The organism is Chitinivorax tropicus, assembly GCF_014202905.1.
GTDB lineage: Bacteria > Pseudomonadota > Gammaproteobacteria > Burkholderiales > SCOH01 > Chitinivorax > Chitinivorax tropicus.
The window spans coordinates 130,900-184,416 of the sequence record NZ_JACHHY010000008.1; the positions used below are offsets into that span (position 1 = coordinate 130,900).

General features: G+C 55.6%; 50 protein-coding genes, 1 tRNA gene and 1 pseudogene. 31 read left to right on the plus strand and 21 right to left on the minus strand.

The window, feature by feature from the left end:
• From HNQ59_RS08100 to HNQ59_RS08110, 3 genes and pseudogenes are all read right to left on the minus strand, one after another.
• Positions 1–540, minus strand: a pseudogene (locus HNQ59_RS08100) (hypothetical protein); the annotation flags it as partial.
• Entirely contained in the window at positions 540–968 is a 429-nt protein-coding gene (locus tag HNQ59_RS08105) for a DNA polymerase III subunit chi (RefSeq protein WP_184037560.1), read from the minus strand. The gene HNQ59_RS08105 and the pseudogene HNQ59_RS08100, both read right to left, overlap by 1 nt.
• Positions 955–2,535 carry a leucyl aminopeptidase gene (locus HNQ59_RS08110; RefSeq protein WP_184037562.1) on the minus strand — a complete coding sequence of 527 codons (1,581 nt, stop codon included), beginning with the start codon at positions 2,533–2,535 and terminating at the stop codon, positions 955–957. Before HNQ59_RS08110 ends, HNQ59_RS08105 begins: the two co-directional genes overlap by 14 nt.
• Before the next feature lie 181 nt (positions 2,536–2,716).
• Between HNQ59_RS08110 and lptF the strand changes: the two genes are divergently transcribed.
• Together lptF and lptG are read left to right on the plus strand one after the other, a co-directional pair.
• Positions 2,717–3,796, plus strand: a complete 1,080-nt coding sequence (lptF, locus tag HNQ59_RS08115; protein ID WP_184037564.1) for an LPS export ABC transporter permease LptF — start codon at positions 2,717–2,719, stop codon at positions 3,794–3,796.
• A complete protein-coding gene (lptG, locus tag HNQ59_RS08120) occupies positions 3,793–4,869 on the plus strand; it encodes an LPS export ABC transporter permease LptG (RefSeq protein WP_184037566.1) in 1,077 nt (358 codons plus the stop codon). The genes lptF and lptG overlap by 4 nt, the downstream gene beginning before the upstream one ends.
• A 30-nt stretch (positions 4,870–4,899) precedes the next feature.
• Here lptG and HNQ59_RS08125 read toward each other — a convergent pair whose 3' ends face one another.
• Positions 4,900–5,433: an RDD family protein gene (locus tag HNQ59_RS08125; protein WP_221320205.1), complete on the minus strand. Its 534-nt coding sequence runs from the start codon at positions 5,431–5,433 to the stop codon at positions 4,900–4,902.
• 393 nt (positions 5,434–5,826) lie between these two features.
• Between HNQ59_RS08125 and ilvB the strand changes: the two genes are divergently transcribed.
• The 5 genes from ilvB (at position 5,827) to HNQ59_RS08150 (ending at position 12,117) form a co-directional block, all read left to right on the plus strand.
• Positions 5,827–7,587: a biosynthetic-type acetolactate synthase large subunit gene (gene ilvB / locus HNQ59_RS08130; RefSeq protein WP_184037571.1), complete on the plus strand. Its 1,761-nt coding sequence runs from the start codon at positions 5,827–5,829 to the stop codon at positions 7,585–7,587.
• Positions 7,588–7,599: 12 nt separating this feature from the next.
• A complete protein-coding gene (ilvN, locus tag HNQ59_RS08135; protein WP_184037573.1) occupies positions 7,600–8,091 on the plus strand; it encodes an acetolactate synthase small subunit in 492 nt (163 codons plus the stop codon).
• A 62-nt stretch (positions 8,092–8,153) separates the two neighbouring features.
• Positions 8,154–9,170: a ketol-acid reductoisomerase gene (gene ilvC / locus HNQ59_RS08140; RefSeq protein WP_184037575.1), complete on the plus strand. Its 1,017-nt coding sequence runs from the start codon at positions 8,154–8,156 to the stop codon at positions 9,168–9,170.
• A gap of 256 nt (positions 9,171–9,426) precedes the next feature.
• Positions 9,427–10,212 (plus strand): CDP-diacylglycerol--serine O-phosphatidyltransferase, encoded by a 786-nt coding sequence (gene pssA / locus HNQ59_RS08145; protein WP_184037576.1) that lies wholly within the window; start codon positions 9,427–9,429, stop codon positions 10,210–10,212.
• 102 nt (positions 10,213–10,314) lie between these two features.
• Positions 10,315–12,117, plus strand: a complete 1,803-nt coding sequence (locus HNQ59_RS08150; protein ID WP_184037578.1) for a 2-isopropylmalate synthase — start codon at positions 10,315–10,317, stop codon at positions 12,115–12,117.
• 135 nt (positions 12,118–12,252) lie between these two features.
• Here HNQ59_RS08150 and HNQ59_RS08155 read toward each other — a convergent pair whose 3' ends face one another.
• A complete protein-coding gene (locus HNQ59_RS08155) occupies positions 12,253–12,822 on the minus strand; it encodes an Lrp/AsnC family transcriptional regulator (RefSeq protein ID WP_184037580.1) in 570 nt (189 codons plus the stop codon).
• 458 nt (positions 12,823–13,280) lie between these two features.
• On the opposite strand from HNQ59_RS08155, the gene nadD reads away from it, so the two are divergent.
• From nadD to HNQ59_RS08210, 11 genes are all read left to right on the plus strand, one after another.
• The gene (gene nadD / locus HNQ59_RS08160; protein ID WP_184037583.1) at positions 13,281–13,946 is read left to right on the plus strand and encodes a nicotinate-nucleotide adenylyltransferase; all 666 of its coding nucleotides are present in this window, start codon (positions 13,281–13,283) and stop codon (positions 13,944–13,946) included.
• A gap of 3 nt (positions 13,947–13,949) precedes the next feature.
• Positions 13,950–14,318: a ribosome silencing factor gene (gene rsfS / locus HNQ59_RS08165; RefSeq protein ID WP_184037586.1), complete on the plus strand. Its 369-nt coding sequence runs from the start codon at positions 13,950–13,952 to the stop codon at positions 14,316–14,318.
• Between the two features lie 24 nt (positions 14,319–14,342).
• Positions 14,343–14,813 (plus strand): 23S rRNA (pseudouridine(1915)-N(3))-methyltransferase RlmH, encoded by a 471-nt coding sequence (gene rlmH, locus HNQ59_RS08170; protein ID WP_184037589.1) that lies wholly within the window; start codon positions 14,343–14,345, stop codon positions 14,811–14,813.
• Positions 14,810–15,403, plus strand: coding sequence for a Maf family protein (locus HNQ59_RS08175; protein WP_184037592.1), 594 nt, complete (start codon positions 14,810–14,812; stop codon positions 15,401–15,403). The genes rlmH and HNQ59_RS08175 overlap by 4 nt, the downstream gene beginning before the upstream one ends.
• Positions 15,404–15,460: 57 nt before the next feature.
• Positions 15,461–16,915, plus strand: a complete 1,455-nt coding sequence (rng, locus tag HNQ59_RS08180; protein WP_184037594.1) for a ribonuclease G — start codon at positions 15,461–15,463, stop codon at positions 16,913–16,915.
• A gap of 57 nt (positions 16,916–16,972) precedes the next feature.
• The gene (locus tag HNQ59_RS08185) at positions 16,973–17,347 is read left to right on the plus strand and encodes a diacylglycerol kinase (protein ID WP_184037596.1); all 375 of its coding nucleotides are present in this window, start codon (positions 16,973–16,975) and stop codon (positions 17,345–17,347) included.
• 213 nt (positions 17,348–17,560) lie between these two features.
• A complete protein-coding gene (locus tag HNQ59_RS08190; protein WP_184037599.1) occupies positions 17,561–18,097 on the plus strand; it encodes a glycine zipper 2TM domain-containing protein in 537 nt (178 codons plus the stop codon).
• Between the two features lie 94 nt (positions 18,098–18,191).
• Complete coding sequence (locus HNQ59_RS08195) at positions 18,192–18,434, plus strand: PepSY domain-containing protein (RefSeq protein WP_184037602.1); 243 nt, start codon at positions 18,192–18,194, stop codon at positions 18,432–18,434.
• Positions 18,434–19,108, plus strand: a complete 675-nt coding sequence (locus HNQ59_RS08200) for a response regulator transcription factor (protein WP_184037604.1) — start codon at positions 18,434–18,436, stop codon at positions 19,106–19,108. The genes HNQ59_RS08195 and HNQ59_RS08200 overlap by 1 nt, the downstream gene beginning before the upstream one ends.
• Positions 19,105–20,475, plus strand: a complete 1,371-nt coding sequence (locus HNQ59_RS08205; protein ID WP_184037607.1) for an ATP-binding protein — start codon at positions 19,105–19,107, stop codon at positions 20,473–20,475. Before HNQ59_RS08200 ends, HNQ59_RS08205 begins: the two co-directional genes overlap by 4 nt.
• A gap of 174 nt (positions 20,476–20,649) precedes the next feature.
• Entirely contained in the window at positions 20,650–21,432 is a 783-nt protein-coding gene (locus HNQ59_RS08210) for a substrate-binding periplasmic protein (RefSeq protein ID WP_184037610.1), read from the plus strand.
• 55 nt (positions 21,433–21,487) lie between these two features.
• Here the strand turns inward: HNQ59_RS08210 and clpB are convergent, their stop codons facing one another.
• Entirely contained in the window at positions 21,488–24,073 is a 2,586-nt protein-coding gene (gene clpB / locus HNQ59_RS08215) for an ATP-dependent chaperone ClpB (RefSeq protein WP_184037613.1), read from the minus strand.
• 175 nt (positions 24,074–24,248) lie between these two features.
• On the opposite strand from clpB, the gene HNQ59_RS08220 reads away from it, so the two are divergent.
• Positions 24,249–25,055, plus strand: a complete 807-nt coding sequence (locus HNQ59_RS08220) for an alpha/beta fold hydrolase (protein ID WP_184037615.1) — start codon at positions 24,249–24,251, stop codon at positions 25,053–25,055.
• 64 nt (positions 25,056–25,119) lie between these two features.
• Here HNQ59_RS08220 and HNQ59_RS08225 read toward each other — a convergent pair whose 3' ends face one another.
• The 3 genes from HNQ59_RS08225 to HNQ59_RS08235 form a co-directional block, all read right to left on the minus strand.
• On the minus strand, positions 25,120–26,697 hold the full coding sequence (locus tag HNQ59_RS08225) for a hypothetical protein (protein WP_184037617.1): 1,578 nt from the start codon (positions 26,695–26,697) through the stop codon (positions 25,120–25,122).
• Positions 26,698–27,173: 476 nt separating this feature from the next.
• A complete protein-coding gene (alr, locus tag HNQ59_RS08230; RefSeq protein ID WP_184037620.1) occupies positions 27,174–28,256 on the minus strand; it encodes an alanine racemase in 1,083 nt (360 codons plus the stop codon).
• Complete coding sequence (locus HNQ59_RS08235; RefSeq protein WP_184037623.1) at positions 28,253–29,566, minus strand: D-amino acid dehydrogenase; 1,314 nt, start codon at positions 29,564–29,566, stop codon at positions 28,253–28,255. The genes alr and HNQ59_RS08235 overlap by 4 nt, the downstream gene beginning before the upstream one ends.
• A 251-nt stretch (positions 29,567–29,817) precedes the next feature.
• On the opposite strand from HNQ59_RS08235, the gene HNQ59_RS08240 reads away from it, so the two are divergent.
• On the plus strand, positions 29,818–30,306 hold the full coding sequence (locus tag HNQ59_RS08240; RefSeq protein ID WP_184037626.1) for a winged helix-turn-helix transcriptional regulator: 489 nt from the start codon (positions 29,818–29,820) through the stop codon (positions 30,304–30,306).
• Positions 30,307–30,333: 27 nt separating this feature from the next.
• Here HNQ59_RS08240 and HNQ59_RS08245 read toward each other — a convergent pair whose 3' ends face one another.
• The 10 genes from HNQ59_RS08245 to mutM form a co-directional block, all read right to left on the minus strand.
• Complete coding sequence (locus tag HNQ59_RS08245; RefSeq protein WP_184037629.1) at positions 30,334–31,314, minus strand: serine/threonine protein kinase; 981 nt, start codon at positions 31,312–31,314, stop codon at positions 30,334–30,336.
• Positions 31,311–32,591: a 6-phosphofructokinase gene (locus HNQ59_RS08250; RefSeq protein WP_184037632.1), complete on the minus strand. Its 1,281-nt coding sequence runs from the start codon at positions 32,589–32,591 to the stop codon at positions 31,311–31,313. Before HNQ59_RS08250 ends, HNQ59_RS08245 begins: the two co-directional genes overlap by 4 nt.
• A gap of 92 nt (positions 32,592–32,683) precedes the next feature.
• Positions 32,684–33,403: an HAD family hydrolase gene (locus tag HNQ59_RS08255; RefSeq protein ID WP_184037635.1), complete on the minus strand. Its 720-nt coding sequence runs from the start codon at positions 33,401–33,403 to the stop codon at positions 32,684–32,686.
• 161 nt (positions 33,404–33,564) lie between these two features.
• A complete protein-coding gene (locus HNQ59_RS08260) occupies positions 33,565–34,122 on the minus strand; it encodes an isochorismatase family protein (RefSeq protein ID WP_184037638.1) in 558 nt (185 codons plus the stop codon).
• A 123-nt stretch (positions 34,123–34,245) separates the two neighbouring features.
• Positions 34,246–34,902 (minus strand): adenylate kinase, encoded by a 657-nt coding sequence (gene adk, locus HNQ59_RS08265; RefSeq protein WP_184037640.1) that lies wholly within the window; start codon positions 34,900–34,902, stop codon positions 34,246–34,248.
• A 151-nt stretch (positions 34,903–35,053) separates the two neighbouring features.
• Entirely contained in the window at positions 35,054–35,821 is a 768-nt protein-coding gene (gene kdsB, locus HNQ59_RS08270; protein ID WP_184037644.1) for a 3-deoxy-manno-octulosonate cytidylyltransferase, read from the minus strand.
• 13 nt (positions 35,822–35,834) lie between these two features.
• The gene (locus HNQ59_RS08275; protein ID WP_184037647.1) at positions 35,835–36,014 is read right to left on the minus strand and encodes a Trm112 family protein; all 180 of its coding nucleotides are present in this window, start codon (positions 36,012–36,014) and stop codon (positions 35,835–35,837) included.
• Positions 35,995–37,005 (minus strand): tetraacyldisaccharide 4'-kinase, encoded by a 1,011-nt coding sequence (gene lpxK, locus HNQ59_RS08280; protein WP_184037650.1) that lies wholly within the window; start codon positions 37,003–37,005, stop codon positions 35,995–35,997. The genes HNQ59_RS08275 and lpxK overlap by 20 nt, the downstream gene beginning before the upstream one ends.
• A 120-nt stretch (positions 37,006–37,125) precedes the next feature.
• Positions 37,126–39,093 carry a dynamin family protein gene (locus HNQ59_RS08285; RefSeq protein WP_184037653.1) on the minus strand — a complete coding sequence of 656 codons (1,968 nt, stop codon included), beginning with the start codon at positions 39,091–39,093 and terminating at the stop codon, positions 37,126–37,128.
• A 137-nt stretch (positions 39,094–39,230) separates the two neighbouring features.
• Positions 39,231–40,046 carry a bifunctional DNA-formamidopyrimidine glycosylase/DNA-(apurinic or apyrimidinic site) lyase gene (gene mutM / locus HNQ59_RS08290; protein ID WP_184037656.1) on the minus strand — a complete coding sequence of 272 codons (816 nt, stop codon included), beginning with the start codon at positions 40,044–40,046 and terminating at the stop codon, positions 39,231–39,233.
• A gap of 494 nt (positions 40,047–40,540) precedes the next feature.
• On the opposite strand from mutM, the gene HNQ59_RS08295 reads away from it, so the two are divergent.
• From HNQ59_RS08295 to ychF, 8 genes are all read left to right on the plus strand, one after another.
• Positions 40,541–42,331 carry a tetratricopeptide repeat protein gene (locus HNQ59_RS08295; RefSeq protein ID WP_184037659.1) on the plus strand — a complete coding sequence of 597 codons (1,791 nt, stop codon included), beginning with the start codon at positions 40,541–40,543 and terminating at the stop codon, positions 42,329–42,331.
• Positions 42,328–42,921 carry a lipoprotein insertase outer membrane protein LolB gene (lolB, locus tag HNQ59_RS08300; protein ID WP_184037661.1) on the plus strand — a complete coding sequence of 198 codons (594 nt, stop codon included), beginning with the start codon at positions 42,328–42,330 and terminating at the stop codon, positions 42,919–42,921. Before HNQ59_RS08295 ends, lolB begins: the two co-directional genes overlap by 4 nt.
• Positions 42,893–43,744: a 4-(cytidine 5'-diphospho)-2-C-methyl-D-erythritol kinase gene (ispE, locus tag HNQ59_RS08305; protein WP_184037664.1), complete on the plus strand. Its 852-nt coding sequence runs from the start codon at positions 42,893–42,895 to the stop codon at positions 43,742–43,744. Before lolB ends, ispE begins: the two co-directional genes overlap by 29 nt.
• A gap of 10 nt (positions 43,745–43,754) precedes the next feature.
• Positions 43,755–43,831 (plus strand) — tRNA-Gln (locus tag HNQ59_RS08310).
• An 80-nt stretch (positions 43,832–43,911) separates the two neighbouring features.
• Positions 43,912–44,844 carry a ribose-phosphate pyrophosphokinase gene (locus HNQ59_RS08315; protein ID WP_184037701.1) on the plus strand — a complete coding sequence of 311 codons (933 nt, stop codon included), beginning with the start codon at positions 43,912–43,914 and terminating at the stop codon, positions 44,842–44,844.
• 80 nt (positions 44,845–44,924) lie between these two features.
• A complete protein-coding gene (locus tag HNQ59_RS08320) occupies positions 44,925–45,518 on the plus strand; it encodes a 50S ribosomal protein L25/general stress protein Ctc (protein ID WP_184037665.1) in 594 nt (197 codons plus the stop codon).
• Between the two features lie 141 nt (positions 45,519–45,659).
• Positions 45,660–46,274, plus strand: coding sequence for an aminoacyl-tRNA hydrolase (gene pth, locus HNQ59_RS08325; RefSeq protein WP_184037670.1), 615 nt, complete (start codon positions 45,660–45,662; stop codon positions 46,272–46,274).
• Positions 46,271–47,362, plus strand: coding sequence for a redox-regulated ATPase YchF (ychF, locus tag HNQ59_RS08330; protein WP_184037673.1), 1,092 nt, complete (start codon positions 46,271–46,273; stop codon positions 47,360–47,362). Before pth ends, ychF begins: the two co-directional genes overlap by 4 nt.
• Positions 47,363–47,632: 270 nt before the next feature.
• On the opposite strand, the gene HNQ59_RS08335 is transcribed toward ychF, so the two are convergent.
• Positions 47,633–48,475 carry a formyltransferase family protein gene (locus tag HNQ59_RS08335; RefSeq protein ID WP_184037676.1) on the minus strand — a complete coding sequence of 281 codons (843 nt, stop codon included), beginning with the start codon at positions 48,473–48,475 and terminating at the stop codon, positions 47,633–47,635.
• A 435-nt stretch (positions 48,476–48,910) separates the two neighbouring features.
• Here HNQ59_RS08335 and HNQ59_RS08340 point away from each other — a divergent pair, with 435 nt between their 5' ends.
• From HNQ59_RS08340 to HNQ59_RS08350, 3 genes are all read left to right on the plus strand, one after another.
• Positions 48,911–51,031 (plus strand): TonB-dependent siderophore receptor, encoded by a 2,121-nt coding sequence (locus tag HNQ59_RS08340; protein WP_184037679.1) that lies wholly within the window; start codon positions 48,911–48,913, stop codon positions 51,029–51,031.
• Positions 51,032–51,096: 65 nt separating this feature from the next.
• Positions 51,097–52,233 carry a PepSY-associated TM helix domain-containing protein gene (locus HNQ59_RS08345; RefSeq protein ID WP_184037680.1) on the plus strand — a complete coding sequence of 379 codons (1,137 nt, stop codon included), beginning with the start codon at positions 51,097–51,099 and terminating at the stop codon, positions 52,231–52,233.
• On the plus strand, positions 52,230–52,400 hold the full coding sequence (locus HNQ59_RS08350; RefSeq protein WP_184037682.1) for a hypothetical protein: 171 nt from the start codon (positions 52,230–52,232) through the stop codon (positions 52,398–52,400). Before HNQ59_RS08345 ends, HNQ59_RS08350 begins: the two co-directional genes overlap by 4 nt.
• A gap of 106 nt (positions 52,401–52,506) precedes the next feature.
• On the opposite strand, the gene HNQ59_RS08355 is transcribed toward HNQ59_RS08350, so the two are convergent.
• Positions 52,507–53,517, minus strand: a 1,011-nt coding sequence (locus tag HNQ59_RS08355; RefSeq protein ID WP_246490905.1) for an alpha/beta fold hydrolase, incomplete at its 5' end; no start/stop codon positions are given.

A 53,517-nucleotide genomic window follows, 5' to 3' on the forward strand; every position in this document is an offset into this window, starting at 1 on the left:
TGCAGATATGTTGCTGGACAGACTTTCCCAGTCCTCGATGGCGACGGTTTCCACCTCGAATGCTTCGCCCAAAACAGGTAGATCCAGATCAAATTCGGGAGCGGATGTCTCAGTCAGCAAGGGTGTGTCAGACGGTGGCTCGTCAATGAAGATTTCCACCTCGTCCCTGGCTGGTTGCGCCAACAAGACCTCTGGCTCGCGGAGGGGGGTGGGGGGAACGTCGATTCGAATCACGGGAATAGATGCAGGTTGTGGCCGAAATGCAGCTACATTCATCATTACGTCAGGCAAGGCCTCATCCAAGGTAGGGATGTCAAGCAGCGAAGTATCATCTGCTGGGCTGGGTGGCACGACATCCAAAGCCAGCTCTTCCAAGACGGGGATATCATCGAGATGTGCCTGTCCGGGCACCACCTCGGTCAACATTGGGATGTCGGCTGCCGCATCTTTGGCATCAGGGTGGTGCATATGTTTGCTCAATAATGCATCCACACGATCAAGAACGCTCGGTGGGGCCGGCTTGGCAGATTGTTCGTCCATTAATTTCCGAGATGGCTCAAGTTGTGAGATTGGATATCGTAACCGCAGTCCCGGTAATAGCGAAAGCGCTGCCGAGCAGCGGTAGCTATTTCATGTTCCTGGCTGACGATTTCCATCAAGCGCTCAAAGCGGCTGAAAAAGCGCGGCCAGTCAGCATGAAGGTTGATCAGAATTTCATGATGCGGAATATTATCCGACAAATGGTCGATGATGACGGGGGTTTCATTGGCCAGCGCATGGTTGGCACGGCAATGGGGGATGAAGCTCAGCTGATTGAAAGTCCATAATCGCTGATCGATGGCATCGGTTTCAGCAGGGCTGCTGGTGAAGATCATCACCCGCTTGCCCTGCGCCACCGCTTTGGCGGTGAGCTGGCAGACCACGCCAGCCCGATCCGTCACGTGAGTGTAAAAATCAATTCTCGTCATGTTGGGCGTCGCTCTCGCCCTCATCCATCTCGATTTCGTGAACGCGCTTTGGACGCCCGCGCATTGGAACGCGCCCTTCCAGTTGATCCGCACGACCAATCAGGAAGCGGCTGAGCAGGGGGACGGGGCGACCAGTGGAGCCCTTGTCCTTACCCGACTTCCAAGCGGTGCCGGCGATATCCAGATGCGCCCAGTCATAGTTCTTGGTGAATCGGGACAGGAAGCAGGCTGCGGTGATCGAGCCACCGGGGCGGCCACCGATGTTGGCCATGTCGGCAAAGTTGCTCTTCAGCTGGTCTTGGTATTCTTCCCATAGTGGCATGTGCCAAGCACGGTCTGCGGCGTCTTCCCCTGCGGTGGCCAATTCACGGGCCAGGCTGTCTTGATTGGAGAACAGGCCCGTCGCCACATGGCCCAGCGCAATCACGCATGCCCCGGTCAGGGTGGCTACGTCGATGACGGTGTCCGGTTCGTAGCGTTCGGCATAGGTCAGCGCATCGCACAGGATCAGGCGGCCTTCGGCATCGGTGTTCAAAATCTCGATGGTCTGGCCAGACATCGTGGTCACGATGTCGCCTGGTTTGCTGGCGTTGCCTGCCGGCATGTTCTCGCAGGTAGGGATCAGTGCGTAGATATTCAGTGGTAGCTTCATCTGCGCGGCAGACTGCATGGTGCCCAGTACGGTGGCTGCACCGCACATGTCATATTTCATTTCATCCATGCCCTCGCCAGGCTTGAGCGAAATGCCACCCGAGTCAAATGTGATGCCCTTACCGACCAGTACGATGGGCTTCACATCCTTCTTCGCGCCATGGTATTGCAGCTCGATCAACTTGATCGGCTCAGAGCTGGCTTTGCCAACAGACAGGAAGGAGCCCATGCCCAGCTTCTCGATGTCTTCACGCTCCATGATCTTGCACTGCAAGCCAAACTTCCCGGCCAGCTCTTTGGCTGTCTCGGCCAGATAGGTGGGGGTGCAGACATTGCTTGGCAGATTGCCCAGATCTTTCGCGAGGTTCATCCCATCGGCAATTGCCTGGCCCTTCTGTAGTGCTTCTTCACCGAGCGACAGCTCGCTGCGGCGGGAGACTGACAGGGTCAGCTTGCGCAAACGGCGTGGCTCCTCCTGTTTGCTCTTCAAGCGATCAAACCGGTACAGCGTATCAAACACCACCTGCACTGCATGCTCGATCCGCCAGGCAATCTCACGCTTGCGCACGGGCACTTCTGTCAGATACAGCACAGCTTCCGGCGAGCCGGTTTCCACCAGGGTCTTCAATGCGGAGCGGACAGCAATGTGGTATTCGTTGTCACGGAATTCACGCTCCTTGCCCAGCCCGACCAGCAAGACACGGTCGCACAGGGTATGTGGAACATTGTGCAGTAACAATGTCGCGCCCAGTTTGCCATCCATGTCACCTCGGCGCAGGATGTCACTGATATACCCATCCGAGATCCGATCCAATAGATCGGCGGCTAGCGTCAATTTCCGTGAGTCAAAAACCCCGACGACCACACAAGCGGAGCGCTGCTTCTCCGGGCTACCGCTTTTTATGCTAAATTCCACTGTCTGCTCCTTCGATCGATATGGGCGAGATTTCCTAATCCCGCCGCTGTATATCTGAAAACGAATGCCATCGGGATTATGGATGGGCATCACGTGTCGATATTTTAGAATTAGTGATAAACCAAACGAAAATCAAATTATCCAGACTTTTTACTGGAAATGTCAAAGATAGTTCCCAAACATGATATTCGCCCGTACCTATAAGCGAGAGCTGACGGTGCTTACCTTGGCAGTCTTCCTGGTACTGCTGGCCATTATCTGCACGACCTTGATCGTGCGATTCCTGGGTATGGCAGCAAGTGGAAGACTGGCGACCGAGGCAGTGCTGATCACTTTAGGCTTTGCAACACTACGCTATCTGCCGATTTTATTGTCGCTATCCATGTTCATTGCGATTCTGGTGGCCTTGACCCGCGCCCATCGGGATCATGAGGTGGAGGTCTGGCAAAGCTCGGGCATCAGTGTCTCGGACTGGATCAGGCCGACATTGGGTTTCGCCTCACCTATTTTGTTGCTGATTGCGATCTTGAGCTTCAGCTTGTCGCCCTGGGCGGTGAGAAAGAGCGATGCATATCGCCAGAAACTCATGTCTCAAGAAGAGACTGCAGCAATCGCGCCAGGGGTTTTCAAGGAATCCAAGCAAGCAGACCGCGTCTTTTTCATTGAGAATTTCAGTGGTGATAACGGTTCTGCAACGAATATTTTCGTGCAGAGCGAGAAAAACGGCAAAATTCGTTTGGTCAGCTCCAATCAGGGCTATCTGAGCAAAGATGAGTTGGGCAATCGTATTCTGGTGCTGACCAATGGCCGCCAGTACGAGGGGCTGCCCGGTTCGAACGTATACCGGATCGTTGAATTCGAGCGCTACTCTGTACTCGTGCCGCCCAAGGACGAGTCGTTGTCAGCCTCACCGATACAGGGGATGCGAACACAGGAGCTGATCCGTGACATGAATAACGACAAACATGCCGAGCTGGCCTGGCGGCTGGGCTCGCCAGTCGGCGCCTTGTTGCTGGTGATGCTGGCCGTGCCATTGTCGTTTGTAAAACCGCGCGCGGGACGATCGCTGAACCTGGTGCTCGCCATTCTGATCTATATGGTCTACAGCAATATGCTGTCGGTGGTGCAAGCCTGGATTGCCCAGGGCAAGGTGCACCCGTTGATCGGGTTGTGGCCGGTCCATCTGGTGCTTGGGTTGTTGATCTTCATCTTGCTCGCTGCGCGTTCTGGTCGCCTGCACCAGTGGAGGATGGGTGCATGAACACATTGTCACGCTACCTCTCATCTGAAATCCTGAAAGGCACTTTGCTCATCTTTGCGGTGCTGCTGGGGCTGTTCGCCTTTTTTGACGTCATCAATCAATTGGATGACATGGGCAAAGGAAATTACAAGCTCCATTATGTGTTCCTGTTCGTAGGCTTGAGCCTGCCCGCGCATGTCTATGAGCTGTTTCCGGTGGCGGTGTTGATCGGCTCACTGTTCACGTTGTCCACGCTGTCATCCAATTCTGAATACACCATCATCCGGGCATCTGGTGTATCGACTTTTGGGGTCGTCCGCTATTTGTTGCCTGCCGGGCTTTTGATGGCTTTGCTGACTTTCGCATTCGGTGAGTACATTGCACCGCCGGCAGAGCGTGCTGCCAACCAGTTGCGGCTGCAGGCGACCAACTCGGTGGTCGCGCAGGAGTTCCGTTCCGGATTGTGGGTGAAGGATGATCGCCATTTCATCAATGTACGGCAGGTGTTGCCTGACAATACTCTGCGTGATTTGCGAGTCTATACCTTTGATGATCGATACAACCTGAAATCGATTCTGAATGCCGGAGAGGGGAAGCATCAGAGTGACGGCAGGTGGCGATTGACAGGCATCACTGAAACGCAATTCTTCGGTAGCCAGCAGGTCAGTGTGGTGAAACGCAGTGAACGCGCTTGGGAATCGGTGCTGACCCCGAGCGTGCTATCCATTCTGCTGGTTGTGCCGGAGCACATGCCGGTTGAGGATCTGTGGAACTACATCCGCCATCTTGAGGAAAACAAGCAAAAATCCTCACGCTATGAAATCGCGCTGTGGAGTAAGCTGCTCTACCCACTGGTGTCTGTATGCATGATGTTGCTGGCGTTGCCTTTTTCACAGACCCAGCGGCGTAGCAGTAACGTTGGGCTGAAACTGTTCCTGGGGATTATGCTTGGGCTGGTATTCCACTTTATCAACAGTCTGTTCAAGCATCTAGGGTTGTTGTATGACTGGAACCCGCTGTTGTCTGCGGGTTTCCCATCCTTGATTGTCGTCCTGCTGGGTACGGGGATGCTCTGGTACCAGGAGCGGCGTTGACCGCTATCGATGAATAGGCGCGGAATGCGCCTATTTTTTCAGAGGAGGGGTGCGGACGATGCAGGTGCCGGCCAGTCGGTCGTGCAAAAACTGCCGGTCTTTGTCCAGCATAGCCCAGCCCAGCATGATTGCCAGAAAGGCTAAACTGCTCCACAGCAATGGCTTGCCTTCCGGGTGAGCATGGCTCCAGATGGCCATGACCAATGGTGTCACATAGCCCAGTGTGCCAAGCGCCAAACGAATGATAGCCTGCTTATGACCAACCGGTTGACCTGACAAAGTGACCAATCGCATCCGCCAGGCCCGCATGGCCAGGGTCTGACCGCCGCGTGTCCAGCTGCGAACCAGATACCAGGCATTGACGCCCAACAGCATCAGCCAGAGCAGTCGCCAAGCCCAATGTTGCTCCGCAGCAGCGTTCGCCTGCTGACCAAACAATGGCAGTATCGCCATTGGGATCAGCAACACGACGAACGACAAAGCAAAAAGGATTACGAACTCGTACACGAGGCAGAGTAACCGGCGTCCGGTGCCTGCCAGTGGCATGTCATCAGAAAGCATCATGATCAATTATGGTGATTGAGAAAGCAGGTCGAGCCCTTTCCGGGCCGACGGATCGCAACGGTATCACGGTTGGCGTGCTTTGGGTGGGCCTCTCGAACTGCTGCGTCGCATCATTTGGGGGTTGACCGCAATCTGGCGATCGGGTAAGTTTTAGTTTCCCTTACCGGGTTCCTCGCGTCGTTTGCACGATTGGCACACAAAGCTGGTTGCGAACGGCCAAAAGTCGGGACCGTGTTTCGACTCATGCGTGATGCTCTCTGAGATCCGCGTAACCACAGACAGCAAAGTTGACCACCAGTGACTGAGCCTGTTCCTGATCCCAAGGCAAGCACCCTTCGGGAACGAAAAATCCTTCAATTGAAAAAAGCTCCTTTATGTGAGCAAAGGACTGTTATGGAACTTTCAGGCGCAGAGATCGTTGTGCGCTGTCTGCAGGAAGAAGGCGTTGAATACGTTTTCGGTTACCCGGGCGGCGCAGTTCTCGAAATTTACGACGCAATCTTCAAGCAAGATGCATTCAAACATGTGCTGGTTCGGCATGAGCAGGCAGCGGTGCATGCTGCGGACGCCTATTCCCGATCCAGCAATAAAGTCGGGGTGGCGCTGGTCACCAGCGGCCCTGGCGCAACCAATGCTATCACCGGCATTGCCACTGCTTATATGGATTCGATCCCCTTGATCGTGATCTCTGGGCAGGTGCCTACGCCGGCAATCGGTCTGGATGCATTCCAGGAAGTCGATATGGTTGGGTGTACCCGACCGTGCGTGAAGCACAATATTCTGGTCAAGGACATCAACGACCTGGCGGCGGCGATCAAGAAGGCATTCTATATAGCCACCACAGGCCGGCCTGGTCCGGTGGTGATTGATATCCCAAAAGATGTCACCCTCAAAAAGGCTGAATTCAACTACCCAACCAGCGTGACCATGCGTTCCTATACGCCGATCACCAAGGGGCACCCAGGTCAGATCAAGAAAGCAGTCAATCTGCTGCTGGATGCCAAACGCCCATTGGTTTATATCGGTGGTGGCGCGGTGCTGTCGAATGCATCGACCCAGGTTACCGAGCTGGTGCGTGCCCTAGGGTTGCCATGCACCAATACGCTGATGGGATTGGGGGCATATCCGGGGTCTGATCGCCAAAACTTGGGCATGCTGGGTATGCACGGCAACTATGAAGCCAACCTGGCCATGCAGTATTGCGATGTGCTGATTGCGATTGGCGCACGTTTTGATGATCGCGTGGTGTCGGTGCCGAGCCATTTCCTGTCCAGCCCGAAAAAGATCATTCACATCGATATCGACCCTAGCTCGATTGCCAAGCGGGTCAAGGTGGACATCCCCATCGTCGGCAATGTGCGTGATGTATTGGATGAAATGCTCAATCTGCTCAAGCAGACTACCGAGCGTCCTGACCCGAAAGCACTGGATGCTTGGTGGCAGCAGATCAATGAGTGGCGTGCGCCCAACTCGCTGTTCTTCCAGAATTCAGACGAGGTGATTAAGCCGCAGTTCGTGGTGCAGACGTTGTATGAATTGACTGGTGGCAATGCCATCATCACATCCGATGTTGGGCAACACCAGATGTGGGCTGCCCAGTATTACAAATTTGATCGCCCTCGCCAGTGGATCAATTCCGGCGGCCTGGGCACCATGGGCGTTGGCTTGCCTTATGCAATGGGCGCCAAGCTGGCCAACCCGGATGCCGATGTCTGCTGCATCACCGGCGAGGCGTCGATCCAGATGAATATTCAAGAGCTCTCGACAGCCAAGCAATACCATACACCGGTCAAGATCATCAGCTTGAACAACCGTTATCTCGGCATGGTTCGCCAGTGGCAGGAATTCTTCTATGGCAATCGTTACTCCGAGTCATACATGGATGCCTTGCCCGATTTCGTTAAGCTGGCAGAGGCCTATGGACATGTCGGTATGCGGATCGAAAAGCCGGCAGACGTGGAGGGTGCGCTGAGAGAGGCGCTGGCTATGAAAGACCGCTTGGTGTTCATGGATTTCCTCACCGACCAGACCGAAAACGTGTTCCCAATGGTTCAGAATGGCAAAGGCCTGAACCAGATGGATCTGCCGCCGCATATGCGCAATCTGCAGCAGGTGGCAGCAACCAAAGAACGCGATTACGGCAATCTGAGCTGAGAGGGCGCGCCCATGCGACACATATTATCCATTTTGATCGAAAACGAAGCCGGTGCGCTCTCGCGCGTGGCCGGTTTGTTCTCGGCGCGCGCTTATAACATTGAGTCATTGAGCGTTGCGCCGACTGAAGACCCCACCCTGTCGCGCATGACCATTGTGACGACCGGCTCTGATGACGTGATCGAGCAGATCACCAAGCAGCTCAACAAGCTGATCGAAGTCGTCAAGGTGATCGACCTGAACGAGTCGGACCACATTGAGCGCGAGCTGATGCTGATCAAAGTACGCGCCACGGGTAAAGACCGCGAAGAAATGAAGCGGATGGCGGATATTTTCCGGGGACGCATCATCGATGTGACGGAAAAGACCTACACCATTGAGCTGACCGGCACCGGCGACAAGCTGAACGCCTTTATCGAAGCGCTGGATCGCACCGTGATACTCGAAACGGTGCGCACGGGTGCCTCTGGTATCGGTCGTGGCGAACGTATTCTGAAGATCTGAAACCACCAAACTGAATTTAACTGCTGCAAGCCAAATGGCTTGCTGACAAGAAAGGAATTGCAATGAAAGTGTTTTACGATAAAGACGCCGATCTCTCCCTCATCAAAGGCAAGAAAGTCACCATCGTGGGTTACGGCTCGCAAGGCCATGCTCACGCGCTGAACTTGACTGAGTCGGGTGTGGATGTGACAGTGGGTGTACGTAAGGGCGGCGCGTCCTGGAGCAAGGTTGAAGCAGCTGGCTTGAAGGTGGCAGAAGTGGCAGAAGCCGTCAAAGGCGCAGATGTCGTCATGATTCTGTTGCCTGACGAATCGCAGCCTGGTGTCTACAAAGACGATATCGAGCCGAATATCAAGCCGGGTGCGGCATTGGCGTTTGCACACGGGTTCAACATCCACTACAACCAGATCGTGCCGCGCGCTGACCTGGATGTCATCATGGTGGCCCCCAAGGGCCCAGGCCACACCGTGCGCTCTGAATACAAAAAAGGTGGTGGTGTACCCTCACTGATTGCCGTCTATCAAGACCGCTCCGGCAAGGCGCGTGACATTGCCCTGTCGTATGCAGCTGCAAACGGTGGTACCAAGGGTGGCGTGATCGAGACCAACTTCCGCGAAGAAACTGAAACTGACTTGTTCGGTGAGCAGGCAGTACTGTGTGGTGGTGCGGTCGAGCTGGTGAAAATGGGCTTTGAAACCCTGGTGGAAGCCGGTTACGCCCCAGAAATGGCCTACTTCGAGTGCCTGCACGAGCTGAAACTGATCGTTGACCTGATGTACGAAGGCGGGATCGCCAACATGAACTACTCCATCTCGAACAACGCCGAGTATGGAGAGTATGTGACCGGCACCGAGGTGATCAACGAGCAATCCCGTGCGGCGATGCGCAATGCCCTGAAGCGCATCCAGACTGGTGAGTACGCGAAGATGTTCATTCTGGAAGGTAAGACCAACTACCCAGCCATGACAGCGCGTCGTCGCCTGACAGCTGCTCACCCGATCGAGCAGGTTGGGGCACAGCTGCGTGACATGATGCCTTGGATCAAAGCCAATAAATTGGTCGATCAATCCAAGAACTGACCTCGCGGCATCGTGCATCAAAAAGCCCTGGCATTGCCGGGGCTTTTTGTTTTTTTCAGTTGGGTCAGGCTAAAGCAGCGCCTGGCCTAGGCCATGAGCCTCGGCCCATAAACAGCCCTGTCTTTCATAGTAAAATATACCTGCTCCGAGCATATTCAGGCTTGAGTGCGTGACCGTCTGATCACATACTTGAGCATGGCCAGATGACACGTATCATCAATAGATCAGCTTCCTAACCATCATTCAAAGTGGGTTTATGCATCCAACCAACCGTCGTCGCGATGTGCGCGACATGACTTTGCGCCAGCAAAGCATCTATCTACTTCCCAACCTGTTTACCACGGCTGCTTTGTTTGGTGGCTTCTATGCCATTGTGCAAGCGATGAGTGGCCGGTTCTTGCATGCCTCGGTGGCAATTTTCGTGGCCATGGTGCTGGATGGCCTCGATGGCCGGGTAGCTCGTCTGACACATACACAAAGTGCTTTTGGTGCGGAATATGACAGTCTGTCCGATATGGTCAGCTTTGGTATCGCACCTGCATTGGTGGTCTATGTCTGGGCGCTGAAGGATATGGGCAAGATGGGCTGGATCGTGGCCTTTATCTATGCGGTCGGTGCTGCCTTGCGCTTGGCACGGTTCAACACCATGCTGGCCGTGCAGGACAAGCGGTGGTTCCAGGGCTTGCCCAGCCCTGCCGCTGCCGCATTGGTGGCAGGGCTGGTATGGGTATGCACTGAGTACGGTGTACCAGGTGGCGAAGTGCGCTGGCTTGCGCTGGGCTTCACCTTGGCTGCCGGGCTGACCATGGTGAGTAACATCCCGTTCTACAGCTTCAAAGAGATCAATGCGCGCAAAGCGGTGCCCTTCGTTACTCTGCTGATGGTCGTGCTATTCATCGTTGCTGTCTCCAGTGGCCCTGCAGAAGTGCTATTCGGTCTGTTTGTCAGCTATACCCTGGCTGGATATGGCTTGGCTTTATGGCGCTTGTTGAAGCGGAAAAAGGGAGGGGATGTGGGCGATATTGACGGAATTGGACAATAAGTCTAATTCAATTGGATTGAATTCTTGCTTTTGTTATTTCGTGTTTGACACTTAGTCTACTCTTGGCTATCCTGTGAGGCATCGTACTCACAGGAAAGTGCCATGTCATTCGACATTGAACGTCTAATTGCTGATTTTGGCGGCCCATCCAAATTGGCCGAAGACTACAATCGGCGTTTTCCTGATGACCCGCTTTCACGCGCTGCCATCTACAAATGGCGTGAGCGGGGCAGCATTCCTTCTGCCCAGATCACCAAATTGGCTGCCTTTGCGCAGGCAATCGGGCAACCATTCAACATCCATGATTATTCTGTCCAATCTGGTGCGATTGCGCATCCTACCTACAGCTGGAGTACGCCAACCATGACTGATCGCTTGTTCATTTTCGACACCACCTTGCGCGACGGCGAGCAAAGCCCGGGCGCCTCGATGACCAAAGAAGAGAAGGTGCGCATTGCGCGTCAGCTGGAGCGGCTAGGCGTAGACGTCATCGAAGCCGGGTTTGCAGCGGCCAGCCCAGGCGATTTCGAGGCTGTGCGATCCATCGCAGAAATCGTCAAGGATTCGACCATCTGCTCTTTGGCCCGAGCCAATGAGAACGATGTCCGCCGGGCAGGCGAGGCGATTCGACCAGCCAAGCAAGGGCGAATCCATGTCTTCATTGCCACCAGCCCGATCCATATGAAGAACAAGCTGCGCATGACTGAGGATCAGGTTGTTGAAGCAGCGATCAAGGCTGTGAAGGTAGCGCTGGAATATACCGATGATGTCGAATTCTCCGCTGAGGATGCGGTGCGTTCGGATACCGACTTTTTGATTCGTATCTTTGACGAAGTCATCCGGGCAGGGGCGAAGACCATCAATGTGCCGGATACCGTGGGCTACAGCATTCCAGCGGTCTGGTATGAGCGCCTCAAGGACTTGATCGAACGTGTGCCCGGCACTGAAAAGGTCGTCTGGTCGACACACTGCCATAACGATCTGGGCATGGCGGTAGCGAATTCACTCGCTGGTGTGCAGGCTGGCTGTCGCCAAGTCGAGTGCACCATCAATGGCCTGGGCGAGCGGGCTGGGAATGCCAGCCTTGAGGAAATCGTGATGGCGATCAAGACCCGGCGCGATCTGTTCAATCTCGAAACACGTATCGATACCACCCAGATCGTCACCGCATCCAAATTGGTTTCGACCATCACCGGCTACCCGGTTCAGCCCAACAAAGCCATCGTGGGGGCCAATGCCTTTGCCCATGAATCAGGCATCCATCAGGATGGCGTGCTGAAGCACCGCGAAACCTATGAAATCATGCGTGCCGAAGATGTCGGCTGGCATACCAACAAATTGACATTGGGTAAGCTTTCGGGCCGCAATGCATTCCGCACCCGGCTGAAGGAGCTGGGTATCGAACTGGAAAGCGAAGAGGCACTGAATGCCGCCTTCGCACGCTTTAAGGAGCTCGCTGACAAAAAGAGCGAGATCTTTGATGAAGACTTGCACGCGCTGGTCAGCGAAGAGCTGATCACTCAAGAGCAAGAGGACTACAAGTTCGTCTCGCTTGCGACCCACACGGAGACAGGAGAACAGCCCGTCGCCGAGATCGTGTTCGTTGATCATGGACATGAGAAACGTAGCAAGGCCACAGGCTCTGGCCCCGTGGACGCCACATTCAAGGCAATCGAAGCGCTGGTGGAAAGTCGTGCCGAACTGCAGCTGTATTCGGTCAATGCCATCACCAGCGGCACAGATAGCCAAGGCGAAGTGACTGTGCGGCTGGCTCGAGACGGTCGCATCGTCAACGGGCAAGGCGCTGACACCGATATCATCGCCGCTTCAGCCAAGGCTTATCTGTCTGCGCTGAACAAATTGGTGAGTAAGGCCGAAAAGGTGCGCGCCCAGCCTTTGGTTTAAGGCTTCAACCAGGGGCGGACGTGTTCGCCCTACCACCGGTATTGCTGTGCCTGGGCTGGATTGCAGTTGATCCGGCCCGGTCAATCATGCTTCATCCCTTACCTATCCTGATCTCCCGAGGCGTTGCGCTGGCGCTCAAGCTTGGGGGTGTCCATCTGTTCTGCCGTTCAATGCTTTTTGCTGGCAATGTCCATTGCCGCCCCTCATCGCCCTGGCCTGGCCCGACACGTCCGATGATGTGATTGGAATGGTTGTGGAATACTTCACAGTATTGATGACCACCATAGTTTCATATTCGCGGATATTGCCATTGGCGTGCAGTACCCGTTGCGAGAAATCATGGAAGGCGGCCATATCCGGTACATTGACGATCAGAATGTAATCGGCGCTGCCGGTGACGTTGTAACACTCCATCACCTCCGGTGCATCACGCACTGTGCGGTGAAAATGCTGTTGTAGATGGATTTGCTCATGTGCCAGATTGATCCGAAGCACCATCCGCATCTTCTGGCCAACGTCTTCAGGGTTGACCAGAATGGCATCGCGCTGAATGACGCCAGCCTCCCGTAGCCGTTGCACTCGGCGGTAACAGGCAGATGGTGACAACGCCACTTGTTGCGCCAGATCGTACTGCGTCAGGCGGCTGTTTTCCTGCAGTAACGCCAAAAGCTGCAAGTCATAATTGTCGAGACTGATTTTGCTCATAAGTGGGCTGTATGACCAAGATTTCGCACGGTGCCATGATGGATCTGTGTAGATGCAGCTTGAGGCAGGCCAGCCAATAAACCGACAAGCGCTGGGTCAGCTGTGCGCGGCTCTGTGAATTCGTCCCATTTTCCATCTGGGCAAAACCCATTCTTCATCTTCATATATTTTTATAATTGGATATTCGGCTTTACGGATTAATAAGACTGCATGGGCGCTGATTGTAATCGTTTCACAGCGCCATCCACTATCCACCAAAGGTCGCAAAATCCTCCTGCGAACGTCTGAATCCGCCTCTTTCCAGACCCGACATTTGTCGGATGAAGGCGCTGACAGCGCTTCATGGCCCCTGCCGAAGTGCTACAACCATGCCGCTCAGGTGTCGATTCGATGGCTGCGCAATGCGGAGTAGCTGACAAGTACGCCCCTGATTGGGGTGAGTCGGTTATAATCTGTGCATGCCTAAGCCATTACATCCTGTTGGTATTTTCGGCGGCACCTTCAATCCCATCCATTTTGGACACCTGCGAATCGCTCAAGAGCTGATCGATATTTTGGGCTTGAAGCGCCTGCATTTGATTCCCACTGGTACCCCGCCGCATCGCGCCGAGCCGTCTGTGACGGCGCGGCAACGTGCCGAGATGGCCATGCTGGCGGTACAAGACCACCCGCATATCGTATTGGACGAACGCGAGGTGGTGAGAGAGGGTTTTTGTTATACCGTCGATACCTTGACTGCCTTGCGTGCTGACTATGGCCCGGATCAGCCGCTGGTGCTGCTGGTCGGGGCGGACGCATTTCTGGGGTTGATGGGGTGGCATCGCTGGTCGGCATTGTTCGAGCTGGCGCATATCGTGGTGGCACATCGCCCCGGCGTGCTGACCCATACTTGGCAAGACGCCATGCCGATCGAGCTGTTGCGGGAATATGAACACCGCCACTGTGATGATGCCGCCGCATTGGCCTTGGCACCAGCGGGCCGGGTGTTGCCATTGGCGGTGACGCAGCTGGATATTTCATCCACTGCGATCCGCCAGATGGTGGCGAAAACACGTAGCCCACGTTATCTGTTACCGGATGCCGTATTGCGCTACATTGAAGAACATTCCCTGTATGTTGAGTAATGCATGAACACTGAAGATTTGAAAAAAATTGCCATCGCGGCCCTGGAAGATGTCAAAGCAAAAGACATCGTTGTTTTGGATGTAAGCAAGCTGACATCCATGTTCGAATGGCTGGTGGTGGCCAGTGGCGATTCCAATCGCCAAGTGAAGGCCCTGGCCAACAATGTCCGTGAAGAGATCAAAGAAGCGGGCGGCGAAGTATTGAGCGTGGAAGGCGAGCAATCCGGCGAGTGGGTGCTGGTTGATCTGGGCAGTATCGTGGTACATGTCATGCAGCCCGCCGTGCGTGATTATTACAATCTCGAAGCGCTCTGGGGCGGCCAGAAGCCCGTCTACGTGCCCAAGACAGCTGTTTGGCAACATGCTGAATAAGCCCTGTCTGTAAAGGACTGCACGGTGAGATTGCATATTCTGGCGGTGGGGCACAAGCAACCGGACTGGATTGAAACGGCTTTCAACGAATACGCCAAGCGGATGCCGCGTGAATGCCAGATCGAGCTGAAGGAACTCAAGCCGGAAAAGCGCGTGGGCGGCAAAACCGCACAACAGGTGATGACTGCGGAAAAGGCCCGCATCGAAGCCGCCTTGCCAGCTGGCGCGCTGTTGGTGGCGCTGGATGAGCGTGGTGAGAATTGGACCACCGTCAAACTTGCCGATCACATGAAAAAGTGGCTGACCGAGGGACGGGATGTTGCCTTTGTGATCGGTGGCGCAGATGGGTTGGAGCCCTCCATCAAACAGCAGGCAGGCAAGCTGCTGCAACTGTCTGCGATGACCTTGCCCCATGGCATGGTTCGCGTCTTGCTGGCTGAGCAGCTGTATCGTGCCTGGTCGATTATCAACAACCACCCCTATCACCGAGAATGATCCAAGACCGACGTATCTACCTGGCCTCGGCCAGCCCGCGCCGTAAAGAGCTGTTGACTAACCTGGGCATCCCGCTGGAAGTGATCCGCGCCGACATCAATGAAGACCCGCTACCGGGCGAGGCACCTATTGCCTATACCGAACGGCTGGCGCGCGAAAAGGCCGAAAGCGGTTGGGCGCATGTGCTGCAGTTTGGCTTGCCGCTGCGCCCATTGCTGGCGGCGGATACAACGGTGGTTTTGGGTGACCGGATCATCGGCAAGCCAGTCGATGAAGCCGATGCGGCAGCCATTCTGCGCCAACTGTCAGGCACTGAGCATCAGGTGGTCACATCCGTGGCAATGCGTGATGCCGAGCGGCTCGAACTGAAAACCTCTGTCAGTCATGTCCGCTTTCGCAAGCTCAGCGAAGCGGAGATCAGCAATTATGTGCACAGCCGGGAACCGATGGATAAAGCTGGTGCCTATGGTATCCAAGGGCTCGCGGGTATTTTTGTCGAGGAAATCCGTGGCAGCTTCACCGGTATCGTCGGCTTGCCATTATGCGAGACAGCGGCATTACTAGCCGATTTCGGTCACCCCGTGCTATAACCGTCTGGACTGGTATCCACATCTGAACGGCGGGCCACACCCGCCGTTTTTTGCGACATGAAAGAACACATTCTAATCAACGTCACGCCGCAAGAGACGCGCGTGGCCACCATGTCCGAAGGCGTGGTGCAGGAAATCCACCTGGAGCGATCCGCCCAACGCGGGCTGGTCGGCAATATCTACCTTGGTCAGGTGCGGCGTGTCTTGCCGGGCATGCAATCCGCTTTCATCGAGATCGGCCTGGAACGAGCGGCATTTCTGCACATTGCCGACGTGATCGAACAACGCCAGGCACCGGGCGAGCCGCAGCGGATCGAGCACTTGATGCATGAAGGGCAGACAGTGCTGGTGCAGGTCATCAAAGACCCGATCGGCACCAAGGGCGCCCGCCTCTCCACACAGATCAGCATTGCAGGCCGGTTCCTGGTGCATTTGCCGCAGGAAAACCATATCGGCATCTCGCAACGTATCGTGGATGAGGAGGAGCGCGAGCATCTGCGCGAACGCCTGGAAGCGCTGCTGCCGCCGGCGTCCAGCCACGGCTATATCATCCGCACCAGCGCGGAGACAGCGAGTGATGTCGAGCTGAAGGCTGATATCGATTATCTATCCCGCATCTGGGAGGACATCCGGCAGAAATCGCGCAGCATGCCAGCGCAAACGCTGTTGTATCAGGACTTGGCCTTACCGATCCGCGTCTTGCGCGATTTCGTCGATCAGGAAACTGACCGCGTGATCGTGGACTCCCGCGAAACCTTTCAGAAGATGACCGAATTCGCCGCTGCATATGTGCAGAATGCGACTGAGCGGGTGCAGCATTACACCGGTGATCGCCCCTTGTTTGAGCTGCACGGGGTCGAGGCTGAAATCGAGCGCGCCTTGTCACGGCGGGTCAATTTGAAATTCGGTGGCTATTTGATCATTGATCAGACAGAAGCCTTGACCACCATCGATGTCAATACCGGCGGCTTTGTCGGAAACCGCAGTTTTGACGAAACCATCTTCAAGACCAATCTGGAAGCCACTCAGGTGATTGCACGGCAGCTCCGGCTACGCAATCTGGGCGGTATCATCATCATCGACTTCATCGACATGGAGTCAGACGAGCATCGTCAAGCAGTGCTGGCCGAGCTGGAGAAAGCCCTGGCCAAGGACCGTACCAAAGTGACCGTGAATGGTTTCACCAGCCTGGGCCTGGTCGAGATCACCCGCAAGCGAACCCGTGAAAGCCTGGCGCATCAATTGTGTCAGTCTTGCCCAACCTGCCAGGGCCGAGGTGAGATCAAGACGGCGCAAACCGTGTGCTACGAAATTCTACGTGAGATTCTACGCGAGGCTCGCCAATACAATGCCAAGGAGTACCGTATCCTGGCGGCGCAAAGCGTCATTGACATGTTCTTGGATGAAGAATCGCAAAGCTTGGCACAACTGGCGGATTTTATCGGCAAGCCAATCAGCCTGCAGGTCGAGACAGCTTACTTCCAAGAACAATTTGATGTGGTGCTGGTGTAACAAATCCTTGTTAGGCTCAGGCTGTGTAGGCTCAGGCAGGTTTGACGGATGAAAGGCATGACCAGTCCATTCAAAGGCAAGACAGGTATTCGACGCATCATCAACGCAGCTTCATATTCGCTGGATGGGCTGAAAGCCGCCTATGTGGGTGAGGCGGCTTTTCGACAGTTGACCTGGATGGCCATGGTGCTGGTGCCCCTGGCATTGTGGTTGGATGTCACCCGCTTTGAAAAAGCACTGCTGGTGGCTGTTGTGTTGTTCTCATTGGTGATTGAGCTGTTCAACTCTGCGGTGGAGGCGGCAATCGATCGGATCTCACTGGAGCGTCACGAGCTGTCCAAGCAAGCAAAAGACATGGGAAGTGCCGCACAGATGGTGGGTTTGGCCATCATTGCACTGACCTGGGGGTTGATCCTGATCCCCGCGATGTGATCCCCCAGACCGGCCTTCCTGGCCCGCTATGGCACCGGATATCCTCCGGATGGCCTGTTGATTCATGTCATTGAAAATCAATGGAATGTTTGTCCGGCGAGTTGGCCGTTGCGGGCAAATGACACCAGTTGAAACATTCAGTCAAGGTTCAGTGGTCACGGCGTAGCATGGCCTCCATCATAACGACAGGTTTCGTCGATCCGGAGAACCCACATGAACACGCTCAAGTTGACCGCATTGCTGATGGCTGGTTTGGTTGCTGCACCAAGCTTTGCCGAGCCCTTCACCGATTATGCCCGGGTCAGAAGCGCTGTGCCCGAATACGAGCGTGTCAACCGGCCCCGCCAGGATTGTTCAACCGAGTACCTCTATGACGGTGGTGGCCGTCGTGCCACCAGCGTCCGTGAGGATCGCAGCTATGGCGGCGCAGTGATCGGTGGCATCGCCGGGGGCGTGCTGGGTAACCAGGTTGGCAAGGGGCATGGCCGAGAGGCTGCCACCGCCGCCGGTGCGGTGATCGGCGCACTGATCGGTGACCGCATGGACAATAACGGTGATCGCATCGTCGAACAGAACTATCGTGACGAACCACGTGAAGTGCGCCGTTGCCGCACTATCGACAACTATGAGTCGCGGATCACTGGTTACCGTGTCACATACGAATATGCAGGCCAACGCTACACCACCATCATGCCGAATGATCCGGGCAACCGGATGCGTGTTCGGGTGTCGGTTGACCCGGCGGAGTAAGCCTGGGTTGTCGAAACCCGACTCGTAACATTTTCACCAGCCCTCGTGCGAGCTAGAATGCTGGGCAGTGAGGAACAATACAAGGAAAACCACCATGCGCCGTTCGCTGTATGTGTTTGCTGTATTGGCCATGTTGTCAGGGCCAACCACAGCTTGGTCCGCCAAGGTCAGCCGGGATGAGGCCGCAGCATCGGCGCAGCGCACGACGGGTGGCCGTGTCCTTTCGGTCGATAAGGCCGAGCAGGGCGGGCGCGAAGTCTATCGCGTGAAAATCCTGACCCCCAAAGGCGAGGTTCGTATTGTGTTGGTGGATGCCGATTCGGGAGCAGTACAGTAATGAAAGTGTTGATTGTTGAAGATGAGCCGCTATTGCGTGAATTCCTGACCAAGCAGCTCAGCCAGGAAGGTTTTGTTGTCGAATCGGCAGCTGATGGGGAAGACGGCCTGTATCTTGCCGGTGAGTTTCCGTTTGATGCGGCGATCATCGACCTGGGTCTACCCAAGCTCTCTGGCATCGAGCTGATCAAGCGGGTTCGCGCCGCAGGCAAAACCTTGCCGATTCTGGTGCTGACCGCACGTAATCGCTGGCAGGAGAAAGTCGAAGGATTGGACGCCGGGGCAGATGATTACCTGACCAAGCCATTCGACTTCCCCGAATTACTGGCGCGTGTGCGTGCACTGTTGCGGCGCTCTGCTGGTACCGTGCAGTCCTCCCGTATCGAATTCGGCCCCCTGGCGCTGGACTGGTCGGCACAAAAGGTGTGGCGGGATGGCGCAGAGCTTGAGCTGACGACCTTTGAATACCGCATGCTCGAATACCTGGTCAAACACCGCGACAAAGTGGTGGCCAAGGACGAGCTGGGCGACTATCTGTACCCGCATGACGAGGAGCGGGACAGCAATGTGATCGAAGTCATCATCGGTCGCCTGCGTAAGAAACTCGACCCCGAAGGCAAGTTGTTGCCGATCGAAACATTGCGAGGCCGTGGTTATCGCTTTGCATTGACATGACCCGCCGCACCCCCCTGATGCGCGTGCTGATGTCGATTCGCGCCCGCGTGGCGGTATCGGCTGCGCTGGTGCTGCTGGTGTTTGTCGCATTGACTGCCGCAGCATTGGATCGGGCGTTCAGAGAAAGCGCGCTGGAGGCGAGGCGGGAGCGATTGCTTGGGCAGCTGTATGTGTTGATGGCGGCGGCTGAGTTGAACCCCTCTGGGCAGGTGGTCATGCCTTCCGCCCTGAATGAACCCCGCTTTGGCCTGCCCGGCTCTGGGCTCTATGCCAATATCGCAGATCTGAATGCCCACTCGGAATGGCAGTCCAACTCGACCATCGGGCTGGATGTGCCGTTTGAGCGGGTGTTGACGCCGGGTGAACAGCGCTTCTCCGAAATGCGTGATCGCCTTGGTCGGCCTTATTTCGTGCTGGGTTTCGGTGTGAAATGGCAGGTTGGCCGCAAGCACATCGTGCTGACCTTCAGTGTCTCGGAAGATGAACAGGCATTCCTCAATCAGATTCAACAATATCGGCATGCACTGTGGGGCTGGCTGGGTGGCATGGCGCTGTTGTTGATCGTGACGCAGTTTTTTGTGCTGCGCTGGGGCCTGCAGCCTTTGCGTCGGGTGGTGCGTGAGCTGCGCGAAGTGGAAAGTGGCCAGCGCGACCATTTGGCAGAAGACTATCCCGATGAGTTGATCGGGTTGACACGTAATCTGAACGACATGTTGGGCCGTGAGCGTGCCCAACAGCAGCGTTACCGCGATGCTCTTGGGGACCTGGCGCATAGCCTGAAGACCCCATTGGCGGTGCTGCGCAATGCTGTGGCCGACAACGACCCCGCCATGGACAAGACTGTGACTGAACAGCTGGGCCGTATGGATCAGATCGTTCAATACCAGTTGCAGCGCGCCTCGACTGCGGGCTCCTCTACACTGCAGCCACCGATTGCATTGCGACCGGATGTTGACAAGATCGTGAGCTCACTGAACAAAGTCTATGCCGACAAAGGGGTGCAGATTCAGGTCGAAGTGGCGGCCAGCCTGCAGGCCCGTATCGATCAGGGTGATCTGTATGAGCTGGTGGGCAATCTATTGGACAATGCCTGCAAGTTCTCTCAGGGACGGGTCAGCCTGTCGATGAGTACCACTCCCAAGCGCCTGACCATTCAAATTGAAGACGATGGCCCGGGTGTCGCGGATGCCGATGCAATCTTCGCGCGTGGCGGGCGGGCAGACGAGCGTGCCCCTGGTCATGGTCTGGGGCTGGCGCTGGTCAAGGATATCGTCACTGCATATGGTGGCGCGCTTGATGTCAGCCGCAGCCAGTCTCTGGGCGGCGCATGCTTCACTGTCATATTGAATAGTGCCGCTGGCCACTGATTGATCCATCTTGGGCTTGCCCGCCTCAGCCGGGGCGGTTCCCGCCGCCTGATCGCCTTCAGACAGCGGTGCATTCAGCAATCCACCGTTACATTCCCTAAATAGGATGCAATTACTCGCCTACAATTCTTATTGGCACCTGGGTTTTGTCAGATGGTGACCAAGGAGGATGAGATGGTTGTCAGCCCTCGGATATGGATTGCAACGCTGTCGTTGGCCATGCCCCTGCAAGCCGAAGTGTTGAATTGTGTCGGTCAGAGCCTGCCGCCATTGGTTTACAAAGACGCCAATGGCGACGTCACTGGCTTTGCTGTGGATATGGTTCGCTTGGCATTGGGGGATCAAGGTGACAATCTGAAGATGGAGATCGTGTCCTGGAGCCGTGCATTGGAAATGATCAAGCGTGGCAGCCGCGACTGCATTTTCACGATCGGCCACACACCCGAGCGCGCCAATTGGATGGACTTCAGCAAAGAAATGATCGTGCCCAGTGTGGTCTATTTCTACGCCAGAAAGGGCTTGATCACCTCACCTGTCGCTGATTGGTCGATCATCGCTGGCAAGCGGGCTGCCATGGTCCGCAACTTCATGTTCGGTGAGCAATTCGAAGCGATACGTGACCAACTGGTGTTGTTCGAAGTCAGCACCATCGAGCAAGGCTGGGCCAACCTGCTGGCTGAGCGGGTCGATCTGCTGCCGATCCGACATTATTCAGCCGATTACAGTCTGCAACAACTGCCGCCAGACAAGGCAGCGCGGCTCGTGCGGCTGCAACCCGCGTTGGAAGTGGTCGCCAGCCGCATTGCCTATACACGGGTGCGTGATCTCTCTGCGTGGCGGGATCGCATCGACCGTGGGTTGCGGGCTTTGCGCCAGAGCAACAAATACCGCGAGCTGTTTGCCCTTTATCAGATGGAGATGACCCCCGAGGTGCAACAGGCGCTGACCAGCCCTTGATCAGGCCAGATAGGCGCGAGCTGCCGACCCGCGCCCATGGTTGATTGCCGGGGTATTACATTTGCTTGTCGAACACCACATGGCCTTGTTGTACATCCACGACAATGGTGTCTTTGGCCATGAATCGCCCTGACAGGATCTCCTTCGCCAAGCGGTTCTCAATTTCAGCTTGGATGGCCCGTTTCAGTGGCCGTGCGCCATAAACCGGGTCAAATCCAGCTTCCCCGATCAGATCCAAGGCTGCATCCGTGACCACCAGATGCATCTCCATCGCATTCAGGCGCTTGGTCAGGCTGGCCAGCTGGATTTTGGCGATCGAGCGGATATGGGCATTGCCCAGTGCATGGAAGACCACGACTTCATCAATACGGTTGATGAATTCAGGGCGGAAATAGGTCTTTACTTCAGCCATCACCGCCAGCTTGATGACCTGATAATCATCCCCCGCCATGGCCTGGATGTGCTGGCTGCCCAGGTTGGAGGTCATCACGATCACCGTGTTCTTGAAATCGACGGTGCGGCCCTGCCCATCTGTCAGCCGGCCATCATCCAAGACCTGCAGCAGCACGTTGAACACATCCGGGTGGGCTTTCTCCACCTCATCCAGCAGAATGACGCTATAGGGCTTGCGGCGCACCGCTTCGGTCAGATAGCCCCCCTCGTCATATCCGACATAGCCGGGAGGGGCGCCGATCAGCCGTGATACGGAATGCTTTTCCATGAATTCGCTCATGTCGATACGGATCAGATGCTCCTCCGAATCGAACAGAAAACTGGCCAGGGTCTTGCATAGTTCTGTCTTACCGACACCGGTCGGCCCCAGGAACAGGAACGAGCCATATGGTTTGTTCGGGTCGGACAGACCGGAACGCGAGCGGCGGATTGCGTCCGACACCAACCGGACGGCTTCATCCTGCCCCACCACGCGCTGGTGCAGCACGGCTTCCATCTGCAGCAGTTTCTCGCGTTCACCTTGCATCATCTTGCTGACAGGAATGCCGGTGGCGCGGCTGACCACTTCCGCGATCTCTTCGGCACCCACCTGGGTGCGTAACAGTCTGGGTTTGCTCTGCGCGGCGCCTTCACTGGCCTCGGCCTGTTTCAGTTGTGCTTCCAGCTTGGGCAGATCGCCGTATTGGATTTCCGACATCTTCTGCCAATCACCTTTGCGCTTGGCGTCCTCCATGGTGCTTTTCAGCTTGTCGATCTGTTCTCGGATGGCCTGGCTGCCCAGCACCTGCGATTTTTCAGCCTTCCAGACCTCTTCCAGATCTGCATACTCTTTTTCCAGGCGGGTGATTTCCTCCTCCAGAAGCGACAAGCGTTTCTGTGAGGCTTCATCTTTTTCCTTTTTCACCGCCTCGCGTTCGATTTTCAGCTGGATCAGGCGACGATCGAGTTTGTCCATCACCTCTGGCTTGGAATCGATCTCCATCTTGATGCGTGCTGCCGCCTCATCGATCAGGTCGATCGCCTTGTCAGGCAGAAAGCGATCGGTGATGTAGCGATGGCTCAACTCAGCAGCAGCGACGATGGCGGGGTCGGTGATCTCCACTCCGTGGTGGATCTCATATTTCTCCTGCAGGCCGCGCAGGATGGCAATGGTGTCCTCCACCGAGGGCTCATCCACCAACACTTTCTGGAAACGCCGTTCCAGCGCTGCGTCTTTCTCGATGTATTTGCGGTATTCATCCAGGGTGGTGGCACCCACACAGTGCAGCTCACCGCGTGCCAGAGCAGGCTTCAGCATGTTGCCGGCATCCATGGCGCCCTCTGCCTTGCCCGCGCCGACCATGGTGTGAATCTCGTCGATGAACACGATGGTATTGCCTTCGTCCTTGGCCAGATCGGTCAACACCGCTTTCAGGCGCTCTTCGAATTCGCCCCGGTATTTCGCGCCAGCCAGCAAAGCAGCCAGATCCAGCACCAACACGCGTTTGTGCTTCAAGGACTCCGGCACCTCGCCGTTGACGATCCGTTGCGCCAGACCCTCGACAATGGCAGTCTTGCCCACGCCAGGCTCACCGATCAGCACGGGGTTGTTCTTGGTGCGGCGTTGCAACACCTGGATCGCCCGGCGGATTTCATCATCTCGACCAATGACTGGATCGAGCTTGCCTTGGCGGGCTCGCTCGGTCAGGTCCAGGCAATACTTTTTCAACGCCTCGCGCTGGCCTTCCGCATCTTGGCTGCCTACGTTCTGCCCGCCGCGCACCGCGTCGATGGCTGCCTCCAGCGCCTGTTTGTTGCCGCCATGCTCTTTCAGCAGGCGGCTGGTGTCGGTTTTCTCATCCAACAAGGCCAGCAGGAACAATTCACTGGCGATGAATTGGTCGCCTCGTTTCATGGCATGCTTGTCGGTCAGATTGAGCAGGTTGCCCAGCTCGCGGGAGACGCTGATCTCGCCACCTGTACCTTGTACTTGTGGCAGGCGCTTGATGGCCGCATCCAGCGCGGTTTTCAGCGGTGGCAGGTTGACACCGGCGCGGGACAACAACGAGCCGATGCCTCCCTCGCTGTCGTTGAGCATGGACAGCAGCAGGTGTGGGGCCTCGATGTAGCTGTTGTCGTTGGCCAGCGCCATGCTTTGGGCATCGGACAACGCCTGCTGGAATTTGGTGGTGAGTTTGTCGAAACGCATGAAGCTCTCCTATGGCGACCATCGTCGCATGATTTCATGCTGGCAAAGATGGGGTGGGTGTGGCTGCTTTCAAGGCGTCGGGTTTGACAAATGTCAATTCATCTTGCTGTCGTATCCCGTGCAAGCCGGTGGGCAAAACGCTATGCTGATGGCGATGAACGGAAAATGATGAGACATGATTCCACAAACCGTACCAGCAAAGGATCGTATCCAGTTCTCGCATGCAAATGGCTTTCCGGCTGGCAGTTATCGTCAGCTGTTCGCTGCGTTGGCAGATCGATTCGACATCGATCATATCGACACCATCGGCCATGATCCCCGATATCCAGTAACGGAGGGCTGGCCACACCTGGTCACGGAATTGATCCACGATATCGAGCGCCATTCGGCATATCCGGTGATTGGCGTCGGGCACTCGCTGGGGGGCTTTCTGACCTACCTGACGGCCATTCAGCGTCCTGATCTGTTCAGGGTCATCATCCTGCTGGATTCACCCATCATGGGGCGCCTGAAATCCGCTGCAGTTGGTCTTTCCAAGCGGTTGGGCATGATGGAGCACATCACCCCGGCGGGTGTCTGCAAGCATCGGCGCGCACAATGGCCGTCAAAAGCAGACGCCGTCCGTTATTTCCAGGGTAAGCCACTGTTCGCCAAGGTCGATCCACAATGCCTCGCGGACTATGTTGAGCATGGCACCATCGAGGTGGGGCAGGGGGTCAGGCTGAGGTTCGACCCTCGGATCGAGTACCAGATTTATTGCAGCCTACCACACCGATATCCGGAAACCCGAGGTCGCCTGCGCGTTCCGGCTGCTTTCATCGGCGGGGCGCACTCCAATGTGGTGGATCGTAGCGACATCGCCAACATGCGTCGCCACCATGGTATGGAGTGCAGGCAAATCCAGGGCGGGCACCTGTTCCCCCTGGAGTACCCGGCCCAGACGGCCAACATGATCCATGAGCTGGTGTTGGCGCTGGGTTGACCCTTGCCCCTTGCCCCGTGCGCAGGTGTCCTGCTGCGCACGGTCTGTCTGACTGCAAGCGGGCTTATCGGGATGCCGCTGGCACGTTAGCACCCGCTGGTTCGCTGCCTTCACCTTGCATTCCCGGTGCTGGTGCTGAGGGGGTATCTGTGCTTGCTGATGGTGGGAGAGGCTTGGTTGGAATCAGCAAGAACAACGCCATGACACAAATGATCGGCAACAGCCAGAAGTCGTGGTCAGCACTGCGCACAAACCAGGACTTTTTCGGGAGCTTGGTCATGGTTTGATCGGGCGATGCCCCTGCCTGCAAGGTTTCCAGTCGCGCTTGGCGTGTGGCGATGGAGTGATTCTCACAGGAGAGGATGCGGAGGAGGCCCGCCAGCAGGGTGCCACCCAACACGCCCAACAGGATCTGCCAAGTGGCGCTATCCGCCCAGCCCCAGAAATAGAGCGTGCCGAACCACCCCAGCAGGGCAATGAGGAAAGGCAGCATCGCACGAAAGTCCTGAGACTTGCGGGTTGAATCCTCTGGTAATGGGTCGCCCACATGCTTTTGACCACGATGACCGTCGATCCACACTCGGTAGGCTTTGTTCTGGTAGGTAAATGTCACTCGGGCCACGGGTGCCAGGTATTTGTATACATCTGGGTTGTCCAGCAGGCTCGTGGTCCACCGCCAATCGCGCTGTTTGTCACCCTGGGCATATTGCCGGATTGAGTTGGAGATATCCGTATCGAGGTCGAATTTGCTCGGGTCTATAGCAACCTGGGCGGGAGTCAACCTGCAAGGCTCCACCTGATACTGGCTGGCAAGTGGGCCGGAATAGGAGGTCATGTCTGCGTCCGAGGTGGTGACGAGATCCATCATCTCACCGGTCAGCATCGTGCCGGCGTAACAGTATTTGCGAAAGTGTCCCCGGTGCGTGCCGGATGCAGGGTGCCAGTCCGTGATCTCACGTTGTCGGGTAACTGCTTTCTGGCCGTTGCTATGCGGGTCTTTTTTCCACTCTGTATATTCCTCCGAGCGGGTATAGCCAAACGATGCAGACCAGCGAGCTTCATATTCACCTGACAGCAAATATAAAGGAACGTAGATCAGATCGACGGAGCTGATGACTGCCTGTGTCACCAGATCATCCACGGTGTATTCACCTGTCACCATATATTGACGGGCCGCCTGCTCGGCTGCTGCCGCATCGATCCCAAAGAGTTGGATACCATCTGGCTGGAAGGCAACCCAGTTGTCTTGCTGTGTCGATGAATCAAGCACGCTGGCCTGGGTATGTTGCCGGGTTGGCGGAGTGGGCATGGATGAGCTGGAAATGGAATCGAAGGGAGGCGTGGTCGCAGCCTGCGCCATTTCTGCGGCAGCTGGGGTGGCGTTGCCCTCCGGGCAGAGCGAATCTGCGCTGACGGATGGGGTGGTTAGCGGCAGGATCTGGCTGATCAGGCCGACCTCGAACATGGCTGCCTGGTAGTGCTGGGCCTGCTCCAGGCTGATCTGTTCGGCAATTTTCCAGCTGGGGTACGCCAAATATTGCTCGATGTCGGCAGGTGGCAGCTCGAACAGGTCAACAAGTCGTTGTTTGGCGGTAGATAAAGATGCACCGGATTGAAGCCCGACAATCGTCAATTGATACATGACATCCCTGTTTATGGTGGGGCGCTGAATGATCAATGGGGGAATTCAAATATTTGCTCCACCTACGTCGATCATCAGCATATGAAAAAGGCACTGACCTAGATGCTATAACCCGCTACCACATTGGCATGCGAGGGCGTGGTAGGGCTGGTCATATGCATTCGCCTGTGATCATATTTTCAATCGATAGAAACAGGCAATACCCCTGTGGTATGGGTTTTCATGCTGCATTCAGATTTCACTGCATGTCATTCAGGCGAAATATTGCCGACTGAGCACACCTGACATGACATCATGTCAGTGGAGGCTTGGTGTGGATGGGGCGGGCAGCGGCGTGCTGTCGGTTGAAATGGTCTACTCAAGCGTTGGGTGGTCACATAAAAAAAGGCCCATTTTCATGGGCCCAATACGGCTTGTGGGAATGGAGTGGGCGCTGCTGACGGGCCATTAAAGCCATATTCAGCAGCGCCGGGATGTCAGTCCTTCGTGTCGTCTTGCCACGAAAACGCAGCCCGTTTGACATGGCACAGCAGCTCATAGGAGATGGTTCCGGCGCGTTTGGCAATGGCATCCACCGGCACCTGCTCACCCCATAGCTCAACCGGCGTGCCAACCTGCGCATCTGGTAAATCGGTCAGATCGATGGTCAACATGTCCATCGACACGCGGCCCACCAAGCGTGTCAAACGGCCATTGACGGCAATCGGCGTACCCGTGCCTGCAAGACGGGGGTAGCCATCTGCATAGCCACAGGCCACAACCCCGACCCGCATCGGTTTGTCGGTCACGAAACTGCCGCCGTAGCCAATCGCCTCACCGCTTTCCAGCTGACGTGTGCTGATGATCTGGCTCTCAAAGCGCATGACCGGTCGTAACCCCAGCTCGACGGCAGAGCGCTCTGCGAAGGGCGATGAGCCATACAGCATGATGCCTGCCCGGCCCCAGCTGCGATGGGCGCGGGGGTGGGCCAGGATGCCCGCCGAATTGCTCAGGCTGCTTTCGCCTGATTCGCCACGTGTGGCTTGGTCAAAGCATTCGGTCTGTTGCTGGGTGGTGCTTTCTTCTGGCTCATCGGCGCGAGAAAAGTGGCTCATCCAGTTCAGGCTGGCCAGCTTGCCGGTTGCTTGCAGCCGTTCGGCCATGGACTTGGCTTCGGCAGGGGCGATGCCCAGCCGGTGCATGCCGCTGTCGATCTTCAACCAGACATGGACAGGGGCCGCCACTGTATGGTGCTCCAGCATGGCCACCTGCTCTGGGGTCGCTACCGCAAACCACAGCCGGTGTTCACACACCAGTGCCAGCTCGCTGGCTTCAAACAAGCCTTCCAACAACAGGATAGGGAGCTGGATGCCCGCTGCGCGCAATTCCAGCGCTTCCTCGATACAGGCTACGCCAAAGGCATCTGCCTCGCCCTGCAGGGCCTTGGCGCACGCAACGGCGCCGTGCCCGTAGGCATCGGCTTTGATGACGGCAAAGACCTTGCCACCATGCAGTCGCTTGGCGACTTGATAGTTATGGCGCAAGGCAGCCAGATCAATGATGACGCGTGCTGGCCTCATGCCTTGCCCTCGTAAGCCGTGGCGGGCTGCAGGGTTTGTGGTCTGGATTGGGGGGGATGTTGATAGCGATCCATGGCAAGGCCATCCGGGCTGATCTCTGGGGTTTTACCAGTGATCAGGTCGGCAAGCAATCGGCCTGAGCCGCAGGCCATCGTCCAACCCAATGTGCCATGGCCGGTATTGAGCGACAGATTGGCATAGGGTGTTGCGCCGATCATGGGTGTGCCATCGGGCGTCATGGGGCGCAGGCCTGTCCAGAAGGTGGCTGCGGCGATATCGCCCCCGCCAGGGAACAGATCATTCACCACCATTTCCAACGTGGCCCGGCGTTTCGGATTCAGGCTCAGATCGTAACCAGACAGCTCGGCCATGCCACCCACCCGGATGCGGTTGTCGAAGCGAGTCAAGGCGATCTTGTAGGTTTCGTCCAGAATGGTCGAGACTGGAGTTTTATCGCCATCGACGACTGGAATGGTCAAGGAGTAGCCTTTGACGGGGTAGACCGGCAGATCCATGCCCAGTTGACGCATCAAGAGCGGGGTGTAGCTGCCCATGGCGGCCACATAGTGATCGGCGGTGATGGTGTCGTGGCCAATGCGGATGCCGGTGATCTTACGGCCATCGCTCAGTAGTTCATCGATCGAGGTGTTCCAGCGGAACTTCACCCCCAATTGCTCGGCCATGGCCGCCAGCTGCACGGTAAACAGTTGGCAGTCACCGGTTTCATCATTGGGCAGGCGCAGGCCGCCGGCAATCTTCTCACGCACCGCTTTCAGGGCGGGCTCGGCAGATGCGCATCCATCGCGGTCCAGCACCTCGAAGGGAACACCGCATTCCTTCAGGACGGCGATGTCTTTGGCCGCGCCATCCACCTGTTCCTGGGTGCGGAAGATCTGCAAAGTACCCTGGCTGCGGCCTTCGTATTCGATGCCGGTTTCGGCCCGCAATGTGCGTGTGACATCGCGGCTGTACTCCGCCAGGCGCATCATGCGGCCTTTGTTGACGTGGTAACGGGCCTCGTTGCAGTTGGCGAACATCTGTGCGATCCACTTCAGCTGATGCAAGGTGCCGTCAGGGCGAATCGCCAGTGGGGCATGCTTTTGGAACAGCCATTTCACGGCTTTGGCGGGGATGCCAGGCGCGGCCCAGGGAGCGGCGTAGCCGGGTGAGATCTGGCCGGCATTGGCGAAGCTGGTTTCCAGTGCAGGGCCAGGCTGGCGGTCTATCAGGGTGACATCACAACCAGCACGGGCCAGATAATATGCACTGGTGACCCCGATCACGCCACCACCCAGAATCAATACCTTCATCGTTTACTCCATCCACAAGTCTATTCAGATTCGGCGCTTGCCAAGAGACAAACAGAGGCCGGGCACGAATGCCCGGCCTCTGGACAATGCCACGTCTGTCGCTTCAAAACAGCCTGATATCGTTGATCATGACAGTTTTTCAGGTGCTCAGTTATGTTGCGTAGTATATTGATGAATGGGTAGCAATATTCACCATTATTTAACTTAAAATATGGATTTATTCCTGTCTTGTCGTGTTTTTACCGGAAAAAATGAAAACAACATCTGTCAATCCGAAAGCGTTGGATCGTATCGACCGTAAAATTCTGCGCATCTTGCAAAAAGAGGGGCGTATCGCGGTGACGGACTTGGCGGAACGAGTTGGGTTGTCCACCACGCCGTGTAGCGAGCGGGTCAAGCGGTTGGAGCGAGATGGCGTGATCATGGGCTACTACGCCCGGCTCAATCCAGCAGCCATGGGTGCGTCATTGCTGGTATTCGTGGAGCTGCGCTTGTCGAGTAAATCGGACGAGATCTTTGAGGCTTTCCGGCGCGAGGTGCTGAAGCTGCCCGAGATCATGGAGTGTCATCTGGTGTCAGGGGACTTTGACTATCTGATCAAAGCCCGCATCGCTGATATGTCGCTCTATCGTAAGCTGCTGGGGGACATCCTGCTGCGCCTGCCAGGCGCGACCGAGTCCCGCAGCTATGTGGTGATGGAGGAAGTGAAGGAGGGGCTGGAGTTGTCGATCAAGGACTGAGCGCCCCCCTGTGCTTGTCTTGTTGTGTCAGATGACGAGCGGTGGGTCGTCGAGCGTAGCCAGCTGCTCACGCAAGGTCAGGATGTGTTCCTCCCAATAGCGCTGGCTGTTGAACCACGGGAAGGCGTTGGGGAAAGCCGGGTCGTCCCAGCGCTGAGCCAGCCAGCTGGCGTAGTGCATGATGCGTAAGGTGCGTAGCGGCTCGATCAACCACAGCTCGCGCTCGTCCAGTTCATGGAATGCGCTGTATTCATCCACGATCACGCCCAGCTGGCGCTGCTGGCTATGTCGGTCGCCCGACAGCAGCATCCACAGGTCTTGAATGGCTGGCCCCATGCGGGCATCGTCGAAATCCACAAAGTGTGGCCCGGCATCTGTCCACAACAAATTGCCAGGGTGACAATCGCCGTGCAGGCGGATGGGCTGGTAGTCGCCCGCCAATGTCCATCTTGCCTGCAGCTTCTCGATCAATTGCTCGGCCAGTGCCTGATAGGCAGGGCGCAGCTCGACAGGGATGAAATCGTGCTCCAGCAGAAACCGGCTGGGCAAGATGGCGAATTGCTCGATGTTCAGTGTCGGGCGGTGCTGAAAACTTGCACATGCACCCAGGGCGTGGATGCGCCCCATGAAACGGCCAATCCATTCCAACGTGGTGTCGTCATCCAGCTCAGGCGTGCGCCCTGACCGTCTTGGAAACACTGCAAAGCGGAAACCTGCGTGCTGAAACAGCGAAATGCCTGCCACGGTCAGCGGCGCGATGACGGGGATTTCCGCCTCGGCCAATGCGCTGGAAAAAGCATGCTCTTCCAGAATGGCCTCGTCAGACCAGCGTGCGGGTCGGTAGAACTTCGCGATCAGCGGCGGGCCGTCTTCCTGGCCCACTTGGTAGACGCGGTTTTCATAGCTGTTCAAGGCCAACAGCCGCCCATCGCAGCGATGGCCGGTGGCGTCGATGGCATCGAGCATGACATCAGGGGTCAGCTCGGCATAGGGGGGTGCGGTATTCATACCTGACATTGTACCCGCGATGTCAATGGTGACTGGAAAGGCGGTAGTTTCTTGGGTACACGGTCATGGGGCAGCCTGAAATATTGGGGCAAGCCATGTTTGAACAGGGGGGCGTCTTCGCCCGCTATGAGTGGCGCAAGATAACGTCGGCCTGCTTCGCTGAGATGCAGGCCCGAGGCAGAGATGAATTCACGGGGGACAAAGCGATCCCCTTGGATGATGTCGTCCAGCGGCACGCCGACAATGTCCCACCGATATGGCACATCACTCAGGCGGCGAATGGCTGGCATCAACCCGTGACGGCCATCCAGGGCCATGGCAACGGCTGCTTCGCCCACTGCATAGGCTTGAGCAACATCGGTCGCGGAGGCAAGATGGCGTGCAGCGCGTTGTAGATAATCCGCCACCGCCCAATGGCATTTGTAACCCAGCTGCTGGGTCACCATATGGGCCAATAGCGGGGCGACGCCACCCAGTTGCCGGTCGCCTGCAGCATCTTTCTGGCCGGTTGCGTGCAGGGTGTTGCCGGTTTGATCGCGCAACCCCTCCGCCACCGCAATGGCGCAATAGCCGACACGTTCGACGGTTTCTTTCACTTGGTGCAGGAACTGTGTTTCATCGAATGGAATCTCGGGGAACAGCAACAGATGCGGCCCATCATTGGGGTGTTCGGTCGCGAGGCCGCATGCCCCCACCAGCCAGCCCGCATAACGGCCCATGGTTTCTAGGATGAACACCTTGCTGGAGGTATGGGACATGGAGGCCAGGTCGATACTGGCCTCTCGTATCGAGGTGGCGACGTACTTGGCTGCCGAGCCAAACCCAGGTGAGCAATCGGTGTGGAGCAGATCGTTGTCGATGGTCTTGGGCACATGCACCGCCACAATGGGGTAGCCCAGCCGACGAGAGGCTTGGGCAATGGCCTGACAGGCATGCGCCGAGCCGCCTCCGCCGTTATAGAAGAAATAAGCAATGTCATGTGCGGCAAACACATCGATCAGCCGTTGGTATTCGCGCGGGTCGTCTGCCAGATCATGCAATACATGCCGACATGCCCCAAAAGCGGCGGCAGGTGTGGCTTTCAGCAGCTCAAGTGTGGCATCGTCAAACGGGCTGGTGTCGATCAGGTTCTCATTCAGTGCGCCCAATACCCCAAAATGTGCGCCGAATACAGTGTCGATCTGGCCGCTACGCCGACAGGCGCGGATGACTCCGGCAGCGGAGGCGTTGATCACGGCACTGGGGCCGCCGGCTTGGGCATACAAGGCGTTCTTCATAGGCTGGGCTCGCTCGTTTGGCTGCTGACCATCACAGCATGCCAGTTGGCAAGGGGCTTGGGAAGGGAAGGATGCAGATGATTCAGCCTGGATCAAACGGGGCCGTTCAGGATCGCATCCAGCGCCTCATCGGTCGGGGTCAGTTGATGGATTTCCACGCATGGCGTGGCATCTGGCCGGGCCTGATGGTGGCGATTCAGCCACACGGGGCGGATACCGGCCCGGTGCGCGCCGATCACATCATTCGGCCAGCTGTCACCCACCATCACTGCCTGCTCAGGTTTGCAGTGATGGCGGTGCAGGGCGTAGTGAAAGATATCTGGCTCGGGTTTGCCTGCGCCCACCATATCGACAGTGATCAATTGATCGATCAGATTGGCGATCTGTAAATGGGCCAGCTTGTCGATCTGCTCGTTGAGCATATTGTTGGTGACGATGCCAATCTGAATGCCCTGTGCCCTGAGTGCTTCCAGCAGACTACGTGCGCCATCGATGAGCCGACGGTTTTCCAGGAAGACGGATCGCTGGCGCGCAGCCAATTGCGCGGGGGTGTGTGGCAGGTCCAGCCCGAAGTGGGCCAGCAGCTGCTCGAATCGGATCTCGCGCACTTGGCCCAGGCTGAGTCTGCCCAGCACCATGTGCTGATGATGCAGGCGGTCCATCAGCTCCAGATGCACAGAGGCAAAGTCATCAAATGGAATATCGGAGGGGGCAATATATTCCTGAAACACTGTTTTGAGCGCAACGTTGGTGGCGTGGTGGTGGTCGAACAGGGTGTCATCCAGATCAAACAAGGCAACTGCAATTGGCATCAAACGCGCTTTCTGATGAAGAGAATGAATCTTTGGGCGTGGGGCTTGAGTAGGGCAAACATCAAAAGGCGACACTGAAGATGGCAAGTCTGGATGGAAAATGGCATGCCATCCAGTGGTATCTTCAGGCTGTCGCCGGCTTCTCGGTCGCATCCAGTCAGTCAGACGAATGCCAGCTCCTCGGCGGTAGCCGTGGTGGTGGTGCGATCAGGGTAGGTCAGCCATTTCATGGTGATATTGAGATCATTCACCATGCTGGCGGCTTCGATCATCTGCCCCTGGCCCATGTCGATAGCGGAGGTAGTGTGCGCATCTTGGACGATGGTGAGGTTGTAACCTTTATCCAGCGCTGCATAGGCCGTTGCACGAATGCACCAATTGGTCTGTGCGCCTGCCAGGATGATGTGGTCTGCACCCAGTGCTGCAAGGTGTGCTGCCAGATCAGTTTCTTCGAACGAGGAGGGGAAGCGTTTGTTGATACGTGTCTCCTCGGACAAAGGCTGTAACTCTGCCACCAGCTGCCACTGGGGCGAGCCGAGTGGGAGCTCTTCACTGTCATGCTGCACCCAGATCACCGGCACCCCATTTTCGCGCGCACGCTCGACAGCTCGAACCACATTGCCGATGATACGGGCCGCATCCCAACACACAGCCATGACCCCAACCTGAACATCGACTACAAGGAGTACAGATTGTTTACGGGTACGAAGCGGATTCATATGTAAAGCTCCTGTCGTTGCATTGAATGGGCCCGATGCCGGTGGAACGGGCTGAAAGCGGGGCGCATACCGCGATACAAATGAAAACGCCCTGACTGGCAGGGCGTTTTCGGCAGGTTGCTGTCAAGCACCCAGTGCGTTGAAGACGGCATCCCGGATGGACTCGACCTGTCCAACCCCGGCCACCTTCACATATTTTGGCGCATCGGCTGCGCCACTTGCCGCAATCTGCGAGTAATAGCCAACCAGCACCTCCGTCTGCTCGTGATAGACAGCCAGACGTTTCTTGACCGTTTCTTCCTGATCATCATCGCGTTGTACCAAGGGCTCGCCAGTCACATCATCCAGACCTTCTGTTTTAGGAGGATTGAATTTGACATGATAGGTACGGCCTGAGGGCATGTGCACGCGGCGGCCACTCACACGCTCGATGATAGCGCTGTCGGGTACATCGATCTCGACCACGTAATCCAACGCCACACCTGCCTCACGCATTGCATCTGCCTGGGGAATGGTGCGGGGGAAACCGTCGAACAGAAAGCCATTGGCGCAATCGGCTTGCGCAATCCGCTCCTTGACCAGCCCGATGATGATGTCGTCACGCACCAGACCACCTGCATCCATGATCTGTTTGGCTTCCAGCCCGAGGGGCGTGCCCGCTTTGACCGCCGCGCGCAGCATGTCACCAGTGGAGATTTGTGGAATGCCGAATTTTTCGCAGATGAACTTGGCCTGCGTGCCTTTGCCTGCTCCCGGAGCGCCCAAAAGAATGAGTTTCATGTGCTTCCCTTAATTTTATGCCGGACGGTGATCCGCCCTCTCTCTTCAGAATCCATCGGGTTCTGCTTGCCGCCATCGCCACCCGGTGCAGATTCCAGACCTTTCACTATGCAGTGTTCCAACGCAGACCAGGCAGCTTGGAACCAACCGATCACGCCACTGCCAACGCAGCGCGCACCCGCTCCAGATCTTCTGGCGTATCGACACCAGCAGCAGGCGGGTGATCGGAAACATGGACACTGATCTTGTGACCATGCCACATCACGCGCAGCTGTTCCAGCGCCTCGAATTGCTCAATGGCACAGACAGCCAGCGAGCGATAGGTGCGCAGAAAGTGAGCGCGATACGCATAGATGCCAATGTGCCGAAAGACCGGTAGGTCAGTCGGCAGCGCTTCGCGGTTTTGGGCGAAAGCATCCCGTGCGTACGGGATCGGGGCGCGGCTGAAATACAGCGCATCGCCTTGGTGATCAAGTACGACCTTGACCACATTCGGGTTGAACATCTGGGCGGCATCGATCCCCAGTGGGTGGCACGCGGTGGCCACCGTGGCATGGGGGTGTGCAGCCAGCTGTTCGGCAACGGCATTGATCAACCGTGGGTCGATCAAGGGCTCATCGCCTTGCACATTGACGACGATGGTATCGTCTTCCAACGCAAGCATATCCACCACTTCTGCCAATCGGTCGGTGCCTGAAGCATGGTGTGGTGATGTCATCAAAACAGACCATCCTGCCGCCATACACACCTCAGCGACACCTTCATGATCAGTAGCGATGTGAATGGCTTGGGCAGCAGATTGGGCTGCTTGTTCCGCAACTCTCACGATCATCGGCTTGCCGTGAATATCCGCCAGGGGTTTGCCTGGCAAGCGGGAGGATGCAAATCGTGCGGGAATGACGGTAATGAAATCGGTCATGCAGGTTACGCCATCACACTTCTTCTTCAGCGGGCAATTGGCGCGCTTCTTCTTCCAGCATGACGGGGATGCCATCTTTGATCGGGAAGGCCAGGCGATCTGCTTTGCAAATCAACTCCTGCTCTGTCTTTTTGTAGACGAGCGGGCCTTTGCAGATGGGGCAGACCAGAATTTCAAGCAACTTTGCATCCATGCAGATTCCTCAGTTTTTCCGCCATGAAATCAGCCAGGTCAGGCTCAATTGTGGCAGACACGGGTAACGTCCAGATTCTAACATCTTTTGCGCCGCAACATTTAACCGCATCTTTTTCAGTCATGATGATGATGTCGGCCTCTGGCAATGCAAGATCTTGCGCACTGAACCGGTGATGATCCGGAAAGGGGTGGCAGGTGGGTGCCAGCCCCATTGCCTGCAGCGTATCAAAAAAACGCTGTGGATTGCCAATTCCCGCGACCGCAGCAACACGCTTACCGGTGAAAAAATCCGCCTGTGCCTGATGAGCCGGGTTGGTCAGTTGTTGGAAGGTCTGTCCGGCCAGTTTCATTCTGAAAACAGGGCTTTGGGTTGCATGGGGGAGTGGGCCGGCACCATTCAGGACAATGGCGCTGACCTCTTTCAGCCGCCTCGGGGGCTCTCGTAAAGGGCCAGCTGGCAACAGTAGCCCATTGCCAAACCCTCGCGCCGTGTCAATGACACATAATTCGATATCCCGCTGCAGCCGATAATGTTGTAGCCCATCATCACACAGGATGACATTGCAAGTGGGGTACAGCTGCAATAAATGCTGCGCTGCGGCAACGCGATCAGCACCCACCACAATGGGGCATGGGCAATGTCGAGCCATCAAAACCGGTTCGTCCCCGACAATCAGGGTGTCCGAGTCGGATTGAACTAAGCAAGGCTGATCTGCTTGGCCGCCATAACCCCGGCTGACGATACCTGGTTGAAAACCCATTTTACTCAGTGCATTGGCCAAATGAATGGTCAGTGGGGTTTTACCAGCACCGCCTACGCTTATATTGCCAATGATCACCACCGGGACTGGCATTTTTGTCGATTTGAGTAAACCGATTTTGAACAGTCCTTTTCGAATGCTGGCGACACCACCAAACAAGAGCGTCAGTGGAAACAGTGGGGTGGCCAGTATCGACGATCTGTACCAAAGGGTATCAATTAACGACATGGGGATCATTCATGTAATCAGTAAGATGGGCTGAGAAAGTCAAAGCAGCCCATCATAGCAGAGCCGAAAAGCACAACGCCACGGATTGACCGTGGCGTTGTTCGGAGATGTGGATCGAGATCAGGCTGCGTTGGCCGAGAAGCGCCCGTTGAGGCTGTCATCATTCAGTGTCTGATAAGCAAGCTTCATATAATCCTCAAGCTGGGCCAATTGGTCATTGACCTTGGTTTCCATTTGCTCCAGCTCGGCAATGCGATCTTCCAATGTATCTGTCGCACGATGGATGCGTTTCACACTTTCAAGGCGACGGCGCAATTGTAGCTGGTGTTCGCGAACTTGTGTCTCCATGGGGGACATAATGGTCTTGAGCCAATTTTCGACATCACGATTGGCGACTTCGAATACATAGACCACACGGCTGGCAATGGTTTCGAAGAATTTACGGGTCAACGTGTTCTTGCCAGTCGAAATGATATTGCCAAGGGTGTTGAAGTGCTCTTTATAGCTACGCTCCAGGCGAGCGATTTCCTTGTGGTATTTCAAGGTCGAGAACGGGGCTGGTGACACTTGGCTGAGCCCATGTTCTTCGCTGAATTTTTTGTACATGCCCGACATCATCGATTGGATTTCGGCAATCTGCTCCGCAGACTGAGCGATGGAGCCATTAGTCTCCTTGAAGAACTGGTTCATCGCATCGGTCAAGCCAGCGGAGAACATACTGCCCTCCATCTGCTCGCGAATCTTGTTGATCTCTGCCCGCAGATTGTCCATGCCAAGGAAGCCGAACAGGATATTGGTCTGTTGCGAGAAAACCGAGCGCAACGCCTGGAAGCGTTGTAAGCCGCGCTCAAAATGTTCTTTCTCTTGCTTGACCTTGTCCATCATGTGTTCGATCACATCTTGATTCTTGCCGCGCAGGCTTTTCAACTCCTGCAGTTGCTCGACGATGCCGGATTTGCGGGAATTCAGGATCTGACGTACACCAGATACGATATCTTCGATTTCATTCTGCGTACTGTCGCGAACGATGTCTTGTTTCGAGGGGATCAATTCGTCCGACAGTGCTCGTTCCAGTTTGCCGATTTGGCTCTTTTCAAGCAGGGCGCGGTCTTCATTGATTTTGGCGACCAATGCCTTCTGCGCAGAAACCGGAAAGACCTGAGAGATCTTCAAGTTCAACATGTCCGCGCTGGTGCGAATCTGCTTGTTGATCTCCGCATCGATCTCCGCATCGGTCTTCAGTGGGTCCCATAGGCCGTCGATCTTGTTGAGTACGACCACCCGACCCCGGCTACGGGCGCTCTGGTTACCAATATGGTTACGCCAGACATCAATGTCGGACTTGGTCACGCCTGTGTCTGCCGCCAATATGAAGAGGATGGCATGGGCGTTGGGCAACAGATTCAGTGTCAACTCGGGCTCTGTACCGATGGCATTCAGCCCTGGGGTGTCAAGGATGACCAAGCCCTGCTTCAACAGGGGATGCGGGAAATTGATGATGGCATGGCGCCAGCACGGGATGTCGATCTCACCGTCTTTGCCCACCGCAAGCTGATCATCTGGGTTTTCCGCATGGTACAAACCGAAGCGCGTTGCTTCCTCAATGGTAACTCTGCGGGTTTCACCAACTTGTTGGAATGCAGCCTGCATGGCCTCGGCAGAGTCGACATCCAGTGGAATGACAGTCCATTCCTCGGGATAGCGTTTGTATTCGGATGTGGTGGTATCCGTCGCACGGGTCTCGATCGGTAGTAGCTGAATCGAAGGCGGGCGAGAGGGGTCGTACATCAACTCGGTGGGGCACATGGTCGTGCGGCCTGCTGAGGAGGGCAGAATCCGCTGGCCATAATTCGAGAAGAAAATGGCATTGATCAGCTCTGATTTGCCGCGTGAAAACTCCGCGACAAATGCGACGTTCAATTTATCTTCACGCAGTCGGTCGATCAGGTGCTGAATGCGCATGTCGATCTGCGCATCGCCAAGATCCTGCTCCCCAAGCCACTTCTGGAATGTGCCGATACTCTGGGAAACGCCGGTACGCCAGCCACTATAGGCTTCAAAGTCGGCGATCAGATTGTCTGTTGGCATGGGGTTCAACCTCCGTCCACACGAAAAAATAAAAATGAAGGGCACTCTAACATAATCATAAGCCACATTTCCTGCCATTCTTCGGAAAGGAGCGGCCACCTGTCTCGGATGCCTAGATATTGAAATTTTAGCACATGCTAATGTTGGCAGCCTGTGCAATAGAAAGTCGAACGTTGCCCTTGCCGGATCTGCCTGATTTCGCTACCGCATATCTTGCATCCTTGCCCAGCCCGGTCGTAGACATACGTTTGCAGTTGAAAGTAACCGCTGGTGCCATCGCTGTTGACGAAATCCCGTAGTGTGCTTCCCCCGGCTTTCAGTGCATCTTGCAATGTGGCCTTGATGGCTGAAACCAGCTTTTTGCAGTGCGCTTGGCTGACTTGATTGGCTTGGGTTTCAGGGTGAATGCCGGCACGGAATAGTGATTCGCTGGCATAGATATTGCCCACGCCAACGACAATGTGGTTGTCCATGATGGCGGGTTTGATGGCAATTTGGCGCTTGCTTAGTGCAGCATGGAGATAGGCTGCATCAAAGTCGGCTTCCAGTGGTTCCGGCCCGAGGTTTGTCAGTAGAGGATGATCTTCAACGCGTCCAGGTTGCCATAGCACTGCGCCAAATCGACGTGGATCATGTAGTCGCAGTGCCAGGTCGGGGCTGAATTCAATGTCGAGATGGTCGTGTTTCTTTGGCGGAGTGCTTTTGGCCAGGATGCGTAAGCTGCCCGACATGCCCAGGTGGATCAACACGCCGCCATGGCCTAGGTCGATCAACAGATATTTTGCTCGCCGCTTGATGGCGCGAATGGTGCTGCCTGTCAGGCGTTGCGGGAGATCGTCAGGAATCGGCCAGCGCAGGCCGTGGTGTCTGATTATCACGTTCTGAATGATCTGCCCGATCATGCTGGGCTCGATACCCCGTCGGGTTGTTTCGACTTCTGGTAGTTCTGGCATGGCTCGCAAGTAACTCAAAAAGATCGATAATACAAATGAAACTGGCTAAGCAAAACCTCTAGCTTGATGTGGTTCAGCTGGCTGGCGTAAAGGCTCTGTCCCAGTCCAGTCATCGGATAAAGCAGGGTTTTGGGCATAGGCTTTATTGACACGATTCCATGATCCGCGTCGAATCGCGCGTTGGCATGGCCAGGGATGGTCGCTTGCCTGGCATGCTATATAACAGTGTTCGTGGCATCTTGTTTTTCCACGCGTGCTGGAGTCGATCGTTCGGGTTGACTTGATTGGTAGCAGGGATGCATTGGTACCATCAATTGTTTGTATGGATTACGTAGCGATGGGCTTTGTGTTCAATCCCACGGATAAAGCCAGATCAACATGGGCCATGAAACTATGCCAACGGAACCGGAGCTGGTGGTAAAGTGTCCGGATGCAACGCGCCGAACTCGGCTTGGCCAGTGTTGTCCATGCCGAGAAGCGCAATTGGAGAGTTTGTGAGTATTGTGATGAATGCCAAATTGATTCACTGCGCGACTTTGCTGGCATTGCTGACGGGTTGTGCTCAGGTGGCACCGCCGGCGGCAGTCGAAACTGCTGCTAAACCGGTGCCTGTTGCGCAAGCTGTGCAAAAAGACAGTGCAGAGGATGATGAGCCCGCCATGCCAGCGTCTGCTGCTTCATCCAGCAATCTGCCGAAGCAAGCGCTGACCAATGACATTCTATTCAACTATCTAGTGGGTGAGGTTGCTTGGCAACGGGGCCGTGGAGACTTGGCTGCCAGCGCTTTTTCCGAGCTGACCAAGCGAACCCGTGACCCTCGTCTTGCCCGTCGTGGCGCTGAAGTCGCCATGCAAGGTGGACGGATGAATCAGGCACTGGAGAATGCAAGGGTCTGGGCTGAATTGGAGCCGGAATCCGCCAATGCGCGAAGCGTGATGGTGGGGCTGCTGTTAGGTCTGGGTAAATATGATGAAGCCTTGCCTCTGGTCAAAAATATACTCTCCAAACAAACAATGGGGTTACCTCGCGTTTGGCTCGAATTGCATGACCTGCTGATCAAACAGCAAGACAAAACAGGTGCGCTGAATTTTGCCAAGACGCTTGCCGCAGATTATCCATTCACAGCAGAGGCGAGGTTTGTGGTTGGATCATTGGCATTCCGTGTCAATGATACGCAGCTCGCTGAGTCTGAAATCAAACACGCACTTGCTTTGCGGCCAGATTGGGAGTACGCGGCGCTCTACTATGCGCAGCTACTCCATAAAACATCGGTCGATGCGGCCAGAGACTTTTTAGCTGAATATCTGCAGAAACAACCCAATGCCCTAGAGGCACGTCGATCCTACGCGCGTATCCTGGCTGCAAAAAAGGCCTGGGCGCCCTCGCGCGATGAATTCAACAAGATTCTGGAGCGAGAGCCGCAAAATACCGATATGTTGTTTGCGGTTGCCAGTCTTTCGCTGGAGATGAAAGAGCCGCAGCAAGCACTGGCTACGTTGAAAAAAATCGAAGAAATCGGCGTGCGTGATGCCTCATCGCTTTACTTGATGATGGGGCAGGTATACGAGGAGGTCGGCAAGCCAGAACAAGCCCGCCAAGCCTATGCACTGGTGCCGATGGGGGAGCGTTACGCCAATGCCCAGGCCCGTTATGCCAAGCTTCTGGTGGCAGAGGGCAAGCTCGAAGAAGCGTTGAAACATTTGAGCGAACGCCCCTTCAAATCATCGGAACAGCAAATCAATTGGATTCAAATGCAGGTTCAGCTGTTACGGGAAGCGCGACAGTATGAGCGTGCCTATGGCTTGCTGACCGATACATTGAAGAAATATCCGAATAATCCTGATCTGCTTTATGACCGGGCGATGATCGCGGAAAAAACTGATCGGGTCGATCAGGCAGAAAAAGATTTGCGCGCCGTGCTGAAAGTCAAACCTGACAGTGCCATGGTGCTGAATGCACTGGGATTTACATTGGCAGACCATACCCGTCGCTTAGATGAAGCACTGAAGCTGATCGAGGCTGCATTGAAATTGGAGCCGGATGACCCATTCATTCTGGATAGCATGGGCTGGGTCAAATTCCGCATGGGTAAATTGGAGGAAGGCTTGAGCTATCTGAATAAAGCCTATGCGGCCCGCCCGGACCCAGAAATCGCAGCACATATTGGTGAAGTGCAGTGGGCAATGGGGCGCAGACAGGAAGCAAAAAATACATGGCAGGATGCCTTGAAACAAAATCCAGATCACGAAGCCTTGCTGCAGGCCATCAAGAAATTCGCACAGTGAGACAGTATGCCCTGCTGGCGGCCTGCTTATTGCTGGCCGCATGTTCCAGTGTGCCGGTCATCAATGGCAACGCACCTACACAATCGTCATCTGTGACGCAAACAGCCTTTGAGCTGGTCGGGCGTTTGGGGGTCAGATACGAAAAAGGCGGCCAACATGGCAATGTAAGCTGGCGCCATCAGCCTGACATGGACGAAGTCGAAATGCGATCACCACTTGGTTCCATTGTTGCCAAGCTCAGGGTTGATACGCAGGGCGCGATGATCGATTTTGGCGAGGGCCGGATCGAACATGCGCCAGATGTGGAAACCTTGACCAAGACATTGCTGGGCTGGGAGCTGCCGCTAACGGGCTTGCGTTATTGGGTATTCGCCCAGCCTGCGCCCACCAGCCCCGCGCAAACAGAGAAAGACCCGCAAGGGCGTGTCACCCAGCTAGAGCAAGCGGGCTGGGTCATTGAATACGCCAACTATCCCGATAACCAATCTTTGCCAGGCAAGATCATCATGCGTCGCACACCACTTGAAATACGCTTGGTGGTTGATACCTGGTCAGTACAGCATGTTGACAGCACCCAAACCCGGTTTTGAACTATCACTGCCCGCCCCGGCAAAACTCAACCTGTTTCTACATATCGTCGGGCGTCGCCCGGATGGCTACCATCTACTGCAGACAGCATTTCGATTCATCGATTTCGCGGACACCCTGCATTTTCGACTGCGTACGGATAACCACATCCGTCGCCTGAATGACATCCCAGGTGTGCCCGAAGAGCAGGATCTAGTGGTCAGAGCCGCTCGACTCTTGCAGCAGTACACAGGCTGTAGACTAGGGGCAGAGATAGAAATTGAGAAAAAGCTACCGATGGGTGGCGGCTTGGGCGGTGGAAGCTCCGACGCGGCGACCGCGCTACTCGCCTTGAACAAGCTTTGGCAGTTAAATTTGCCCAGAGAGCAACTTCAGGAAATCGGTCTGCAGTTAGGGGCGGATGTGCCGGTATTTATTTTCGGACATAATGCCTTTGCCGAGGGAGTGGGGGAACAATTACAAGAAATTCAAATGGATGAGGCATGGTATGTGGTCATCATCCCCCCGGTGCAGGTACCCACGGCGAAAATATTTTCGTCGGAACGCTTGACAAGGAATACGCCGGTAATTAAAGTGGCGGCCTTTCCTGACGCACCGACCCGCAATGACTTGCAGCCGGTTGTCTGTGAGCAGTACCAAGAAGTAAATACTGCAATCAAAATGCTAAGCCAGTTTGGCGAGGCAAAAATGTCAGGAAGCGGTGCTTGTGTTTTTGTTGAATTAAAAACTAGACAAGCAGCCGAAAATGTGGTGAAATCGCTGTCTCTCGAAATTAAGAGTGTTGTGGCGAGAGGCTTAGATGGTCACCCGCTTCTCTCAATGTAGAGAACTCAATAGGGGAGTCGCCAAGTCGGTTAAGGCATCGGATTTTGATTCCGACATTCGAGGGTTCGAATCCTTCCTCCCCTGCCAGTTAAAATAAAAAAGCGTGTAACCAGTTACACGCTTTTTTTGTTATGTGCTGAGGTGATGACGTGGCTTATGACGGATTAATGGTTTTTACCGGCAATGCCAACCCGAAATTGGCGGAAGATGTAGTTCGCCATCTCGATATTACGCTAGGCCGCATCTCCGTTGGCCGTTTCAGTGACGGTGAAGTTACTGTTGAGTTGCTTGAAAATGTCCGTGGACGTGATGTTTTCGTATTGCAATCCACCTGCCAGCCGACAAGCGACAATTTGATGGAAATCATGTTGATCGCTGATGCATTGAAACGCGCATCAGCTGGCCGTATTACAGCCGCAATTCCCTATTTCGGCTATGCCCGCCAAGACCGCCGCCCCCGATCAGCTCGTGTACCGATTTCTGCTAAAGTCGTTGCGAACATGCTCACCAGTGCTGGCGTTGACCGCGTTCTGACCGTCGATCTGCACGCAGATCAAATTCAAGGCTTCTTTGATATCCCTGTTGATAATATCTACGCTACACCTGTCCTGCTGGCAGATGTACGGGCCAAGAATTATGAGAATCTGCTGGTCGTGTCACCGGACGTAGGCGGGGTGTTGCGCGCCCGTGCAATGGCCAAGCAATTGAACACTGATCTGGCAATCATTGATAAGCGCCGTCCTAAGGCGAATGTGGCGGAAGTGATGCACATTATTGGCGATGTGGCTGGTCGTACCTGCTTGATCATGGACGATATGGTGGATACCGCCAATACTTTGTGTAAGGCCGCAGCTGCATTGAAGCAACATGGGGCAGAGCGAGTATTGGCTTATGCTACGCATCCTGTATTGTCAGGTGCGGCTGTGGAGCGTATCAAGAATTCGGATCTCGACGAGCTGGTGGTAACGGATACGATTCCGTTTACCGATGAGGCACTTGCTTGTGATCGTATCCGTGCGGTGAGCATTGCACCGCTGCTGGCTGAAACCTTGCGTAGAATCAGTAACGAAGAGTCTGTCAGTTCTTTGTTCGTTGATTGAAGTTTTTGAGTGCGGCGCGTCAGCGCCGCTTGTTACATGAGTCATCTGGTCGCGGATGGCTCTATATTTGGAGTGTTACCATGAACTTTGAAGTTATTGCCCAAGCACGTGTTGAGCAGGGTTCGGGTGCGAGCCGCCGCCTGCGCAACGCAGGTCGCGTGCCCGCTATCGTTTACGGTGGTGGTGCAGAGCCAACCGTCATCAGCCTGGATCACAATGCAATTTTCCACCAACTGCGCGTCGAAGCGTTCCACGCTTCCGTTCTGAATCTGAATATCGACGGTAAGGTCGAGAAGGTTCTGTTGCGCGACGTGCAACACCACAGCTTCAAGCAACTGGTTCTGCATGTTGATTTCCAACGTGTAAACCCGAATGAAAAGCTGCACATCAAGGTGCCTCTGCACTTTGTAAATGCAGATGCTGCGCCAGGCGTGAAGCTGGGTGGCGGTATCATCAATCACGTATTGAACGAAGTCGATGTTAGCTGCTTGCCAGCTGATCTGCCTGAGTTCATTGAAGTTGATCTGGGCAACCTGCAAGGTGGCGCGTCCATCCACTTGGCTGATATCAAGCTGCCGAATGGTGTTGAGATCATGGCGCTGTCTCGTGGCGACAACCAGACCGTAGCAAACTGCTCCGGTAAGTTGGGCGGCGAAGAAGCGGCTGCTGAATAAGCACAGTTTCGACATCGAAACGGCTCGTCACCAGACTCTTGGGTTTGGGGCGGGCCGTTTTTAGCTTTAAGACTTTTTTCCTGAATGCCCAGTGTCGCTATATCAAGGTATATTCATGAAAGTGGTCTGGATGGAAAAGTCATGGCAAACGGAATCAAGCTGGTCGTAGGCCTGGGTAACCCTGGCCCTGAATATCACGATACTCGCCACAATGCGGGGTTTTGGTGGGTGGATTGTATTGCGCATGATGAAGGTGTATCGCTGCGCCATGATTCGAAATTTCATGGCTTGGTGTCACGAGTAGGGCATGCTGAGCATGAGCTTTGGCTCATGCAGCCGCAGACCTATATGAATCGTAGCGGCATTGCCGTGGCAAGCCTGTGCAAGTTTTACAAGATCACACCAGAGCAGATTCTGGTTGTACATGATGAATTGGATCTGCCCCCGGGTGTAGCTAAACTCAAGCAGGGTGGAGGTCACGGTGGCCACAATGGGCTGAAGGACATCATTGCCCACCTGGGGACGCCGAATTTTTGGCGATTACGGCTAGGGATAGGGCATCCCGGTGATCGCAACGAGGTGGCCAATTTTGTATTGAAGGCACCGAGAGCCGAGGAGCAGAAGGTCATAGATGATGCGATCGACCTCTCTCTGAAAATATTGCCAATGCTCAGGCGTGGGGACTTTCCCAAAGCCATGCATCAATTGCATACGCCGAGCAAACCGAAAAACGTTTCAATGGAAAAACCATCATGAGTCTCAAATGCGGTATCGTTGGCTTGCCCAACGTTGGGAAATCGACATTATTCAATGCCTTGACCAAGGCTGGCATTGAAGCAGCCAATTATCCGTTTTGCACAATCGAGCCCAATGTCGGCATCGTCGAAGTGCCTGATCATCGCTTGGTTGAGCTATCCAACATTGTCAAGCCACAGAAAGTCCAACCTGCAATCGTAGAGTTTGTGGACATTGCTGGGTTGGTAGCTGGTGCGTCCAAGGGAGAAGGGTTGGGCAACCAATTCCTGGCCAATATTCGCGAGACAGATGCTATCGTCAATGTCGTGCGCTGCTTTGAAGACGAGAACATTGTGCATGTGGCTGGCCGAGTCGATCCCATTGCCGATATTGAAACCATTGGAACCGAGCTGGCTTTGGCCGACATGGCATCGGTCGAAAAGGCGCAAGCTCGCGAAGGAAAAAAAGCAAAATCAGGTGATAAGGAAGCGCAAAAGCTGATCGCTGTCCTGGAAAAGCTGCTGCCGCACCTGAATGAAGGAAAACCCGCTCGTAGCGCGGGGCTGAGTGATGATGAGAAAGCTCTGATCAAGCCATTGTGCTTATTGACCATCAAGCCCGCCATGTATGTAGCCAATGTGGCAGAAGATGGCTTTACCAACAATGCCCACCTGGATCGACTGACTGAATTGGCCGGCAAAGAAGGTGCCCCGGTTGTTGCGCTGTGCGCAGCCATCGAATCAGAAATTGCCGATTTGGACGACGCAGATAAGGTTGAATTTCTGGAAAGCATGGGCTTGGAAGAGCCAGGCCTCAATCGCCTGATCCGTGCAGGCTACAAATTGCTAGGTCTGCAGACATACTTCACCGCTGGTGTTAAAGAGGTTCGAGCCTGGACGATTCATGTTGGCGACACCGCCCCCCAGGCTGCCGGCGTCATCCATACCGATTTCGAGCGAGGCTTCATCCGCGCCCAGACCATTGCCTTTGACGACTTCATCAAGTTCAGCGGTGAGCAGGGTGCTAAAGAAGCAGGCAAAATGCGATCGGAAGGTAGGGATTATGTAGTGCAAGATGGCGATGTGATGAATTTCTTATTTAACGTCTGATTCGAACAAGCCATTTCAAGCGATTGCACATGCTTGCAGGTGCATCACTTAAAGTGACACAAAGCCCCGTGGATACGGGGCTTTTTCATTTCAGCTTGTTGCATGCAACGACACTTGATAGCGCTGCGTAAGTGAATACGGTCGTGTCTTTGGTTCTTTCTCGATCGATATGTTACTCAAAAGTAGGCAGGTCCGTTGCCTCTGATCTGAATGCCCGAGGTCGGTTCTGCATTGATGCAGGCCGACCTGTTGGGCTGATGCCATGTCAGCCTAGCCTTCTACCTCGCACAATAATTCATGCATTTGGTACAGCCCGTCACGCATTGTTGGGAACAGGCTGTGGTGGAAGTTGTTCCAGCGCAGCTCCAGTATTGTGTCGTCGGGGTGGATGTCGGTATTGAGCGAATCCACGATGACCTCGCCTGAGTCGATACCGTTGTCTACCAAGTGAAAGGATGCCCCGGTTTTGAATAAGGGGGGCGTGGGTTGGGCCTGCATGGTGGTCCAGTTGGTTACTTTCTGGCCGCGTGCGCACCATAGTGCATCCAAGGTTGCGGTGGCGCCACGTCTTTCGTAGGGGGAGTCTAGGCGGGTGATGCCGGGGTGGATATTCACTATACGCCCACGATAAGGGGCACCTGGTCTGACCAGTTCGTCCAAAATCACCAGTAAGCCATCGAGCAATACCAGGTCTGCGCCGATATCGTCCAGGCGTGCTTTCAAGCGGCGCTCGAATGCCTGCTTTCCCTGCGTGCGTCCAGGATGCGCCAACGGCAGTTTGCGGTAGGTCGATGGAATGGGTTCCAGCAGGTTGTTCAGTGGTACGCCTTGTACAGACAGGTTCTGCGGGTATATCCATAGACCGTCTGCCTGTGGCTTGAAGCCAAATCGCCCTAATTTGTCACGATCACGTGGGGACTCTGGATCGTCATCATAGATGATGGCCTCCAGTGACCATTTGGCCCCAAGGTCGGTGTGATTCAGCTGTTCTACCAAGTATTCCAGTGGTGAGGGCATGTAGCGTAACTCCCCTTTGTAAGGCACCTGCTGGCCAGCTAAGTCGGCAGCTGCATTGCGGAGGGAAAACAGATAAACCAGTTTCTTCTTGCTCACGGCCTTTCCTTGTTTGTGATGTCTTGTCTGTCAGGACGGCTAGGGTGGGCATTTGTTTACTCATGTTGCCCGACGCTATCTGTATTGCGGCTACTTTGACCGAGTTTGGCTGCTGATGCGGGTCTTGCATGCCTTTGCAGGTGAGATGGCGCAGGTGTGTTTTGAGATGGCCGAGGATGGCTTGCTTGTCGATGATGGATGGCTTGCCATGATCATGTGTGCTAGGCAGCGGTGTGTTGCATGCGGAGCGGATGAGGGCAGGACGTATGACATTGGGTTGGATGATGGCTCGGCTTTGGTCTTGAGGCAGCTACTATTGCTGTCAACGCTTCCATTACTTTGTTGTAATGATAGTGATTCTTGTTTATATTCTCATTCTTTTTATGCTCCCGGCAATTGCTGTGCGCGTTCTATCTCCAATGAATGAGGAAGCGTATGTATTATCGTTCCACTCCACATCCGACTGGCATCGCTGTACTGTTGGCGTTGAGCGCCAGTGCCTTCGCAAATGAGGTCACCTTACCCCCTGTCACCATTTCAGCAAATGGGTCGCCAACCGAGCAATCCGCGACTGGCCGGGTGAAGGGTTATGTCGCCAAGAGCAGCGCTACTGCTGGCCGTATCGCGGCTGATCAGGTCGAGATTGCCCAATCCTTGAGCATTGTGGGCCAGGATGAGATGAAGGCTCGCGGGGTGGTCACCTCTGAGGAGGCGATCCGCTATACCCCAGGGGTGAATGTTGCGCCGTGGGGCTACGATGAACGCGGGACGACTTTGTTCACGTTAAGAGGTTTTTCGAACCCGGCGGGTGCATATCTTGATGGCTTGCATCAGTTCGCTGGTGGGTTTGGTACGCATATCTTCGAGACGTATGGTATGGAGCGGATCGAGGTATTGAGAGGTGCTGCTTCTGTCATGGTCGGGGACAGTGAAGTCAGTGGCATCGTCAACCATGTCAGTAAGCGTCCACGGCGGGAGATGATCAACGAAGTCGGTGTTGGACTGGGTGATGCCGCCCAGAAGGAATTACGCACCGACTTGGGTGGTGAGGTGGCCGGGGAGCGGAATGTGCAATACCGGTTGACGGCGCGGGCGGCTGAGAATGGTTCTCGTGCGGATTTCCACGGCGCGGATGCGAAAGACAGTCGTCATTACTATGTGGCCCCCACCATCAGCTGGCAGCCGATTGCGGGTTTGAATCTGACGCTGTTGGCATCACTACGCGACAATAAGGGGCCAGCGCACAACCTGGAATATATCCATGCTGACCAAAGCCGCAGCAGGGTGCTCGTGACCGATCCACATTTCAGCCAATTCAATCACCAGCAATCTCGGCTGGCATTGGAAACGACCTATCAATTCGCGGATGGCTGGCATTATCGCCAGCAGCTGGCCACGGCAAAAGTTGATGCCCGCACCGATGCCGCCTGGCTATTGGCGGGCCAAGGCAGTGCTGATCCGGATGGCAATGTGTCACGCTACGCATCCCGCTATCAGGATGGATTACGTAACAGAAACTGGGTGCACCAGATCGAGGGCCGTTTCCAGACCGGTGGTGTCCAGCATGCGCTGGCGGCGGGAATCGATTGGCATCGATACCTTGGCGACAACCGTACCAGCTATGGCGCGGCGCCTGACATCAATATCCGGAATCCGGTTTATCGCCCCATTGACCAAGACAGCTTGGTCTTGTCCAGGGCTGGCACGGAGCGGGTGAGCCAGACAGGTTGGTTTGTCCAGGACAGATTGCAGATCGGTGCATGGGGGGCGGACTTGGCCTTGCGCCATGACAAGGTTCGCAAACAGACACATGTGACGACCAGCATGTCGGCGCCGGACGATACCCACACCAGCCAACGGAATCAGGCAACCACAGGCCGCCTGGGTATCAATCATCGGTTGGATAATGGTCTGGTACCTTACCTGAACTACGGCACGTCATTCCAGACACAAGTAGGTCAAGACCGAGAGGGAAGACATTTCCAACCGGCAAAAGGTAAGCAGATCGAGGGTGGGGTCAAGTATCAGACATCAGATGGCCAATCCTTGCTGACCGCTGCCGTGTTTGATCAAACCAAGGAAAACGTTCTGACGCCCGACCCAGTTGATCAGAATTTCTCGGTGCAGACTGGCGAGGTGCGGGTGAAGGGCATCGAGCTGGAAGCGCGCTACGCCCTTACCAAAGAGTTGAATCTGCTGGCCAGCTACAGCCACATCGACACCAAGGTCAGCCGTAGCAATGGTCAGAATCTGGGTAAGCAGCTGACCTTGTCGCCCAAGGAGATGGCGTCACTCTGGCTGGATTATTCCCTGCCGCAAGGCTGGGGGGTGGGGATCGGCGGGCGTTATAAGGGCAAGGATTTTGCTGATGAGGGCAATACACTGGTCAATCCTGCCCGTACCCTGGTGGATGCAGCAGTATGGTACAAGCATGGCCCGTGGCATGCCCGCTTGAATGTCAGCAATCTGGGGGATCAGGACTACATCACCAACCTGGGTTGGGGCTCGCCTGCCCAGGGGCGGAAGATCAACCTCAATGTCGATTATAAGTTCTGATCGATCTGCAGCTGGCGGCCAGCCTTGTTGAAGGGTTGGCCGCATCACCTCCAAGGGAATGATCAATGTCACCTCCGACATTACGTTTTTGGCATTGGCTGCACAAATGGAGCAGCCTGATCTCTACCCTGTTCATGCTTCTGGTCTGTCTGACCGGTCTGCCGCTTATATTTCTGCACGAAATCAACGACCTGTCTGGTCGGTCCCCGGTGTTGCAGCCGGTGGCGGCGGATGTGGTCGATGTGCCGCTGCAGCAGCTGGAGCAGGCGGGCCAACGGTTGCACCCAGGCTTTAAGCCGCATGTGCTGATCCGCGACCATGAGCAACCGATCTGGATACTGGGCTTGGCGAACCAGGCCGATCACAAGCAGTCGGTTGAACTGTATCTGGATAGCCGGACGGCACAGCCATTGGTGCATCATTACGAGCAGGATTTCGTCTGGCTTTTGTGGAAACTGCATACTGATCTGCTGGTGGGCTTACCGGGCACGTTATTCCTTGGCCTGATGGGGGGGCTGATGCTGGTGGCCATTGTCTCCGGCGTGGTGCTGTATGCGCCCTTCATGCGCAAATTGCCTTTTGGCACGGTCAGGCGCATGCGTAGCCGCCACATCCGCTGGCTGGACTGGCACAATCTGCTAGGAATCGTTATTGCGCTGTGGCTGACAGTGGTGGGGTTGACCGGGGTGATCAATACGCTGGTGACGCCGATGAGTTATCTGTGGCAGCAACAGGAACTGGCTTCCATGACTGCTGCCTACCATGGTCAGGCCCCTGTCGCACAGCCGTTGTCCGCGCAGTATGCGGTGGAGGCGGCGACACGCCTGCTGCCGGATAAATCGGTCAATTCCGTCTATTACCCTGACCCAGACGAAGGCAGCCCCCATCATTTCATCGTGTTGATGCAGGGTAGGGAAGCGGTCAGCCAATATCTGTTGACGCCGGTGTTGGTGGATGCACGTACCGGGCAGGTGACAGACAGCCGGGCCATGCCCTGGTACCTGCAAATGCTGATGCTGTCCAAGCCGCTGCATTTTGGTGACTATGGTGGCATGCCGTTGAAAGTCCTCTGGACCTTGCTGGATATCGCGTGCATCGTCGTACTGGGTAGTGGCCTGTATCTATGGTGGCGAAAGCATCGTCTGGTACATACTCAGGCTGGGCAGGCCATCGATACGGTCTTTGCGGAGGAGCAGGCATGAGACTGACGTTGTGGCATGTATTTCGTCAACCTTTGCTACTGGCTGTCTTGACGCTGGTTGGGCTGCTATCGGCCTTGCTGGGAGAGGGCGTGTGGGACTGGGTGTCCTGGCTGAGCCTCGGTTGGGTCTGCGCGGTGGGTGGGTTCCACAGTTTACGCAATCAATAGTGAGATGATCCGTGGTGGCCAGCCTTCCCTGGCGATCCGGCACGGGCTGTGAGACGCCGCATGCCTGGATCAATCGGGAGGGCTGGCCAGCCCTGTTCATACAAAGTCAGTCGAGGCTCTCCAGCCTCATGGCCAGCGCTGACAAAAATGGCTCACTGTGGATGATATTCATATGCGTCAGATCTGGCAGTAGCGACCGACTTGCCAAGGCAGCGTCTGCTGGCCAGTCAAATGGATTGTCAGTGCTGCCGGCCTGCCAGGCGTGTAAGGTCAAGCCTGCAGGCTGATGTTGCCAGCCATCCAAAACTGTTGCCGACTCCATTTGCATCCACAGTTTGCTTTCTTCTGCATCGATCCCTTCACCATCGAGTGGCATCACGCCCTCCGCTTGCAAGATCGCCTGATGGCAAAGCTTCAGACGTTGCGGCGACATGCGAGCCAGCAGCTGCCGCCAGCGATGCGACATCGTGGATTGCGCCAGCCACGCATCACACAACAGCTTGGCGCGCGATTCATCTGAGGGGGAGAGGTGGATTGGATAGGCCCGGTTGTCTACCACATCCACCATCCCGATCAGGCCAACGTCAACCCGGCCATGCAAGCGAGAAGCCACCTCATAGGCCAGATGACCACCAATCGACCAGCCCAGCAGATGGCATCTGCCCCCCCCGACCACGCTCTGAATATAGTCGGCAGCCTCGTCTGCAATCCGCGCAATGTCGAAGCCAGCCCAGCGAGGTGGCGTCAACACATGGCTGCTGAAGCAATGCACGGGCCTGATGTGTTGCTGTGATGAAATGATGGCGCCAAATTCGCTGCCATTGACTTGCAGGCCAGGCAGAATGAACAGGGGCCACCCCTTGGCATGATCGTTGCGGACAGTGACTTGAATGCTGGTGCGGGCTGGCCGTCGCTCAAGAGTTGTCGCCATGGCCGACAAGTTGGGCTCCCGCATCAGCTCCAGCAACGTTAAGCTGTCTTCACCAAACTGCCGGTGAATCCGCTCCAACAAGGTCAACGCCAGCAGCGAATGGCCGCCGAGCGCAAAGAAACTATCGTGTCGCCCGACGCGCTCGACCCCCAGCACCTCGGCCCAGAGAGCGGCGAGACGGGTTTC

Coding starts and splice junctions, on each gene's coding strand:
- HNQ59_RS08105 (WP_184037560.1), bottom strand. CDS start 968: ATGACGAGAATTGATTTTTACACTCACGTGACGGATCGGGCTGGCGTG.
- lptF (WP_184037564.1), top strand. CDS start 2,717: ATGATATTCGCCCGTACCTATAAGCGAGAGCTGACGGTGCTTACCTTG.
- lptG (WP_184037566.1), top strand. CDS start 3,793: ATGAACACATTGTCACGCTACCTCTCATCTGAAATCCTGAAAGGCACT.
- HNQ59_RS08125 (WP_221320205.1), bottom strand. CDS start 5,433: ATGATGCTTTCTGATGACATGCCACTGGCAGGCACCGGACGCCGGTTA.
- ilvB (WP_184037571.1), top strand. CDS start 5,827: ATGGAACTTTCAGGCGCAGAGATCGTTGTGCGCTGTCTGCAGGAAGAA.
- ilvN (WP_184037573.1), top strand. CDS start 7,600: ATGCGACACATATTATCCATTTTGATCGAAAACGAAGCCGGTGCGCTC.
- ilvC (WP_184037575.1), top strand. CDS start 8,154: ATGAAAGTGTTTTACGATAAAGACGCCGATCTCTCCCTCATCAAAGGC.
- pssA (WP_184037576.1), top strand. CDS start 9,427: ATGCATCCAACCAACCGTCGTCGCGATGTGCGCGACATGACTTTGCGC.
- HNQ59_RS08150 (WP_184037578.1), top strand. CDS start 10,315: ATGTCATTCGACATTGAACGTCTAATTGCTGATTTTGGCGGCCCATCC.
- HNQ59_RS08155 (WP_184037580.1), bottom strand. CDS start 12,822: ATGAGCAAAATCAGTCTCGACAATTATGACTTGCAGCTTTTGGCGTTA.
- nadD (WP_184037583.1), top strand. CDS start 13,281: ATGCCTAAGCCATTACATCCTGTTGGTATTTTCGGCGGCACCTTCAAT.
- rsfS (WP_184037586.1), top strand. CDS start 13,950: ATGAACACTGAAGATTTGAAAAAAATTGCCATCGCGGCCCTGGAAGAT.
- HNQ59_RS08175 (WP_184037592.1), top strand. CDS start 14,810: ATGATCCAAGACCGACGTATCTACCTGGCCTCGGCCAGCCCGCGCCGT.
- rng (WP_184037594.1), top strand. CDS start 15,461: ATGAAAGAACACATTCTAATCAACGTCACGCCGCAAGAGACGCGCGTG.
- HNQ59_RS08185 (WP_184037596.1), top strand. CDS start 16,973: ATGACCAGTCCATTCAAAGGCAAGACAGGTATTCGACGCATCATCAAC.
- HNQ59_RS08190 (WP_184037599.1), top strand. CDS start 17,561: ATGAACACGCTCAAGTTGACCGCATTGCTGATGGCTGGTTTGGTTGCT.
- HNQ59_RS08195 (WP_184037602.1), top strand. CDS start 18,192: ATGCGCCGTTCGCTGTATGTGTTTGCTGTATTGGCCATGTTGTCAGGG.
- HNQ59_RS08200 (WP_184037604.1), top strand. CDS start 18,434: ATGAAAGTGTTGATTGTTGAAGATGAGCCGCTATTGCGTGAATTCCTG.
- HNQ59_RS08205 (WP_184037607.1), top strand. CDS start 19,105: ATGACCCGCCGCACCCCCCTGATGCGCGTGCTGATGTCGATTCGCGCC.
- HNQ59_RS08210 (WP_184037610.1), top strand. CDS start 20,650: ATGGTTGTCAGCCCTCGGATATGGATTGCAACGCTGTCGTTGGCCATG.
- clpB (WP_184037613.1), bottom strand. CDS start 24,073: ATGCGTTTCGACAAACTCACCACCAAATTCCAGCAGGCGTTGTCCGAT.
- HNQ59_RS08220 (WP_184037615.1), top strand. CDS start 24,249: ATGATTCCACAAACCGTACCAGCAAAGGATCGTATCCAGTTCTCGCAT.
- HNQ59_RS08225 (WP_184037617.1), bottom strand. CDS start 26,697: ATGTATCAATTGACGATTGTCGGGCTTCAATCCGGTGCATCTTTATCT.
- alr (WP_184037620.1), bottom strand. CDS start 28,256: ATGAGGCCAGCACGCGTCATCATTGATCTGGCTGCCTTGCGCCATAAC.
- HNQ59_RS08235 (WP_184037623.1), bottom strand. CDS start 29,566: ATGAAGGTATTGATTCTGGGTGGTGGCGTGATCGGGGTCACCAGTGCA.
- HNQ59_RS08240 (WP_184037626.1), top strand. CDS start 29,818: ATGAAAACAACATCTGTCAATCCGAAAGCGTTGGATCGTATCGACCGT.
- HNQ59_RS08245 (WP_184037629.1), bottom strand. CDS start 31,314: ATGAATACCGCACCCCCCTATGCCGAGCTGACCCCTGATGTCATGCTC.
- HNQ59_RS08250 (WP_184037632.1), bottom strand. CDS start 32,591: ATGAAGAACGCCTTGTATGCCCAAGCCGGCGGCCCCAGTGCCGTGATC.
- HNQ59_RS08255 (WP_184037635.1), bottom strand. CDS start 33,403: ATGCCAATTGCAGTTGCCTTGTTTGATCTGGATGACACCCTGTTCGAC.
- HNQ59_RS08260 (WP_184037638.1), bottom strand. CDS start 34,122: ATGAATCCGCTTCGTACCCGTAAACAATCTGTACTCCTTGTAGTCGAT.
- adk (WP_184037640.1), bottom strand. CDS start 34,902: ATGAAACTCATTCTTTTGGGCGCTCCGGGAGCAGGCAAAGGCACGCAG.
- kdsB (WP_184037644.1), bottom strand. CDS start 35,821: ATGACCGATTTCATTACCGTCATTCCCGCACGATTTGCATCCTCCCGC.
- HNQ59_RS08275 (WP_184037647.1), bottom strand. CDS start 36,014: ATGGATGCAAAGTTGCTTGAAATTCTGGTCTGCCCCATCTGCAAAGGC.
- lpxK (WP_184037650.1), bottom strand. CDS start 37,005: ATGTCGTTAATTGATACCCTTTGGTACAGATCGTCGATACTGGCCACC.
- HNQ59_RS08285 (WP_184037653.1), bottom strand. CDS start 39,093: ATGCCAACAGACAATCTGATCGCCGACTTTGAAGCCTATAGTGGCTGG.
- mutM (WP_184037656.1), bottom strand. CDS start 40,046: ATGCCAGAACTACCAGAAGTCGAAACAACCCGACGGGGTATCGAGCCC.
- ispE (WP_184037664.1), top strand. CDS start 42,893: ATGTTGACAGCACCCAAACCCGGTTTTGAACTATCACTGCCCGCCCCG.
- HNQ59_RS08315 (WP_184037701.1), top strand. CDS start 43,912: ATGGTTTTTACCGGCAATGCCAACCCGAAATTGGCGGAAGATGTAGTT.
- HNQ59_RS08320 (WP_184037665.1), top strand. CDS start 44,925: ATGAACTTTGAAGTTATTGCCCAAGCACGTGTTGAGCAGGGTTCGGGT.
- pth (WP_184037670.1), top strand. CDS start 45,660: ATGGCAAACGGAATCAAGCTGGTCGTAGGCCTGGGTAACCCTGGCCCT.
- ychF (WP_184037673.1), top strand. CDS start 46,271: ATGAGTCTCAAATGCGGTATCGTTGGCTTGCCCAACGTTGGGAAATCG.
- HNQ59_RS08340 (WP_184037679.1), top strand. CDS start 48,911: ATGTATTATCGTTCCACTCCACATCCGACTGGCATCGCTGTACTGTTG.
- HNQ59_RS08345 (WP_184037680.1), top strand. CDS start 51,097: ATGTCACCTCCGACATTACGTTTTTGGCATTGGCTGCACAAATGGAGC.
- HNQ59_RS08350 (WP_184037682.1), top strand. CDS start 52,230: ATGAGACTGACGTTGTGGCATGTATTTCGTCAACCTTTGCTACTGGCT.